The organism is Longibaculum muris (genome assembly GCF_004343035.1).
GTDB lineage: Bacteria > Bacillota_I > Bacilli_A > Erysipelotrichales > Coprobacillaceae > Longibaculum > Longibaculum muris.
The window spans coordinates 1-57,671 of sequence record NZ_SMCQ01000015.1; the positions used below are offsets into that span (position 1 = coordinate 1).

The window sequence follows — 57,671 nt, forward strand, 5'->3', positions numbered from 1 at the left end:
ATAAAGAGAAAGAAAAAGTAACAGAAAAAAACAGATACAAATCAATACACTTTATCAAAGATGATGAAGGAAATTATATATGTCCAGCTGGACATGCATTTGAACTAGAAAAGGAGACAATCGATAGACAAGGAGAATATGAAAGAATAAATAAACATTATGTAAACAGACATTGTGAAGGTTGCCCATTGAGAAGCAAATGCACCAAAGCAAAAAATGGGAGAACATTGGTACATTGTGATAAGCTGGAAGAATATCATCAAGAGGCAAGAAGCAACGTGACAAGTGATGAAGGTATCAAGCTGATGAAGAAACGAAGCAATGAGTCAGAGGGGACATTTGGAGATTTAAAATATAATCAGAAATATGACAGATTACGTCGGCGAGGAGAAGCTGGAGTAAAATTAGAGATATATTTAATAGCGATAGGAGAAAACCTAAGGAAATATCACCGAAATAAAATGAAAGAAAAAGAAAAGAAACAAATAAACTAATAAATTTTTAAAATAAAAGAGGTAGTTCTTTTTAAGTGCGCCAAAAAGAGTAAATGAATGAGAAAAAGAAAGAGTAAAAAGGCTAAAATTTTCTCATTCATTTTAATTTACAAAAAAAGAGCTGTAACGCTCTAAAATAGTTAAAAAACTACTTACTCGTTACAGCCTATTATTCCTGAGGTATTGTTTGATCATTATTGTCATCAAGAGGTTTATCTTCTTGATCGGCAGAATTTGATTCTTGATCATCAGTTTGCTGAGTTGAAGAATCTTGTTGCTGATCTTGTTTTGATTCCTGTAATTGTTGTTGTAATTCTTCAATTTGATTTTGTTGCTTTAAATAATAGTGATAAGCCACATATCCACCAAAACAAACACCCGCAATGATTAACAAACTTAATAAAAAGAGAAAGAATGTAGAAAACCAAGAACGTTTTCTTTTTTCTTTTATAACTTTTGTTTTGACTTTATTCTTTGTCTTTTTCTTTATTTTCTTTTTGACTTTGGTTTTTGGTTTCTTATAATGCTGAACTACTTTTTGATCTTCTAATTCATGAGAATCATCATGTTTAGGGACTTTTTTCTTTTGTGGAAGGGGCTGTTTTGTTGTAGGAACAGTTGTTTTTTTATGTGGTTGGTTTATTTGTTTTGTTTTTGGTGTTTGTTGATAATAACTATCATATTTATCTATATGTGATTGATAGATATCATTTGTATCTTCATCTTCATCATTAAAAGTAAATTTCTTTTGACTCATTTTCATCACCCGCTTATAGTATTGACTTTCTTTATGACTTTAGTATTAACTTTTATTCGTAATAATTGACTATTTTTATATTTGGTATTAGAATATATTTAGTAATACTAAATAGAAAAGAGATGATGCTATGAATGCGAAATATGAAAGACAATTAAAAAAGGGTGTTTTAGAAATTATAGTATTACAGCTTTTATCAAAAGAAAAAATGTATGGTTATCAATTGATTATGACTATGAAAGAATTAAGTCAAGGCATGTTTGAAATGCGTGAAGGAACGCTATATCCAATTCTATATCGTTTAGAAGATGATGGATTGGTTAAGAGTGAATGGAGTGAACAAAAGGATAAAGAAATTTCAAGAAAGTATTATAAAATCACTGAGGATGGTCAAAAGACTTTAATTGAATTGCGGAGTTTATGGCATGATTTTTCAAAAAATGTAAATCAAATATTGGGGGATAATGATGATGAATAAAGAACAATATATTAAATTAGTTATGAAAAAATTAGGATGTACAAAGAAAGAAAAAGAAAAAATCAAAGTTGATTTGAATAATGATATTGAAATGGCATTGAAAAATGGTGAAACATTTGAAGATATTATGAAAAGAATGGGGACACCTGAAGAATTAGCACAAGAATTTAATGATAATTTAGGAGTTGTTTACAAAAAGTCACATAAGAAATTGATTATAGGTATTATTATTGGCGTGGTTGCTGTTATTATTGCTATTGTCTTGTATATTCAATCACTGATACCTGATATCAATCCATTAGGAACATCAGGATTATATCAAGAAAGTGAAGTACATCAATGGAATGTAGAAGCAATTGGTTATCTTAATCAAAATGATTATGATTCGCTTCATCAAATGTTAAGTCCAAATTTACGAGATCGATTAGATGATATTTTAAAGGCTAAAAATGATTTAGGGGAACTTGGGAATTTTGAAAAAATAACGAGTGAGCAATCTGTTGAAGCTAAACAAAAAGGTGAGTTATTAGTGGCGAGTGAAGTTGTTGCGTTATATGAAAAAAGAAGTGTGACTTATACAATTAGTTTTAATGAATCTGGTCAAATGGTTGGCATTTATATGAAATAGAAGGAGTATATATGGTAGAAATCATTTTAGGTATTTTATCTATTGCTTTGGGACTTTATTGTTTTATTCAAGGGAAAATTCCTCTGATTAAAAATTATAATGGTGTTAAGGATATCAAAAAACATGTTCGTTTAGAAAGTGGAGCGGTTATTTTTGTCGGAATGATAATATTGTTTCATGCGTATTTTCATTTCTCATCAGTTATGTTAATGGGAATGATGATTACTGTTGCTGTGCTTTGTTTAATATTAGAAGTTGTTTTGAAAGCTATTTAAAAAATTAATGACTATAAAAGGTGAGACTATGGAAAATATCATATTTTTAGCAATAGGGTTATTGCTGTTGTTTTATGCTTATCAGTTGATTGTAAAGCATAATATAAAGATAATGCATGATTATCACTATCAAAAAGTAAATGATTCACAAAAGAAAGCTTATCCACAAGTAGTGGGATTAGGACTTTTTGTTATGGGGGTTGATTATTTTCTTGTTGTTTTGCTTTATATCTTAAGTGGCAAGTTCTCTGCTATTTTGATTCTTTTAGGAACTGTTTTAGGGATAGGCATCTTGATTTATGGTTAATATCGTTATAATGGAAGTATTATGTAAAAATGGAGGATGAAGTAAGATGACATTATTGCCTAATTATGTTGATGATTCATGGAAAGAGTTATTGAGTGATGATTTTATAGAAAAATTAAATGTCATAGAAAAAACATTGGATAGGATGCCATTACACGATTGTGGTTATGCGTATTTTCCTAAAAAAGACAAGATTATGCGTTTTCTTTCGCTTGATCTTCAAAATATCAAATGTATTATTCTTGGCATGGAACCCTATCCTTCATGGTATATAAATGAAGATGGAAAAATTGAAGGTGTTGCTACAGGAAGAAGTTTTGAAGTAAAAAATGTTAAAAGCTGGCAACAAAAATTTAAACAAGCATCATTGATAAATATATTAAAAGCTATTGTCTTTAATGAAACAGGTCAAAAGAAAACAATAGCAGAAATCCGTAATGATATTGATAATGGTGATTTCCAAATGAGTGAACCTCCTGAATGGTTTGATAAACGAGAACAAAGTGGTGTGCTATTCTTAAATGCGACATTAACTGTCAAACCAGATCAGCCAGATTCTCATACACAATTATGGGAAGCAGTTATGAATGATGTTATGAAGTATATTGATAAGAAAAATAAAAACGTGAAATGGCTTTTATTTGGAAAAAATGCTAAACAAAGAGTAATTTTTACAATAGGGGAGAATAATAATCAATATCACTGTTGTCATCCCAGATTGCCGCAATTTGTTGATGAAAATATTTTTAAGAATATTGAAGAAATAAAATGGAATTTATAGATAGAGAGGAAAATAATTATGATAATAGGGTTAAGTCTTATTTTTGGGATTATGGCTATTTTCTTATTAATGGGAAAAGGTGGTTTTTTAATCGCGGGTTATAATACTGCAAGTGAAAGCGAAAAAGCACGCTATGATGAAAAGAAATTATGTCGTGTAATGGGAGTAGGGATGATGCTTATAGCTTTTGGTTTGCTTGCTACGGCATTTTTTAAAATGATCGGAGTCGTTATTATGCTTATAACAATCGCACTAGCATTGGTTGTTATGTTTGTAGGGAGTGGACATTGTTATCGTGAGGAATATCAAAAAGAAGTTGCCAAAACCCCTTGGTATAAAAACAGTCAAGTTTATTTTGCAATAATAGGTATATTGATTTCTATTGGAGTAGGAATCATGATGTTTATAGGGAATATCAATGTGAAGTTTTTAGATCAATCAGTTGTTTTCAAGGCAACTTTATCGAGAACGACTGAAGTTCTTTATCAAGATATTGAAAAAGTCAGTTATGTTGAAAATTTAGATATCGGTAAGAAAAAAATGGGGATTAATAATATGGCTATTAATGCAGGACGTTTTCAAAATGATAAGTTTGGTAGATATTTATTATATTGTTATACAAGCTGCAAAGATTATGTTGTTATGGAAACAAAAGATGGAATTGTTGTTGTTAATGATAAAACAGTAAGTCAAACGAAAGCGCTTTATGAAAAATTAAAAGATAAGTAAAAAAGGTATCATGGGATGTGATACCTTTCCTTTTTTGAGGGGAGTTAAATATTATTATATATATTATTTATTCCAGAAAAAAGATAATAACTTTGAGAAGTGAGCACAATTGAAATAACGTTCACTTTGTACCCAAGATGGGCAATAATTGCGTTCGCTAGCTAATGCATAATAATCAGATGAGATAAACATAGTCATTCCTCCTTTGAAATATTGTTTCCTTTTTAATACAATTACATTATATAACATAATCAAAATAAAAAAAGGGTCTCAAAATATAAAGATAACCCCATTATTTTGTGCGCAGAGCACAAAAAGTGTTATAATAAAAAAGAAGGGGGAAGTGATTGTTATGGGATTTACAATTGAAGATGCTTTGGTCCAAACGCAAACTCAATATCAATTAAAATTATTAGCTGGTAAAAAGGGATGTGCCAATGCGATTAGTTGGGTTCATTTGATAGAAGATACAACGATTATTAGACAATTATGGGGAAAAGAATTGGTCGTCACAACAGGACTTGGTTTTCAAGAAGCGGGTGATCTATTAGAGTTGGTTCAATATCTTGTCAAATATCATAGTGTTGGTTTGATTATTAATACAGGTAAATATATTTTTGATATTCCAAGTGATGTTATTGATTATTGTGATGAACAAGATTTTCCATTATTGACAACACCATGGAAAGTTCATTTGGCAGATTTAATTAAGGATTTTAGTATGCGTTGTCTTTATTCAGAAAAAGAAGATCGACAAGTTGCAACTTATTTTAAAAAGGTTTTTATGAATGCTCAGGATATTGAAGAATCTCGATTAGCATTAACAAGTACATTTGATGTTGATGGTACCTTTCAAGTATTATCTATTCATATTGAGGATTCTGATCAATGGGATACGATTGAAAGACGACGTATGGCTTTTCAAATTGAATTGTATTTTGAAAAGATTGAATGCCCTTATAGTTTCTTTTGGTATGATGGACGTTTTGTATTGGTAGTCAATAATTTAGCTGAAAGTGAATTTGATGAAATTATTAAAAGTATGTGTCAGCGTGCTAAAAAACGTATGAACAAATATCAAATTCATATTGGTGTTGGAACAATGGTTAAAGATTTTAGAAATATTATTTTAAGTTATAAACGTGCTTTAAGTGCGACAACTTTAGCAACTCATTTTCAACAGGCCATTCTACATTTTAGAGATATGGGGGTTTATCAAATTCTTTCTTCTATTGAAGATGAACAAATTTTAAAAGATATGTATCATCGTTTATTAGATCCTTTAATATCTTATGATGAAAAACATCATGGTGAGTTAGAAAAAACACTTTATTATTATTTGGAGTATAATGGAAGTCCTCAAATGATGGCAAAACATTTATATACTCATCGTAATACAATTAATTATCGTTTAACAAAGATTAAAGAACTGTTAAATAATCCACTATCTTCATATAATGATTTATTACCTTATATGTTAGCTTTTTATATCAAAAGAATGTTTTAAATAGGAATATGATTGTTCATTTAGGAGGATGAAATGAAGAAATATATCATTAATCCAATCAGTTTATTTATAATTGGATTCCTTTTAGGAATACTATCAAGATTATTGGATATCTATACTCAAAATTTAGGAAATATTTTTTCACAAATGGCTATATGGATATTATTTGGTGTTCTTATCTCTATTTATAGTCATACAAAGAAACAAGCAATGATTAATATTTTACCATTTTGTTTAGGAATGCTAGGCACATATTATAGTGTTGCTTATTTTAACCAAGGCGTTTATAGCAAGACTTTTATTATGGCATGGACATTATTTGCATTGTGTTCTCCAATATTGGCCTATTTTACTTGGATGACAAAAGAAAAAGGTCTTTTATCTTATATCATCCGTATTGGAATTGTATTGATATCCATTTTATCAAGTCTTATTCTTTTTGATGGATTAAGAATATATGATTTTATAATTGATGGGTTATTAATTTATATTTTGTTTTTTAAAAAGATAATACGCTAAAAACCCTGTTTTAAAAATAAACAGGGTTTTAACATAAAAAACTTCCTAATTTATAGGAAATATTATTTCGAATGGAGCGGATGATGGGAATCGAACCCACGTAGTCAGCTTGGAAGGCTGAAGTTCTACCATTGAACTACATCCGCATAAGAAATATAAAATTTTAATGGAGCGGGTGATGGGAATCGAACCCACGTAGTCAGCTTGGAAGGCTGAAGTTCTACCATTGAACTACACCCGCATAGGGAATATAAAATCTTAAATGGAGCGGATGATGGGAATCGAACCCACGTAGTCAGCTTGGAAGGCTGAAGTTCTACCATTGAACTACATCCGCATATTAAGATGGTGACCCGCAGGCGACTCGAACGCCTGACCCTCTGATTAAAAGTCAGATGCTCTACCGACTGAGCTAGCGGGTCAAATAATTGGCTGGGATACCTGGATTCGAACCAGGGAAATGACAGAGTCAAAGTCTGTTGCCTTACCGCTTGGCTATATCCCAACAAGATGGTGGGGAGGGGCGGATTCGAACCACCGAACCGAAAGGAACTGAGTTACAGTCAGCCGCGTTTAGCCACTTCGCTACCTCCCCATCAATATGGTGCCGGCTAAAGGACTTGAACCCTCAACCTACTGATTACAAGTCAGTTGCTCTACCAGTTGAGCTAAGCCGGCAATGGTGGAGGTTAACGGGCTCGAACCGCTGACCCTCTGCTTGTAAGGCAGATGCTCTCCCAACTGAGCTAAACCTCCGTATTTCTTAGTGCTTACATATAATACCATAGGAGATATTTTCCGTCAAGAAAAAATTTTAAAAAAATAAAAGAAGTAGATTTCTCTACTTCTTAAACACCAGGTTTTCCTAATAATTTAAACATGTTTTTCTTGTAAACTTCTACACCAGGTTGATTAAATGGATTGACATCTAATAAATATACTGACATAGCACATGCTTTTTCAAAGAAATAAACCATATATCCAAATGAATATGGAGTTAATTCATCAAGTGTGATTTGGATATTAGGAACATTACCAGTATTAACATGGGCATCAATTGTTCCTTCACAAGCTTTTTTATTTACATAATCAACAGTTTTTCCAGCTAAGTAATTTAAATTATCTAAATTATCAGCATCACTAGGAATTTCTAAATCAGAAATTGGTTTTTCAATTTTTAAAACTGTTTCATATAAAACTTTTGTTCCTTCTTGGATAAATTGTCCAAGTGAGTGTAAATCTGTAGAGAAAGTTGCACTTGTTGGTAAGATACCTTTTCCTTCTTTACCTTCAGATTCACCAAATAATTGTTTCCACCATTCTGCAGTCATAGCAAGTTGTAATTCATAAGTGACAAACATTTCAGCAGGATATCCTTGTTTTGATAACATTTGTCTAGCTACACCATATTGATAAGCTGCATTTTTAGCTAAATCAGGATTACTATATTCTTCTCTTGCATCAGCTGCACCTTTTAACATAGCTTCAACATCAATTCCTGCCATAGCAATTGGGAATAAACCAACTGCTGTTAATACTGAATAACGTCCACCAACATCATCAGGTACAACGAATGTTGTATATCCTTCATTAGTTGCTAAAGTTTTTAAAGCACCTTTTTCTTTATCAGTAGTTGCGACAATTCTTCTTCTGGCAACTTCTTTTCCTTTAGTAGATTCAAGTAAATCTTTAAAGATTCTAAATGCAATTGATGTTTCAGTAGTTGTTCCTGATTTAGAAATAACATTGATTGCAAATTCTTTATCTTTAACATATTCTTTAACTTGAGATAAGTAATTAGATGAGAAAGTATTTCCAACATAGATGATTTGTACATCATTTGTAGGGAATAAACCATTTAATGCTTCAATAGCAGCTCTTGCTCCTAAATAAGAACCCCCGATACCACATACTAATAAAACATCAATTTCATCTTTTAATTGTGCAGCTTTTTCTTTAATTGCTTTGACTTCTTCTTTATCATAAGCAACAGGTAAGTCTACCCATCCTAAAAAATCATTTCCTTTACCAGTTTTGTTATGGATCATATCATGAATAGAAGCAACTTGCTTTGTATATGCATCCATACTTTCAGCTAATTTAGCTTGTGATAAATCAACTTTAATCATCATTCTTCCTCCTTTTTGATGCCTTGAGCAATCCACTCAGGCAATTTTTCTTTCAATGGATTAAATCCTAAAGGTGTCTCTTGTATCTTTTCCCTTTGGTTTTTATAAGCTCGCTTATACTTTCTTTTTGCTGTATGTACAGCTTTTAAAGAAAGCTTGGCTTGATGACTTTCTTCATCTATATCAATAACTTTGACACGAATAACTTCACCAACATGGACAAAGCTTTCAACACTTCTTACAAACTTATCAGATATTTCTGAAATGTGTATTAAACCAGAAGTATGATCGGGTAAAGAGGCAAATGCACCATAAGGTTGAATTCCAGTAATGGTCACATCAATAATATCACCAGTTTTGACGCGATATTCCATTAACAGCCCTCCAATCAATGAGATTATATCACAAAAGGGTTCTACATGAAAGCGAAAATAGGTTATGTCACTTTTATATTTTAAAAATTATGGTATAATATGGAGGACGTTAGGAGGAAGAAGAATGAATCAAGAAGAAGAAATTAAGAAAGTCATTCATAAACTAAGACCATATTTACAAAGAGATGGTGGAGATATCGAATTCATCAAATTTGAAGATGGTATTGTTTATGTTCAAATGCATGGAGCTTGTGCTGGTTGTACAATGCTTGATGCAACTTTAAAAGATGGTGTTGAACAAATCCTGATTGAAGAAGTTCCTGGTGTTTTGGAAGTACAGGCTATTTAATGAAAAAATTTATTGCTGAGTTTAAAGAATTTGCCATGCGTGGAAATGTGCTAGATATGGCCGTTGGGGTTATCATTGGTGGAGCTTTTGGTAAAATTGTTTCATCACTTGTTAATGATATTATTATGCCAGTGATTACATTATTAACTGGTGCGGCTGATTTCACAAAGCTTTCATTGGTTTTAAAAGAGCCAGTGAATGGAAGTGAAGGGATTGCTTTAATGTATGGTAATTTCTTACAAAATATCATTGATTTTTTAATTATTGCATTGGTAATCTTTGTTATGTTAAAAATCATGATGAAATTATCTTCACTTCGTCAAAAAGAAGATGTTGAAGAAATCAAAGAAAAAGGACCAACAACAGAAGAACTTTTAATAGAAATTAGGGATTTATTAAAAGAAAATAAAAATTGAGAAAAATTTGAGAAAAAAACAATGAAAAATGTGTTATAATCATAGTATGTGAAAATATCTCTTGATTTATAGATATGATTAGCATATAATGAACAAAGTCTTGATTTGTAGAATAATGTCTGACGATTAGGTTAAACTAAGAGTGGTGATATTATGAATACAAGAAAGCAGGAGCAGTTAAAAATAGCTGCCATTCTTTATGACTTAGGAATAGATATGGAACTTATTGAAGCCATGACATCCTTAAGCCGTGAAGATCTAACAAAATTATATCAATAATAGAAGCTCTTATTCAGAACCACGAGATGAGGATCGATGAAGTGGTGGCAACCCTTAGAAAAGAAGGTGCCTTTACCTAGCAAGTTTACTTGAACAATAAGAGGAAAGAAAAGCTTTCCTCTTGAAAGCTTTTTTTATTGAAATGCGGGAGGAAAGAAAAAATGGAAAAGATTTTATTTACATCTGAATCAGTTTCAGAAGGACATCCAGACAAAGTCTGTGATCAAATTAGTGATGCTATCTTGGATGCATGTATTGGACAAGATCCACATTCAAGAGTGGCTTGTGAGTGTTTCACAACAACAAATTTATTGATGATTGGTGGTGAAATCACAACTAATGCTAAAGTTGATTATGAAAGCATTGCAAGAGATGTTTTAAGAAAAATTGGTTATACAAGTGATGATTTAGGAATTGATGCCGATCATTGTGAAGTTAAAGTTGTGATGGATACCCAATCAGCTGATATCGCTCTTGGAACAAATGTTGAAGTTGGTGGAGCAGGAGACCAAGGTATTATGTTTGGTTATGCTTGTAATGAAACAGAAGGATATATGCCTTTACCAGTTTCTATTGCTCATCATTTGGTACGTTATGCCACAGAAAAAAGACATGCTGGTGAATTTAAATGGGCACGTCCTGATATGAAATCACAAGTGACAGTTGATTATAGTGATCCTACTCATCCTAAGATTGATACGATCTTAATGTCAATTCAACATGATTCAGATTTTAATGAAACAGAATTTAAAGATTATATTCAAAATGTCATTATGAAAGAAGTTGTTAAAAAATATGACATGAATACAGATTACAAAGTTTATATTAATCCAACTGGACGTTTTGTAATTGGTGGACCTCATGGTGATACAGGTTTAACTGGACGTAAGATTATTGTTGATACATATGGTGGAACAGCTAGACATGGTGGAGGAGCATTCTCAGGAAAAGATCCTTCTAAGGTGGATAGAAGTGCAGCTTATATGGCAAGATACATGGCTAAGAACATTGTTGCTGCTGGACTTTGTGATAAAATTGAGATTCAATTATCTTATGCAATTGGGGTTAAAGAACCAACAAGTGTCTTTATTGAAACATATGGTAGTGAAAAAGTTGATAAAGATGTTATCTTAAAAGCGATTAAAACTGAATTTAATTTAACACCTCAAGGAATTATTGATACTTTACAATTGCTTCAGCCATTATATTCAAAAACAGCTGTTTATGGACATTTTGGACGTGGTGATTTAAATTTACCTTGGGAAAATTTAGATAAAGTTGAAGATTTGAAAAAATATTTGTAAGCTCCTATCGGGGCTTTTTTACTTTTTTTAAGGATAGGAGTGTAATTTTTATTAATTTATTGTATAATATAATTATCAAAGGAGGAATATTTATGAAAGTCATTATTAGAGGAAAAAACATTGAGCTAACTGAAGGGATTCAAGCAAAAGTCAACAAGAAATTAAGTATGTTAGACAAATACTTTATCATGAGTGATAATGTTGAAGCGAAAGTTTTAATTAGAACGTATCCAGTTGGTCAAAAAATCGAAGTGACTATTCCAACAGAATATGTATTATTAAGAGCTGAAGAAATGGATGAAGATCTTTATAATGCAATCGATTTAGTAATCGACAAATTAGAAGGGCAAATTAGAAAGTACAAGACGAGATTAAACAGAAAATCTAAAGATAATAAACTCGCATTGAACATTGCTTCTATTGAACCATTAGAAACAGAGGAGGAAGATGTTCTCGTCAAAACAAAGACAATTAGTCCAAAACCTATGGATATGGAAGAAGCTATTATGCAAATGGAATTAATTGGACATTCATTCTTTGTTTATAAGGACACTGAAACAAATTTAATTAGTGTTGTTTATAAAAGACATGATGGAAATTATGGCTTAATTGAAACTGAATAACATAAAAAGCCCAAGCTTGGGCTTTTTATTATACCAAAGAACCTTGATAAAGGTCTTTTTCTTTCATTAATTTATCAATATCATTTAAAATCGTTACTTTTTTAATAGACCATAATGGTTCAACAAGATCTTTTAATGGGGCATCACCAGTTAGACGTTCAATCACAACAGAATCAGGAATATAAGTTAATTGTTCAACAACAAGTTTTATATAGTCCTCTCTAGAAAGTAATGGAAAAGGCTTTTGCAAATACATTTTATGTAAAGCAGTATCTTTTAACATAAAGAGATTGTGAATCTTAAGACCTTGAATGTCTAGCTTGCCAACTACTTTTGCAGTTTCAATCATCATATCATAGGTTTCATAAGGGAGACCATTGATAATATGGACACAGACATCAAGATGACGTTTTCTTAAACGCTCTAGTCCTTTTAAAAATGTTTGATAATCGTGTCCACGATTAATCAGTTGAGCTGTTGAATCATGAATGGTTTGTAGACCTAATTCAATATAGAGATCACATTTTTGTGATAGTTCGTAAAGATAATCACAAATCTCCTCACTTAAACAATCAGGACGTGTTGCAATAGCAATTCCAACCACATCAGGATAATCTAAAAACGGCTCAAAGGTTGCTTTTAATCTGTCTAATGTTCCATAGGTATTGGTATTAGCTTGAAAATATGCAATGAATTTACAATCAGGCCATTTTTTTCTCATCATTGTAGATACATCTTGAAATTGTTTTTGTAAAGAATCATAGACATTTCCAGCAAAATCACCAGAACCACTATCTGAACAAAAAATACATCCACCTTTTCCTTTGGTTCCATCACGATTAGGACAAGTAAAGCCAGCGTTTAAAGAGACTTTGGCTATTTTTTGTTGATATTTATTTTTTAAATAATAGTTATATGTATGATAACGCTTGTTATCATTTGAATAAGGGAATTTGTTCATTTTTATCACCGAAATGATTATAGCATAAAGGAGGAAACAATGTTAGAGTTAAAACATATTTCAAAAAGATTTGAGGAACATCTTATCATTGATGATGTTTCTTTAGTGTTACCTGATTGTGGAATGGTAGGAATTCAAGGAACAAGTGGATGTGGGAAAAGTACGTTACTTTATATTATTGGAATGTTGGATGATGATTTTGCAGGTGAAATTTTTTATAATGGCGAAAAAGTCATGGATAGAAGTGAATTTATAAGTCAAAATATTTCTTATATGATGCAAAATAAGGATTTTATTTCTGCTTTGACAATAAAAGAAAATATTACACTTGCATCACAAGTCAGTCAGTTTGATTATTCACCAGCTATTTTACAAAAAATCACAACTCAACTTTCTATTCAAGATTTATTAAAACGTTATCCTCATCAATTATCTGGAGGACAATTAAAACGTGCCTCGATTGCAAAAGCAATGCTCAAACAATCACCAATTATTTTATGTGATGAACCAACAGGAGCCTTACATAGTCAACAAGCTCAAATTGTTATGCAAGAGTTAAAAAAACTATCATTAAAATCATTAGTAATTATTGTTTCACATGATCCTTTGTTATTGAAACAATATTGTGATAGTGTTTTGACTTTAGAAAATGCAAAATTAAAAGGTCGACTTAAAAAAACACCAATTATTCAAACAACTCATCCTCAACCCAAGACATATTCCATGTTTTTTTATTCTTTTAAACAATTACTTTATCAAAGAAACAAACTACTGTTTCTTTTTTTATTTCAATGGATTGTGATTGTGGCATTCTTTTTGATTGTTACAGCAATGAATGGCGTTTTTGATGCAATAAGTGAAAGTGAGAAAAGTTCAGTTCAAGTCAACATGATGACGATTGAGAAAAAAGATAGCAGTGCTTTTGAAGAACTGATAACTCATCTGCAGATAAAGAATGTCACTTATGATTATTCATTGGAACAATTACAATGGTCTTATCAAAATAAAGATATAACATGTTTCATTTCCTTTTTGCCAATACAAACATCTCATATTCAATTATCAAAAGGACGATTACCCCAAAATAGTCATGAAATTATTTTGAGTTTACCTTTATATCAAACATTAAAACAGCCTCAAACATTAACTTGTCTTACTGATACAAAAATAGAAATGCAGGTTGTAGGTGTTTTAGAAGAACATTTCTTTACCCAAGAAGAAATTTATTGTTCACCATTATTACAAAACGAATTATCTGCTTTTAAAGATATGAAAACTTTATGTGTAGAAGCTAAGGAGCAATCTCATCAAATGCTGTATAAAAGTTTATCTCAGGATTATTTTGTTTATAGTGATGTAATTGAAAGGGTTGAAAATTATCAATCCATTCTTTCTCTAGCAAGATTGATTGCCTATGTTTTTATAGGAATCAGTTTTTTTGTTTCTTTGCTTTTAATTGGGATTGTTGAATCAACGATTTATTATGAAAGAACTCATGATGTTGCTTATTTATTATCTTTAGGTATGAAAAGAAAAAGGTTGTTTGTTTTATCAATTATTGAAGCCTTGAGTTTAGGTATCATGATGGCAATAGGTGGTTGTTTATTATCAGCATTTTTATATTTTTATTTCAATAATGTTTATTTATTAAAAGAACATTTTGGGATTCTTTTAAGTTTACATCCCATATTATTGAGTCAATATGATTTATATGGCTTTATTTTTATTTGTTATATGTTGATGACTATGTTAGGGGCACTATTACCAACAAGAAAGATGATGAGTATCAATATGATTGATGTTTTAAGGGAGGAATAAGGATGTTAGAATTAAAGAATATTCAAAAAAGATATGATTATCATAAAGTGTTACAAGATATTAATATGTCTTTTCCAAGTTGTGGAATGGTTTCAATTGTTGGACCTTCAGGATGTGGGAAAAGTACGCTGTTACATATTATTGGAGGTATTGATCAAGATTTTTTAGGTGATCTTCTATGGCAGGGAAAAAGCGTGAAAAAGCATTTAACAAAATATCGTCGTCAACATGTAAGCTTTATCTTTCAACAATTTCATTTAATTATGTGGTTGTCAGTGAAACAAAATATCGCTTTACCACAATTTTTCCATCCTCAAGAAAAACAACAGATTCTTTTAGATATGCAAGCTTTTGAAAATGCTAGTATGTCCTCTTTATCATTAGGACAAAGACAACGCATTGCATATTTAAGAACACGTTATCATAAAAGTGATATTTTATTATGTGATGAACCGACAGGTTCTTTAGATCCTATTCATGCAAAGGAAATTATGGAGTTATTAAAAGAAGAAGCAAAACAACGATTGGTTATTTTGGTATCACATGATCAAAAATTAGTTGAAAAGTATAGTGATGAAATCTATGAAATGAAAGATGGACAAATCATAGCTCATCGTGTCTATCGACAGTCAGTGCATCAAGATCAAATGAAAAAGAAAACTAAGAGAATCTTTTTCCCACATCTTCGTTTATCAATTGAATCATTTTTATCACATAAGAAACGTTCTTTACAACTGGTTTTTGGTTTAACCCTTTCTTTGTTATGTATTGTTTTTACATTGACATTAAGTCAAAATTTAGAAAATCAAATTCATCAATATATTCATTCATTATTTCCTGCTTCCAGCATTAGTTTTCAATCAATGCATCATCAATCTTTGACTGTTGAATTACTCAATCAAATACAAGCTCATCCAGATATTATTAAAGCCGAAATGTATTTAGATGATTATGAATGTTTAGGAATGAGTTTTATAAAAGAACGCTACCAAGAATCAACAACTCTTTTTATCGGTGATGAAACATCTCCTTATGAGGATTTATCATTAAAATTAGGAAGATTTCCGCAAAATCAACATGAAATTTTAGTATCACTATCAACAGCTCAACATCTTTGTCAAAATGAAGATATTTCTTTATTAATTGATAAAGCAGTTTATGTTTATTATCAACATGGTTTAGAAGTCAAACCCATTGCTTTTCATGTGGTAGGAATCACGACACAAACAACTTCATTAGATACTTTCTATCAACAAAATCATGCTTCTTATTATCTTTTAAAAGAAGTTTATCAGTTTCCGGAGAATCCATCAGCAAGTTTAGGAATTATATATGTTGATAAAAATAAAGAAAGAAAAACTGTTTTAGATGATCTTCAAAAAACTTATCCCACTTATCAATTTAAAGAAGTTGGTACTTCTACAACTCAAAATATAAGTCAAACCATGAAACAGGTGAGAATTGTTTTATATATTTTTTCAATCTTAGCTATTTTATCTTCTTTGTTTTTAATTGGAGAGGTGATGTTTTTAAATGTTGTTCAAAAAAAGAAAGATTTAGCAATTATGAAATGTTTTGGTGCTAGTCCAATTGATATTATGAAAATTGTTTTATATGAGTCATTGGAAATTGTTTTATTTGCTCAGTTGATATGTACTTTGTTATATTATGAAGCTATTGAAATGATGAACCAAGTTGTTAAAGAGATTTTATTAAATCATCAGTTTGTCTTTTCTTTTGATATAAGATTATTGTTGATTGTTTTTGGTGTAACATATTTGTTTGTATTAATCAGTCAAATTCCACCATTGATTTATGTTTTGAAGATCAATACAGTTGAATCTTTAAAAGAATAAAAATAATGTATTTAGAATTGTTGAAGTTAATAGCAAGCTCAATAGATGGAGTTAATTAAAAAAGATTAATAGTTGAAATTATTAAATCATGTGATATAATGTTGAATAAGTAAAAATCAATGAAAAGGAATAGTAATTGTCTGTAATCTTTTAGAGAGCTTGTGGCTGGTGGAAACAAGTAGAGGAAGCAATGAACTCGCCTTGGAGATGTAAGGGTGAATCAAGTAGTCTTTACCGTATCACTGCGTTAAAGTGTTGAGGGCATACAATGATTGTATGAACTAAGGTGGTAACGCGATAAAGTCGTCCTTAGATGGAGGACTTTTTTTATTTTAAGGAGGAATGAAAGATGCCGTTTGATCACAAACAAATAGAAAAGAAGTGGCAAAAATATTGGGATGAAAATCAAACATTTTATACTGATGTTTGGGATTTCTCTAAGCCAAAATACTATGCTTTAGATATGTTCCCATATCCATCAGGACAAGGGTTACATGTTGGACATCCAGAAGGTTATACTGCAACTGATATTATGTCAAGAATGAAAAGAATGCAAGGATATAATGTATTGCATCCAATGGGATTTGATGCTTTTGGATTACCTGCTGAACAATATGCTATTAAAACTGGGAATCATCCAGAAGGATTTACTTTAGAAAATATTGAAACATTTACAAAACAATTAAAGATGTTAGGTTTTTCTTTTGATTGGGATAAATGTATTTCAACGTGTGATCCTGATTATTACAAATGGACACAATGGATTTTTAAACAACTTTATGAAGATGGTTTAGCTAGAAATGTTGATATTCCAGTTAACTGGTGTGAGGAATTAGGAACAGTTCTTGCCAATGATGAAATCATTGATGGTAAGAGTGAACGTGGAGGATATCCTGTTGTGAGAAAGAATATGAAACAATGGGTTATTGATATTCCTGCTTATGCAGAAAAATTGTTGGCTGGGTTAGAAGATATTGATTGGCCAGAATCAACCAAAGAAATTCAAAGAAACTGGATTGGAAAATCAATTGGTGCTCATGTTGATTTTAAAGTTGCTGGACATGATGAAAAATTTACTGTTTTTACAACACGTTGTGATACTTTATTTGGAGCAACTTATTGTGTTTTAGCTCCAGAACATGATTTAGTAGCAAAAATTACAACTGAAGCACAAAAACAAGCGATTGATGACTATGTGAAAGTTTGTGCGACAAAATCAGAATTAGAACGTACAGAATTAAATAAAGAAAAAACAGGTGTTTTCACTGGGGCTTATGCAATCAATCCAGTCAATGGTAAAGAAATTCCAATTTGGATTTCTGATTATGTTTTAGCTGGTTATGGAACTGGGGCAATTATGGCTGTTCCAGCACATGATGATCGTGACTGGGCGTTTGCTAAGAAATTTGGAATTGATATTATTCCTGTCTTAGAAGGTGGCGATGTGACAAAAGAAGCATGGACACAAGATGGAGTACATATTAATTCAGACTTCTTAAATGGTATGAATAAAGAAGATGCAATTGCAGCAATGACAAAATGGTTAGAAGAACATCATTGTGGTCAACAAAAAATTAATTATCGTTTAAGAGAATGGATTTTTGCAAGACAAAGATATTGGGGAGAACCAATTCCTGTGATTAATTTTGATGATGGTAGCTCAGTAGCATTATCAGATGATCAATTGCCATTAATTTTACCACCATTAGAAGATTATTCACCATCTAAGACTGGGGCTTCACCACTTGATAAAGCAACTGATTGGGTAAATGTTGAAATTGATGGTAAAAAAGGAAAACGTGAAACAAGTACAATGCCAGGAAGTGCTGGAAGTAGCTGGTACTATATGCGATATATTGATCCACATAATGATAAAACGATTGCTGATCGAAAATTATTGGATCATTGGTTACCAGTGGATTTATATGTTGGTGGACCTGAACATGCGGTTGGACATTTATTGTATTCACGTATGTGGAATCGTTATTTGTTTGACAAAGGATATTTATCTCATCCAGAACCTTTTCAAAAGTTATATCACCAAGGTATGATTTTAGGTGGTAATGGTGAAAAGATGAGTAAATCTAAAGGAAACGTTATTAATCCAGATGATATTGTTAATGCTTATGGAGCAGATACATTACGTGTTTATGAAATGTTTATGGGACCATTAGAAGCAAGCAAACCATGGAGTGAAAGTGGTGTTGATGGTGCTAGAAAATGGTTGGATCGTGTTTATCGTTTGGTTATTGAATCTGATAAATTAAGTGATGAAAATGATCATTCATTAGATTTTATCTATCATCAAACGGTTAAGAAAGTCACTCATGATTATGAAACTTTAGGATTTAATACAGCAATTTCACAAATGATGATTTTTGTGAATGAAGCTTATAAAGCTAAGAGTGTCTATCGTCCATATGCCGAAAACTTAGTTAAAATGTTAAGCTGTATTGCTCCTCATGTTTGTGAGGAAATGTGGCAATTATTAGGACATGATACAACAATTGCTTATGAAACATGGCCTACATATGATGAAGCTATGTTGGAACAAGCAACAGTTGAAATGGCTGTTCAAGTGAACGGAAAAGTTCGTGCTAAGATTACTGTTAACAAGGATGAAGATGATGAAGTTGTTAAACAAACAGCTTTATCTCAAGACAATGTGAAAACACATACTGATGGTAAGAATATTGTTAAAGTGATTGTTGTTAAAAATAAGATTGTCAATATTGTTGTTAAATAATATTTGTTAACTTATGTATTGAAGTATGACTTCTGTTTGAAGATACTCAATAATTGTAATAGGATGAAAGGAAACTTTCGTTATACAATTGTTATAAATATATTTTTGGTAAAGAGTAAGGGAGGAATCATTGTGATTCCTCTTATTTATTATCTAATAGGAAAAATTATTTGTTGTGATGAGGATAAATGCATGGTTGATTAATATGAAAGTTTTTTGTTATAATTAACTAAATATTTGGAGGAGGAATATTATGAATCATTTAGGGACAAAAGAAATCAAAACTCAACGATTAACATTAAGAAAGTTTAATGAAAATGATGCAGTTATGGCATATCGAAATTGGACAAGTGATGAAAAGGTTATAAAATTTTTAACATGGCCAGTTCATCAATCTGTTGATGTTACAAAGAAAGTTTTAAATGATTGGATTGAATCATATCAAGATTTATCATTTTATCAATGGGCTATTGTTCTTGATGAAATTAATGAACCTATTGGAAGTATAAGTGTTGTTGATATCAATGAACAAACCAACATGGTTCATATAGGCTATTGTATTGGAAGTCAGTGGTGGCATCAAGGAATTACAAGTGAAGCATTTGCGGCAGTGATTCAATATTTATTTGAAGAAGTGAAAGTGAATCGCATTGAAACTCAACATGAACCTAATAATCCTAATTCTGGTAAAGTTATGAAAAAATGTGGTTTAACTTATGAAGGTACATTACGCCAAGCTATGCATAGTAATCAAGGGATTGTCGATGCTTGTGTTTATGGGATACTTGCTAGTGAATATTTTCAAAAGAAACAATAAAAAAAGCAATTGGAACTATTTAAAATAGTTTCCGATCGCTTTTTATGATCTAATCTATAGATCTGTGATAAAAGAAGGTTTTTGTAATTTGTTCACCTGATTGATTTTAAATTCTAAAGTTGAATGAACATAAAGCTCTAATGTAATTGATACACTAGAATGTCCGAGCATTTCAGATAATGATTTAACATCAATATCATTCATAATACAGTTTGTTGCATATGTATGTCTTAAAGTATGGAAATTAATTTGGAAACCATATAATTGACATATCTTTTGAAAATGATATTGAATATTACGCGGGTCAGATATTTTATGTGAATTGGTATAAATATAGTGAGTTATATCTTTAACATCAAGTAATTCATAATATTTTCTGATATAATCTAAGATGAATTTTGGAATAGGAACAATTCTTTTTGAAGTTATTGTTTTGGGTTCTAAAATCATTAATTGTGTTTTCGTTTCACTCTCCTGAGTAACTTTTAATCTTTCAATTGTTCTATTTACACTAATTAATCCAGTGTGAAAATCAATGTCCTCCCACTTTAACCCTGCAACTTCTCCTAAACGAAAACCACCATATAATGATAATAAAACAACTAATGATATGCCTTCATAACGTTGAAAGCAATGTGATTCTAAAGATACTTTCTGCTCAATTGTTAGTGGTTTATAACCATTATTAGATTTACCTAATTTAATAAAATTAAAATTAATATTCATCGTATGATATTTCATTTGAGAATATTCTAAAATAGATTTTAATACATATCTAATACTTTTTAATGTACTAATAGAATAAATATTCTTTTCAATCAATTCATGAAAATATGTCATCACAAAATCTTCATGAATTTCACTCATTAATAAATTATCAAAAGATATATTCAAATGTGTATTGATAATATTTTCATATTTTGTATACGTTGAATATTTGATTGATAATTTCTTTAACAACAACCACTCATTTGATACTTCTTTAAAATACTTCTCTTTCTTTAAAAATTTCATTTTTTCTTACCTCCTATCTCATATTGTAACTAATATACAAAATTCGACATAAAATAATGATGTTTTATATAGAAATGAACAAAACTAAATATGTTAAATTATCAAAAAGTCATCGAATTATACAATGACTTTTTCTTTTATGTTAAAATTATTTTGGTGATAATGATGAAAGAAAGATATATTGAAACAAATTTAAAGAAGCAGGAGCTTGCTGATTTATTAAAAGAATATCAAAAAAGAAGTGATCGATTTTCAATTGTAAGGTATTATGAAGAATATATGAGTTTAGAAGAATATGAACAAATGCAATTAGAATTGAAAACATATATTATTCAAGCTCATGAAAAGCGTCTTTTAGATTATCAAAATAATCAAGATGGATATCGTGATGAATTAAATCAATTATTTCATTTTGTCGATGAAAATGAAGCAGCTGATTATTTTGATGACCTATTAAATCAAGAAATGGATATTTATGATAATTGTCAGTATTGTGAATTTGAGCATCAAACTCAAAAAAGTTTATCCTTTCCTAAAGATTATTTCATAGAAAGAAAATTGACAAGAATAACTCCAGTAACGATTGGACCGGTTTTTGAAATGTTGACATTTTCGATTGAAGCATTAGACATTGTGACTTCAAAGATGAAAAAATTATTTTCAACCTATCAAGTTTTTGGTGATGAGTTTGAAGATTTATGTTTTTATAAAGATGGAGAGGTTATATTTAAAATATGTAGTCATGAAGAATTTGCAATTGCTTATGAAGATATGTAGAAATACATGTCTTTTTTTCTTTGCTTCAGTTATAATGAATGCAGGTGATTTTATGAAAAAAATTGTTATAAAAGAAAATAAAATTCCACTTATTGTTGGGATTATTGATACATTATTTTTTGGATTCTGTTTGATTTTTTCAATGATAGATGGAATTACAAGTCATGATCTTGTACAGATTGTTTTGTGTGGGGTTATTTTTGGTAGTTTTACTTTTTTAGGAATTGGGCTTATTTTAGATGCTTTATTAAGATGTGTTGTCATAACGCAAGAAGAATGTTATTCACGTTCGTTTTATGGTGTTAAGAAATCCTTTGATTATACCGATATCAGTTATTGTTTAATGATAATAAAAAACCATCACATTCAATATCGTCTTTATCGTTCAAACCATCAAAAATTGGCTTCATTTGAAGATAATATGATTGGAAGTGAAGGTTTGATTTCGCATTTCATGAAACATAATATTCCAATTCAAAAGAAATATTCACATGCATTTCAAACTAAAAAAACTAATACTTCTATGCAAAGTCGTTGGACTTCCTTGGAACAACAAATGAAAAAAAGACTGGACATATTAAAAATAATATGCGCTGTCCTTATGCTTGTCTCATTGTTTTTCTTTAATCATTCAATAAAGCTTATTATTTATCTTATCATACCACTTATATGGTATGGACTTTATATCTATTTTTATCCAACAATGTTTTTTGATACTTCATCCAAATCATCGCATTTAGGTTTTCCTTATATCATTGTAGGAATAGATATTATTGTCCTTTTAAAGTTATCATATATGGCAAATATTCAAAATATGACTCGCTTTTTTTATATGATTGTGATGATGACAATTGTTTTATTTACTCCATTTCTTATTGTTTATCAGCGTTCAAAGAAATTAACTCGTTTATTAGGTGTGGTTATGGCTTTAATGGTTTATAGTTTTGTATCAAGTTATAGTTGGAATTGGTTATTTTGTAAAGATATTGTACATGAACAAGTTCAAGTTGTTGATTTTAAAGAGATTCATACGACAAAAGGAGGCTCAAGCTATTATTTATATATTGATACCTCACAACAAAAACATGTAAAATTAGAATGTTCAAAAAATATCTATGAAAAAGCTAAGCAAACACATCATGTTATCTTGTGTCAAAGAAAAAGTATCTTTGAGATTTGTTATTGGAATGTTCATTTGTAAAATAATTTGATGAAAAGAAAAATATTGACAGTAACTAGAAAATATGGTATAAATAGCTAGTGCAATAAATGATAGCAGCACATAGAGTGTTAGCCAATGCGTTTGTAACGAACGGATGTAAAGTATCTGGCTGCTAATAGAGAAATACTTAGTACAAACACAACCTGACGGATCTATGAATGTTATTGTTTTATGCCAAATAAAACAATAGGAGGAAAAAATAATGGCACGTTATACTGGACCACAATGGAAAAAATCAAGACGTTTAGGATTTTCTACATTAGAAACTGGTAAAGAATTATCAAAAAGACCTTATGCTCCTGGGCAACATGGTCAAAAAAGAAAGAAACCAACTGAATATGGATTACAATTAGCTGAAAAACAAAAAGTAAGACATATGTATGGAGTTAATGAAAAACAATTCCATAACACATTCAAAAGAGCAAGCAAAATGGAAGGAATCACTGGTTATAACTTCTTCTGTTTACTTGAATCAAGATTAGACAATGTTGTTTACAGATTAGGTTTCGCTACTACAAGAAGACAAGCTAGACAATTAGTTAACCATGGACATATTTTATTAAATGGTGTTAAAACTGATATCGCTTCTTGTCAAGTTAAAGTTGGAGATGTTGTTTCAGTTAAAGAATCTTCTAAATCATTAGAAATTATTAAAACTGCTTTAGCTTCTCAAACTCATGTACCTGGATTTGTAGAAGTAGATGCTGAAAAGATGGAAGGTAAATATATCAGATTACCAGAAAGATCTGAATTAAACCAAGAAATCAACGAAGCATTAATCGTAGAATACTACAACCGTTTAGGATAATCATGAAATGGACACTTTGGTGTCCTTTTTTTTACTAAGATGGTTAGTATACATATATGATTGTAATGTTAATAATTTTAAAGAGACTTATAAATATGAAGCCATGATGTCAAGAACTATAAGAGTCATATCAAAATCACAAAACTACAGCTAATGATGTCATGAATTAATATCAATAAATACAAACGCTTAAATCAATATTCTTGAGCGTTTTCTTTTTTTGTTAAAAAAACATGATTCAATTTTTTCTTGGGATGAGTTGTTGAAAAGATGATGAAATCTTACGATATTTATGATACAATAAAGGAGTGTAAAAGAAAGGATTTTGGATATATGGATGGAATCATGGAGTTTATTGAAAAAATAGGAACACGTAATCTCATCTTTGCGGGGGTAGGATTGGTTGTTTTGATTATTTTATTCCTTTTTTATCGTGGAATGAGACTTAGAAAATATAGAAAATTAATTGTTGATATTGAAAATCGTATGAATGCAATCAAATCATTGCCATTACAATATCGCTTAGGCAGAGTTCAAAGTATTTCTAAAAATATGCCTGATATTGTTGAACAATATGAAGAATATGCCGCTGAATTTGAAAAAATTAGTGATTTTCAAAAGAATGAATTGGCAGTTTTAGTCAATGAAGTTGATGAACAGTTGTTCTATGGGAAATTAAGAAAAGTATCGAAAAAAATGAAAGAATTAAATGAAATGCTTGATGTTTATGAAAATGATTCACAAGCATTACTTACGAAAATAGAAAAAATTACTGAAATTGAAAATATTCAAAGAATTGAAATTATTCGAGTAAAAGAAAAATATCGTCAAACAATTGATCAATTTGAATCCATTCGTTTTAAAGTTGAAGAATTTGTTCCAAGTCTTTTAGATATATTTAATGAAGTTGATGATTCATTTGTTCAATTAGAAGGAATGATGAATAATCAAAGATTTGAAGATGCAAAAAACTTTACTGGTGAAATTGAAGAAAGAGTTGATTGGTTGAATCAACGATTAGAAGATTTGCCAAGCTATATTGCAGTTGTCAGACAATATATTCCTAAAAAGATTAATCATATTGATACATTGATTGAAGAAATGTCAAAAGAGAGTTTTTCTTTAAATCAGTTAGAGGTTGATTCTCGTTATGATTCAATTAAAAAAACATTAGAAGAATGTGTTGTTCATATTAAACATCTTGAATTAGATGATATGGGAACTATTTTACAAGGTGAAGCAGATGCAATTGATCGTTTGATTCATGATTTAGAAGTTGAACAACAAGCTTATCATGAATTTAAGGAAAAATGGGATGCATGTTATAGTTTGATTACAGAAATCTATGATCAATATAAGCAAGCTTTGATTGATTCTAATCGTATTAATAGTTTATATGTTATTAATGAGGAACATATTGAAATTGATGAAAGATTCCAAGAGTTTGATAAAATATTAAGAGAGTCTTATGATTTAGAAGAAGAAATGAATAAGGGTGATTTTGCCTATTCACAAATGATTGCAAAGGTTGAGTTGTTAAAAGATCGCGCAAGTGTTCATCAAGATGATTTAAATACTTTCTTTGCTTTTAGGGATCATTTATATTTACAAGAACAACGTGCTATTGATGAATTAGAAAATATTAATATTGTATTATTAGAAATTAAATCAGAAATAAAAAACAAACATTTACCAATGATTAATGAATCATATAAAGATTATATTCAAGATTCTTATGATAAAGCGGCCCAAATTCAAGCATATCGGATGAATCGACCAGTTGAATTATCAGAATTGTCTAAGCGTGTTGATGGCGCAAGAGATGTCATTTATAAGCTTTATGATAATGTTCATAATTTGATTGTTACTGCGGAAATGGTGGAAGAAGCTATTGTTTTTGGAAATCGTTATCGTTCAACATTTTTAGAAGTGAATACAGAATTAACAAAGGCTGAAGTTTTATTTAGAAATGGTGAATATACAAAGGCTTTATCAACAGCTGTTGATATTATTGAAAAGATTCAACCTGGTTCATATGAAACATTAATCAAAAAATCTACTGAAAAGTCCGAATAAGGACTTTTTTAGTGGTATTTTTTCATAAAAAATGGTATATATACATATAATGAGATATGGAGGGAACCTATGATTTATTTAGATTATGTATCTACAACACCTTTAAATAAAGAAGTTAATCAAATGTATCAATCATTATTAAATGATTATTTTGCTAATGCTGACTCTTTATATTCACTTGGATTACAAACCAGTTCATTAATGGAAAAGTCAAGAAGCTTAATTGCTCAAATGTTAAATGTTAAACCAACTGAAATTATTTTTACAAGTGGTGCAAGTGAATCTAATAATACGGCAATTAAAGGTTGTGCTTTTCAATATCAAAATAGAGGGAAACATATTATTACTACTGCAATCGAACATTCAAGTGTCTATAATACTTGTTTACAATTAAGAGATGTTTTTGGTTTTGATGTGGATTTTATTTCAGTTGATCAAAATGGACATATCGATTTAGATGAATTAAAAAATAAAATTCGTGATGATACGATTTTAATTTCAATCATGTATGTGAATAATGAAATTGGAAGTATTCAACCGATTGATAAAATAAGAGAATTAATATTAAATATGAATCCTAAAATTAAATTACATGTTGATATGGTTCAAGCACTTGGAAAAATTCCGGTTGATTTGTCTTTGGTTGATATGGCTAGCTTTTCAGCTCATAAAATTTATGGACTTAAAGGAAGTGGCGTTTTATATAAAAAAGAATCCACAACGCTGGTACCATTGATTTGTGGTGGTCAACAAGAAAACAACTTACGTGGTGGGACTTCTAATACTGCTACTCATATTATGTTTGCTAAAACATTACGTTTGGCTTTAGAAGATCAAGCACAAAAATTTCAACGTGTTCATGCTTTAAATCAATATGTAAGAAATGAGTTAATGAGAGAAAAAGATATTGTTATAAATAGTCCAATTGAAAATTGCTCACCTTATATTTTAAGCTTTTCAGCGATTGGTTATAAACCCGAAGTTATCTTACATGCTTTAGAAGCTAAGGAATGTTATGTATCAACGAAAAGTACATGTTCATCACATAAAAATGATGTTTCTAGAACTTTAGCTGCAATGGGTGTGGATGATGCTATTGCTAAAAGTGCGATTCGTATAAGCTTCTCACATTTAACAACTCAAGAAGAAATTGATGAATTTTTATATCATCTTCAAACAATATTAAAAACTATTAAGAAACAGAGGTAGAAAAATGGAATGTAATCATATTTTAGTACGCTTTGGTGAATTAACAACCAAAGGAAAAAATCGAAAAATGTTTATTCGTAAATTATGTCAAAATACAAAAGAAATCTTAAAACCAATGAGTCAATTGAAATATGAGTTATCTTTTGATCGTATGTATATTATTTTAAATGGGGAAGATCCAAAGGCTGTGGCTGAGAAATTGAAAACAGTCTTTGGGATTCATTCATTTTCATTTTGTTATAAGGTGGAAAGTGACTTAGAAAAAATAAAAGAAGTATGTCTGCAAGTTGTCGAAAATAATCCGGGACAGACTTTTAAAATTGATACCAAACGTAATGATAAAGACTATCCATTACATTCACATGATATCAATACAGCCATTGCGGGATATATTTTCCATCATACAAGCAAAACTCTAAAGGTTGATGTCCATCATCCAGAAATTTTAGTGAAAGTTGAATTACGTAAAGATTATACATATGTTATGGATAATGTGATTATGGGTGCTGGTGGTTATCCTGTTGGTGTTGGTGGAAAAGCATTATTGATGTTATCGGGAGGAATTGATTCTCCGGTTGCTGGATACTTAACTTTAAAACGTGGAGTCGATATTGAATGTATTCATTATGCTTCACCACCATATACAAGTGATTTGGCAAGAGAAAAAGTTTTAGATTTAGTTGATGTCTTGAGACAATATACACATGGTAAAATTGTGGTACATATTGTTCCGTTTACTGATTTACAATTAGCTGTTTATGAACATTGTGAAGAAAGCTATGCGATGACTGTTATGCGAAGAATGATGTATCGTATTGCTCAAGGGGTTGCTCAAAAAAATAATTGCTTAGCGATTGTTAATGGAGAAAGTATTGGACAAGTTGCTTCACAAACATTAGAAAGTATGGCAACTATTAATGAAGTGATTCACATGCCAGTTTTACGTCCTGTGGCTTGTATGGATAAATTAGAAATTATTGATATTGCAACAAAAATTGGAACATATGATATTTCTATTCGTCCACATGAAGATTGTTGTACAATTTTCACGCCAAAACAACCTGCAACAAAACCAAAAAGCTATAAAGCACAAGCTTTTGAGGCTAACTGGGATTTTGAAACAATGGTTCAAGAATGTGTTGAAAATACGCAAGATATTGTGATTGATGATAGTTATAAAAATATTGAAAATTTATTTTAAAAAAAATGAATAATTTTGTAACCTTGACACAAACTAATTGTGTCAGGAGGTGAAAGTTATGAACTCAAACAATTCAAATAGAAACAAATTAGTCGTTCCTGGTGCTCAAAATGCAATCGATCAAATGAAATACGAAATCGCTAATGAATTTGGTGTTAACCTTGGACCTGATGCAACTTCACGTGCTAACGGATCTGTTGGTGGTGAAATCACTAAGAGATTAGTTGAAATGGGACAAAACCAAATCGCAGGTAGACAATCTCAAAGTCATTAAGCTCAATAAAAACCCTAGTCATAAAACCTTATGAGTAGGGTTTTTTCATGTAAAAAATGTTATCGCTTTCAAATTTTTGTTGTATTTACTCTTTATTTTAGGTAAAATAAATATATGTATGTAGGAGGAATGAATTATGACAAAAGTTATGGCGGTTAACGCAGGAAGCTCATCATTAAAATTTCAATTATTCAATATGCCAAGTGAAGAAGTCATTACTTCTGGGATTGTTGAAAGAATTGGAATGGATGATGGTATTTTTACGATTAAATATAATGGAGAGAAAAAGACAAAAACTTGTCCAATTCCAGATCATCAAGTTGCTGTAGATATGCTTTTAGAAGCATTGATTGATGAAGGTGTTTTAAAAGAATTAACAGAAATTGATGCCGTTGGACATCGTATTGTTCATGGTGGTGAATACTTTAGTGATAGTGCTGTTGTTGATGAAGATGTTGTTAGTAAAGTAGAGGAACTTTGCGAACTTGCTCCATTACATAATCCAGCACATTTAATTGGATATCGTGCTTTTAAAAAAGCTTTACCAGGAGTCGGACATGTTTTCACATTTGATACAGCTTTCCATCAAACACTTGATAAAGAAAGATATTTATATCCATTACCATTAGAATATTATACTGATTTAAAAGTCAGAAGATATGGAGCTCATGGTACAAGTCATAAATATGTTTCAGAACAAGTGATTGAAATGTTAGGAAAACCAAGAGGTTCTCGTGTGATTGTTTGTCACCTTGGAAATGGAGCTAGTGTTTCTGCTGTCTTAGATGGAAAATGTATTGATACATCTATGGGATTTACACCACTTGCAGGAGTGATGATGGGAACACGTTGTGGTGATGTTGATCCATCAATTATGCCTTATTTATGTAATAAATTAAATAAAACACCTGATGAAGTCTTAGAAATCTATAACAAAAAATCAGGGATGTTAGGAATTTCTGGCATTTCTTCAGATTCTCGTGATATTGAAAATGCTTTATTTAAAGAAGGAGATGAACGTGCTTTATTAACAAGTTTATTATATGCACGTATTGTATCTAAATATATTGGTTCATATTATGCTGAACTTGGTGGTTGTGATGCGATTGCCTTTACTGCTGGAGTTGGTGAAAATGCAGCTTATTTAAGACGTTTAATCATTGACAATGTTTCTAAAGCATTTGGTGTTTTCTTGGATGAAGAATTAAATTCAGTAAGAAGTTCAGAAAACAGAGTGATTTCACATCAATATTCACAAATCAAAGTCATGGTTATTCCAACAAATGAAGAAGTCATGATTGCTAGAGATACAGTCAGATTATTAGGATTATAAGAACCTACGGGTTCTTTTTCTTATGTTCAATAAAATATGTGATATAATAATCATAAGGAGGTGATGAGCTTGAATAAACAATGGGATAATCAAGATTTTCGAAAAGTCTTTCAATTTGCTAATGATGAGAAAAAACATAAAAAGATGCTTATTGAATCACTGAATCATCACGAACAAAATGAATTGATCTTAGAAAGAATAAAAGCCTCATTAAACGATGATTATCCAACATTTTTGGATATGATGAGTCGAGTTTATAAGGAATTAGATGAGGATGTGAAAAGACCTTTATTTGAATGGGTGATTGAACATTCTGATTTTGAAAATGAAGCAGCTCTTTTACAAGAATTACAATACTATCGTTTTTTTATTGAAACAATTCAAAATCAAAAAGAATACTTACATATCATAACACTACAACAAGTCATTGAAAATCTCTCACAAGCTGGTTTACAAGACTTAGAAACAATAACTCATTATTTGCTGGCTAGATATTATTTTGAAAAGAAAGCAAACAAAAATGACTATCTTGAAAGAAGTCATGAAAAAGGTGAAGTTCTTTATCAAATCATTGATGCATATTTTCAACATAATAAAGACTATCTTATCGTTGTTGCACAAGCATTTTTCAAAGAAGAACAACTCCTACAACAAGATCTTATCAATAAAAAAATTGAGAAAATCATGCATAAGGCAACAAAAAAATTAGATGATATTTATTATTGTCAGTTGCCTCAAGAAACAAAAATAACGCAATTAGAAGAACTTAAGGTGAAAGTTCTCCATAAACTTCCGATTGAATCAAATGAATTTGAACAATATCCCCTCATTCATCGCTTTTTACAAACTCTACAACAATATTTAGAATATCTTACTCAGCTACAACCTATAGAATATAACGAAACAATAGATTCACTACCAACTCAACCAATGCCTGATGAACAGCAATTACAATTGATTGAAGCTTTTTATCATCAACATCATCTCTATTATAAAAAATCACAAATTATTGAAGAACTATTAGAAAATCCGTTTGTTATTCAATTTTATCAATTCTATAATCAAATAGATGAATTAACAGATTGTGAAGAAATGATTAAGAAACTAGAGGAATTAATTTTAGATATTCGTGAAAGTGGTCTTAAAAATAAAGAAATCTTACGTCGTTTGTTGAGTGTTGCCCAAAAAGAAGTAGAAGACTTTATTCAAAGTGAAGAAAAAGAAGAAATAGTTGAAGAACCTTTACCAATTCCTATTCAAAATACGGATGAGGTTATGAAAATTGGGAAGTTCTATGTTTTAAAAGAAAGTGTGGAAGATAATCCGGTTAATATTCAAAAGATTGTTCAATTATTAGCTAAAGAAGATCAAAAAGAAATCGCCTGGCTTAAATCACTTGTCTATCAAATTGGCTATGATAAAGTGCATGCTTATTTATTAAAATCACCAGCGATGTCAATTGATAATTTACAAACAATTATTCAACTAGATCGTTCTTTAAGATTTGAATATCAACGTATATTAGAAGATATTGAAATGTATTTTCGTTCTAGCTTTACTTATTTTTTATCTAATAAATATGATCAAAAATATTTAATGGCTTCAACCTATCAACCTTTTTATAAGCGTGGCTATTTAATGGGAAATCTTTTTGAAGATAAACAAGAACATTATGATCAAGTAAAATTACTACGTAATCGAATTGATGATGAAATCAAAAATAATAATTTACAGATAGTTGAAGAATATCGACGTTATAAATATGCTTTGCCTTTTTCTACAGCAGCAGGAATTATGACATTTGGTTGGATGATTAATGTTTTTGAAAACTTAAATTATTATGATAAAGCAGAATATTTAAGATGTTATTTTGAACGTTTAACGCCTCAAACATTTTGGCATTGGATGATGAGCTTAAATAATTTAAGAAATCATTGTGCGCATTATCAAAGTCTCTATCGTTTATCTTCATTAAAAGAATTAAGACCAATTATGACTAAAGATGTAGATAGTAATGGTTATGATGATGATTTTAAGCATTCTTCATTATTTTATTATACTTTGATTATGATTCGTCTTTCTCCCAATGTTTTTAATGCTGAAGATTTTATTGATAGTGTAGGCATTTTATTGAGAAAAGCAGGCCGTGAAAGTGGTTTAGTTGATTTATTAAAAGATTATTCTTTTCCTAAGAATTGGCGATATGTTTTAGAAAATGAAAAGTCATCTAAAATTCATTTGGTTGATTAAATAATCTCTTTTGTTGAGGAGATTATTTTTTGTTTGTTATTTATGGTTCATATTAAGGTCATTCTATGGTAGTATATTATATAAGGTGATGAAAAATGGATAGGATATTTAAAGTAAGAAAAGAATATGATCAAATAATTATTTATCGACATGTGAATCCGGATTTAGATGCATTAGGTTCACAGTTAGGTTTGTATTGGACATTGAAAGAAATGTTTCCTCAAAAGAATATTGTTTTAGCCGGAAATATGGAAAGTGATTTATTGAAGATGTACGCTTCTTTTGAAGTTGAAGACATTCAAAAAGGTTCAACTTTAGGCATTGTTTTAGATACGGCTAATCGTGAACGAATTGATGGGGATATTACAATTTGTGATAAGGTTTTAAAGATTGATCATCATATTGTTGTTGATTCGTATGGTGATTTAAATATCGAAGATGAGAGTGCTTCATCTTGTAGTGAAATTGTTACATTACTTTTAAAAGAAGGACGAGTTAAAATTCCACTTATTGCAGCGAATGCTTTGTATTTAGGAATCATTGGTGATAGTAATCGTTTTATGTATAGTTCAACTTCAGCTAAGACTTTTGAAGCCGCTGCATATTTATTAGAAAGTGGTATTCAAATTGAAGAATTATATCAATCTTTATATATGCGTGATTTGAATGATCTAGAAGTCACTAAGTTTATTTTAAATCATTATCATAGAGATGGTAAGATTGCTTGGTATTATTTAGGTCAAGAAGATTTAGATGTACTTCATCTTACACGTGAACAAGGCTCTAATTATGTGAATACGCTTGCAAATTATGAAGAATTTGAAGTGTGGATGGCCATTACTGAAAATACAAAGGAACATAATTATCGTGTCAGTATGCGTAGCCGTCACACAGCAATCAATGAGGTGGCCAATGCTTTTCGAGGTGGTGGGCATGCCTATGCGAGTGGGGCAACGCTTGAATCATTAGATGAATTAAAAGATTTGATTGAGAAATTAAAGGAGAAAATGAATGGATAAAGTATTTGAAAGATTTTTTGGAAAGATGGGGGAAAATCATCAGAGTGACTTTTTTAATAATCGTCAGCCCCAAAAGAAAGGAACATTGAAGGCAGCTATCATTGTCATTTTATTTTTCTTGATTGCTGAATATTTTACAATGTTGCCACTTAATTTAAGATCACCAGATTTTGTGTTCTTTTTGAGTTTTTGTTTAATTATTTTTGTGGGATTAAGAAGTTTATTTCAAGCTTCTTTTGATAAGGTTGGAAAAGTCCTTGTTGGATTGGCTGCTGTATTTATTGCCTATGTTTTTATTGGACAATTAATCAGTTCACCAATTTTCCATGCTTCAAGTTATCAAAAACAATTAAATGTTGATAAGAAAGCTGATTTTTATGCTGATAACCCAAAAGTTAATTATCAATCAATACCAGTTGTTGATAAAGATAGTGCAGAACGTTTAGGTGATCGTAAAATGGGAGAAATTGTTGATTATGTTTCTCAATTTGAAGTTGATGATGAATATGGTCAAATCAACTATAAAGATAAACCATATCGTGTTACAACGATTTCTTATAGTGATTTTATTAAATGGTTTACTAATCATGGTGAAGGGTTACCTGCTTATATTCGTGTTGATATGGTTACTCAGGAAAGTGAAGTTGTTCGTTTAAAAGAAGGAATGAAATATTCTCATTCTGATTTATTTTTTAGAAATATTAATCGTCATATTCGTGTTCATTATCCAACGAAGATGTTTGAAAATCCATCTTTTGAAATAGATGATGCCGGGAATCCATATTGGATTGCTCCAACATATACTTATAAAATTGGATTATTTGGTGGTAAAGATATTACGGGGGCTATTTTGGTTAATGCGATTGATGGTAGTTGCCAATATTATAACATTGATAAAGTTCCAACTTGGGTTGATCGTGTTTATCCATCAGATTTATTGTTAACGCAATTAGAAAATTGGGGTCAATATACAAATGGATATTTCAATACAATCTTTTCTCAAAAGGGGGTTTTAAAACCTACAGATGGATATAACTATATTGCTTTAAATGATGATGTTTATTTGTATACTGGTTTAACATCAGTATCAAGTGATGCTTCTAATGTTGGGTTTGCTTTAATTAACATGCGTACAAAAGAAGCTAAATATTATGCAATCAGTGGAGCTGAAGAATTTTCTGCAATGTCATCAGCAGAAGGAAAAGTTCAAAACTTAAAATATACAGCAACTTTCCCAATCTTGATTAATGCTGGTGGGCAACCAACTTATTTCTTGTCACTAAAAGATAGTGCAGGATTAGTTAAAAGCTATGCGTTTGTTAGCGTTGAAAATTATCAAATTGTAGCCGTTGGAAATAGTGTTGCAGAAGCTGAAAAAGAGTATTATCAATTGTTAAATGATAATGGTAAAGTGAAGGTTGATTTTGAAACTAAGAGTTTAAAAGCTAAGATTACAGCGATTCAAGAAGCTGTCGTGAATGGCAATTCACATTACTATTTTAAAATTGAAGGTGAAGATAAAGTCTTTATTGCACCAATTTCTTTAAATAGTGAGTTACCATTACTAAAAGTTGGAGATCAAGTGAGTATTGAATTTGTTGATGATGATTCAGCAAGTCAGACAGTTTCAACTTTAAAAATCGGATAGAAAATAAGGAGGGGAAATAATGAATGAATTATTAGAACGTTTAAAAATGTATGAACCATTGTTTGGTCAATGGAAAGTGGATTTTATTGCGATTAATTATGGTGATATGGCTTGGGTTTATTTAAAAAATGATCGTGATGAAGAAGCTTTAATGAAAGTGAAAACATTATATTGTCCTGAAGAAGAAGTTGAAGGACGCGTCTTTGATTTAATGATGAAGTATGATGTTGTTGCTTATCCTGAACTGACAAATTCGCCTTATTTACAAGAAGAACATTATTATTTGGAAAATGATCATCATATTGAAGGTGTTGATATTTGTTTGTTATCGGTTTTACCAAAATTAGATGATGATGAAACACCGGTTTTAGAAGAAGATTTATTCCAATTGGCACTTCGTTATATGAATGGTAAAGAACGTGTGCAAGATGAATATCGTGCTTATGAGCTTTTTGAAAAAGCAGCGAAAAATAATCATGCCAAATCGATTTGTTCTTTAGGGTATATGAATGAAGTTGGTTTAGGAACACCAATGGATAAAGAAAAAGCCGTTTATTACTATCGACAAGCAGCGGATTTAGATGATGAAATTGCTTCATGTAATTTTGCGTTTTGTTGTTATGAAGGAATTGGCTGTGAACAAAATGATGAATTAGCGTTTGAATATTTTGAAAAGGCAGCAGCTAAAAATTTACCACGTGCATTATTCTATTTAGGAGAATGTTATTGTTTTGGTAGAGGTGTGGAAAAAGATGGTATCAAAGCCATGACACATTATAAACAAGCGGCTGATGCTGGTTTTATTCAAGCTAAATATAGTGTTGGTTATTGTTATGAATATGGAATTGGGGTTCCTCAAGATTTATCTCAAGCAGCTTCATGGTATCAAGAAGCTGCTAATGATGGATTAGAAGTAGCTCAGTTACAATTAGGTTATTTCTATGAAGCTGGAGAAGGTGTTGAACAAAACGAAGAAATGGCAGTGTATTGGTATCAACAGGCTTCAAATCAAAACTATGCGCCTGCTCATTGTTATTTAGCTTATTGTTATGAAATGGGAATTGGTGTTGAACAAGATGTTGAAAAAGCCAAAGAACTTTATTTAAGAAGTGCTAACATGGGATATCCTCGTGCTATGTTAGCTTATGGAAAACTCATTGAAAATGAAAATATGCCACTTGCTATGGAATATTTAAAACGTAGTGCTGATATTGGTTATGTTTATGCAATGTGTAAGTATTCTTATTATTTAGAAAATGGAATTGGGGTTGAAAAGAATGAAAATCTGGCTTTTGAATATTGTCAAAAGGCAGCTCAATATCAAGACCCTAGTGCTTTATGTACCCTTGGATATTATTATGAAAATGGAATTGGTTGTACAAAAGATTTACAAAAGGCTTTTGAATATTATCAACTTTCTAGTGATGCAGGAAGTTTAAGAGGAATGACTAATTTAGGATATTGTTATGAAGTGGGGATTGGAGTTGAAGAAAATCCTCAAAAAGCTGTTGAAATTTATCGTCGTGCAGCGGATTTAGATTATGATGTTGCGCAATGTAATTTAGGATATTGTTATGAAGCAGGAATTGGCGTAGAAAAAGATCTTCATAAGGCTAAGGAATATTATGAAAAAGCATCGGCTCAAAACAATTTACGTGCGATTTGTAATTTAGGTTTCTTATATGAACAAGGAATTGATGGGGAACCGGATTATCAAAAAGCAATTGAACAATATGAAAAAGCTGCTCAATTTGATTATCCAAGAGGTTTATGTAATTTAGGATATCTTTATGATGAAGGTATTGGAGTCGAAAAAGACATGAGCAAAGCTTTCTACTATTACAATCGTGCTAGTGATGTTGGTGATCCTTCAGCAATGTGTACAATTGGATATTATTATGAAAATGGTTTAGGGTGTCCTAAAGATGTTAAAAAAGCTTTTGAATATTATCAACGTTCAAGTGCTGGTGGAAATTTACGTGGAATGACAAATTTAGGATATTGTTATGAAGCGGGAATTGGAACTGAAGTGGATGAAGAAAAAGCTGTTGAAGTTTATCGCCATGCGGCAGAATTAGGCTTTGACGTTGCTCAATGTAATTTGGGATATTGTTATGAAGCTGGAATTGGTGTTGAAAGAGATTTACAAAAAGCTAAGGAATATTATGAACAAGCAAGTGAACGTAATAATCTACGCGCTTTATGTAACTTAGCAAATTTATATGAAATTGGTTTTGATAATCAAGAAGCCAATTATGATAAAGCTAGAGAATTATATGAACGTGCAGCTCAGTTTAACTATCCACGCGCCTTATGTAACTTAGGTTTATATTATGAAGAAGGTACAGGGGTTGAAAAAGATGAAGAAAAAGCAGTTGAATATTATCGTCAAGCAGCTGAACTTGGTGATGATGTTGCGCAATGTAATTTAGGATATTGTTATGAAATGGGAATTGGCGTAGAGGTTGATTTGAATCAAGCGAGACATTGGTATAGTGTATCTGCTGAAAGTCGTTATCCACGTGCATTATCTAATTTAGGATTGTTCTATGAACTTGGAAAAGCTTGTGAAGTAGATGAGAAGAAAGCTTTTGAGTATTATCAAGAAGCTGCTAGCTATAAATATCCTCCAGCAATCTGTAATTTAGCATGTTGTTATGAGGATGGAATTGGAACAGCTGTGGATGAAAGAAAAGCGTTTGAGTTCTATCTTGAGGCATCAAAATATAATTCATCACGTGGTTATTACAATGTTGGACGTTGTTATCACTATGGAATTGGAACAGAAGTTGATTATCAGGCCGCGATGAATTATTATCAAGAAGCTTATCATCGTCATTATATTGATGCTTATATTTCACTTGGACAATTGTATGAAAGTGGCTTAGGTGTTAAACAAGACTATATGAAAGCTTTTGAATATTATAATGAAGCTAAGGAACAAGGTTTTTCTAGAGGTTACTATGCTTTAGCAAATCTGTATAAAGCTGGTGTAGGTGTTGATAAAGATACACCTAAGGCCATTGAATATTTTACGATTGGGGCTAGTAAAGGACATGTTTCATCAATGTACAATTTAGCGGTATTGTATGATTTTGAAGCTGAAGAAAAATATCGTGATATGCCAAAAGCCATTGAATATTATAAAATGGCAGTGGAACATGGACATTATGGAGCGATGAATAATCTTGGTGTTTGTTATAAAGAAGGCGATGGAGTAGAGCTTGATTTTGATGAAGCATTTCGTTTGTTTGAAAGAGCTGCTAGAGGTGGCGATGAACATGCTTATTTAAATTTAGCGAGAGCTTATACTTATGGACAAGGAACTGATATTGATTTAGACAAAGCTTTACCTTGGTGTGAAAAAGCTGTGGAAGCTGGTTTAAATGATGCTAAGGATTTATTAAAAGAAATTAAAGGCAAATCTCAAAAGAAAAAAGGTTTCTCAATATTTAAAAAGAAGAATTAAAAGCAAAGACGATATCAATGAGATATCGTTTTTGCTTAGATAAAATATATTCTTAAAAAAATAGGATTCAAAGTGGGAAATCTCTTGATAAATATAGGAATTTATTTGTAATTATGATATAATTACACAATGAATTGAGGTGGATAATCATGAAATCTAAAATTTTAGTTGTAGATGATGAAGAACATATTAGAGAGTTGATACGTTTTTATTTAGATAAAGAAGGCTTTTCTGTGGCTGAAGCTGAAACAGGACAAAAAGCTTTAGAGATATTAGAAAATGAATATATTGATTTAGCAATTGTTGATATTATGATGCCAGTTATGGATGGTTTTCAACTTGTTGAAGAAATGAAGGAATTTAAAGATATTCCAGTTATTATGTTAACTGCGAAATCACAATCGGCTGATAAATTAAGAGGTTTTTCTTTAGGAATTGATGATTATGTTACAAAACCTTTTGATCCTGATGAATTATTAGCGAGAGTGAAAACAATTTTAAAACGTTATAGTATTAATAGTCAGAATATTGTTCAAATTAAAGATGTTATTTTTGATGGTGATAAATATGAAATACGTTATCATGATGAGACTATTCATTTGCCATTAAAACAATTTGAATTAGCTTTTGAGTTAGCTAAAAACCCTAATCAAATTTTTACTCGTGAACAATTGATTGAAAAAATTTGGGGAATGGATTATGATGGATTCGATCGTACTGTTGATGTTCATATCAAACGTATTCGTGAAAACTTAGGACATTTACCTGGATTTAAGGTTGTAACAGTGAGAGGATTAGGATATAAGATTGAGGTTGAACAATGAAATCCATCTATGGGAAATTAATCTTAGGATTTTTAGCAAGTATTTTGTTTAGTTTTTCAATTGCTGGATATTTTTCATTGCGTAAGAATTCTGATGAATTGAGTCGTTTGACAGTTGAGGAATTAGAAAATTCAACTGAATTAATTGCTGATTTTTTACAATTAATTGATAATGAAAATTTACCAAAAGTTTTAAATGGTTATGCTTCAACTTCTGAAGTTTCTTTTTCCATTGAAAGTCAAAATCATAAAGAAGTTTATGGAACATTGACGGGTCGTCAATTGACGAATAAAGAACATCAATTATTAGAAAATCAATTAGGTAAAACCATTACTTTACATGATTCTTCAATGCGTAAGTTAGCAAAATCATTTGAAGTGAATGGTCAACAATATATTGTCTTTGTCCAAAAAGATATTGGTAAAAAACAAATGATTTTTATTGATTCTGCAATGATTGCTGTTTTTTGTATGTTAATTGCGGGAAGTATTACTTTCTTGGTTATTGCTGATATTATTGTTAAACCAATTTCACGTTTAAATAAAGCAACTAATGAATTGTCTAAGGGAAATTATCGTGTTCGTGTTAATTATAGTGGAAATGATGAAATTGCTCGTTTGAATCGCAGTTTTAATCAAATGGCTCAACAATTAGCAAAACAAGAAGAAACGAGGCAACAATTTATTTCTGATGTTTCTCATGAGTTTCAAACGCCTTTAACAGCAATCCAAGGTTTTGCTACAATTTTAAAAAATGAAAAGTTAACAGATGAACAACGACAAAAATATGCAGATATTATCTTGTTTCATAGTAAACGTTTATCGACTTTATCTAGGAATATGTTACAATTAACAATCCTAGATGGTGAAGATGTGAAATTAGAAGTCAGTGAATTTTCATTGATTGAACAATTAAATCGTGTGATTGAAACACAGGATAATTTAGCAATAAGTAAGAATATTGAGATAGAATTTGATATTCCTAAAAATGATATTCTTATTGAAGCAGATGAATCACGATTAGAACAGGTTTGGATTAATCTGGTGAATAATGCGATTAAGTATACGAATGAAAATGGGGTTGTCACTATTAGTGTGAAAAAGACAACAAAAGAAGTAGAAGTAAGTATCGAAGATACCGGTGTAGGAATGAGTAAAGAAGCGATTTCGCATATTTTTGAAAGGTTTTATCGACAAGATAAATCGAGAAGTGTGGAAGGAAATGGCTTAGGGTTATCGATTGTTAAAAGGATTGTTGATTTACATCAAGGAACGATTGATGTTAAGTCAAGAGAAGATGGTGGTAGTCAATTTATAGTTAAATTACCACAAGTCAGATCTTTCCATTTGAGTGAAAGATTGATGAAAAAAGACAGAGATAATCATTCATAGGAAAGGAAAGAAATCTATGTATTTAAAGAAAATAGAATTACATGGTTTTAAATCATTTGCAGATAAATCAGTTATTGAATTTCAGCCAGGAATTACGGGAATTGTTGGTCCAAATGGTTGTGGTAAATCCAATATCAGTGATGCTGTAAGATGGGTTTTAGGTGAACAATCAGTTAAATCGTTACGTGGTTCTAATATGTCTGATGTTATTTTTAATGGAAGTGAAGATCGTAAAGCACAAAGTGTTGCTGAGGTAACATTGGTTTTTGATAATGAAGATCGTTTTATGAATTTTGATTATAATGAAGTTGAAATTACAAGACGTCTTTATCGTCAAAATAATGAAGCTGAATATTTGATTAATCGTGAACCATGTCGTTTAAAAGATATTATTGATTTAATTATGGATACAGGGTTAGGGCGTGATTCTTTATCAATTATTTCACAAGGAAATATTTCTAGTTTTGCTGATAGTAAGCCAGAAGAAAGACGTGGGATGTTTGAAGAAGCAGCCGGTGTTGCAAAATATAAAAAGCGTAAGTTGGAGTCTATTCGTAAATTAGAGAGAACAAAGGATAATTTAGATAGAGTTGAGGATATTTGTTTAGAGTTAGAAAAACAAATTGCGCCATTAAGAAGGCAAAAAGAAAAGGCTGAAGTTTATTTGGAATTAAAGGATCAATTGCAGTCTATTGAAGTGAGTGTGTTGGTTAAGGAAATTGAAAATTTATCTGCATCTTTAAAAGAATTAAATGATTCTTTGGATTCTTTAGATAAAGAAAAAGTAACTATTGAAGGTCAGATTCTTTTAAATGAACAACAAAATGAAACCTTAAAAAAGAAGATGTATGATTTGGATCAAGAAGTCAATGGGTTACAAGGACAATTATTAACAGCTATGAATAATGTTAATGAATTAGAAACTCAAAAAGTTGAAATTGATACCAATCGTAAACATATTTTAGAAAATACAGATAAAGAAGATTTACAGGCACGTATTGCTCAGATGAGAGCTATTTTACAAGATGCTGTTAATGAATATAATGATCGTGTTAATCGATATAAAGAAACCAAAGAAGAAAAGTTAGATTTAGAAGCTGCACAAGAAAAGAATCGTAGTGAAATGATGGCATTACGTCAAAATATTGAAAACTTAAATCTTCAATTACATAACAATCGAAATCGTAGAGAACAATTGGTTGATATTGTTGAAAATAAGTCTGGCTATAGTTATGGTGTCCGTTCAATCATGAAGGCTAAAGATTCTTTATCAGGAATCATTGGAGTTTTAGGTGATTTATTAGAAAGTGATGCTCAATACGAAACTGCTTTAACGACAGCTTTGGCTGGGGCAGTACAGTTTATTGTCACAAAGACAGATCAAGATGCTAGAGAAGCGATTCATTTCTTAAAAGAAAATAAATCAGGGCGTGCGACTTTTTTACCTGTTGAAGTGATGAAACCTCGAAGTTTAAGAGATGATCATTTGATGGTATGTCAAAATTTTGATGGTTATTTAGGGGTGATGAGTGATTTTGTTCGTTATCCTCAAGAGATTGAAAGTGTTGTTTTGAATCAGCTAGGGAATATTATCTTGGTTGATACTTTAAAACATGCATCAGCTTTATCACGTGCTACTTTTGCTAGATATAAAGTTGTGACAATGGATGGTGAGGTTGTTAATATTGGTGGTTCTTTAACTGGTGGAACAAATAAATCACAATCATCGAACTTTGCGAGTAAACGTGAGTTAGAGATGATTAAAGAGACAATTGTGAGTCAAGAAAAAGAAATTAATCATAAAAAAGCAAAATTGAATGAATTGGACAATTTAGCAAGAGAAATTTCTCATCATTTATTGCAAAAACAAATGTCATTTGCTAAGCTTGAAGTTGTAGTTACAAATAAGAAAAGTGAACTTCAAGTGGCTAAGAGTGAATATGAAAGTTTAACTCATCGTAGTGTTGAATTATCAGAGATTGAAAGTGGTGCTCAAGATAATCAATTGATTAATGAATTAAATGAAGCAAAGAAATTACGTGATCGTTTAACTGAATCTATTCAAGCAAAACGTGAATTACGTATGAGTTTTGTCAATGAAAATGATAAATTAGAAGAAACTCTAAGAGCATCACGTGCTCATTTAAGAGAAATTCAATCGGAAATGACTCAAAAACAAGTCAATAAAGCTAAACAAGAAACTGAGTTATCTAATTATTTATTGCGTTTAAATGATGAATATAAGATGACTTATGAATTTGCTAAGGAAGAATATACACAAGAAATCAATATGGGTGAAGCAAAAGAAAATGTTCGTTTATTGCGTCATAAAATTGATTCTTTAGGGAATGTTAATTTACAGGCGATTGAAGATTATCAAGAAGTTTCAACCCGTTATGAAACATTGAATAGTCAAAGATTAGATTTAATCAATGCACAAGATAGTATCTTAAAGGCAATTGATGAGATGGATGAAATTATGATTAGTCGTTTTGGTGAAACCTTTGAAAAGATTAATAAAGAGTTTAATATTGTCTTTAGAAATCTTTTTGGTGGAGGAAAAGCTGAATTAAGATACAGTGATCCTGATAACATTTTAGAAACTGGAATTGATATTGATGTGCAGCCGCCAGGAAAAGCCGTCCAAAATATTACTTTATTTTCTGGGGGCGAAAAGGCTTTGATTGCCATTTCATGTTTATTTGCAATCTTGCGTGTTCGACCAGTTCCAATGTGTATCTTAGATGAAGTTGAAGCTGCATTGGATGTTGCGAATGTTGAAAGATTTGCAAAATATTTAAGAGAGTTTTCAACCCAAACCCAATTTATTGTTGTAACGCATAGAGAAGGAACAATGGAAGAATGTGATTTATTATATGGTGCAACAATGCAACAAAAAGGGGTTACAAAGCTAGTCAGTGTTAAATTGAAAGATGCAATTGACTTGGCTGGTGCATAAGGAGGAATAACAATGGGATTTTTTAGTAAGATTAAAGAAGCAATTGTTGGTAATTCGGCTAAGCAAAATGAGAAATATGTTGCTGGATTGGATAAATCTGGATCATCACTTTCATCAAAGATTAATGAATTAGCAGCACGTTATCGTGAGATTGATGATGATTATTTTGAAGAATTAGAAAATATCTTGATTATGAGTGATGTTGGTGTTTCAATGGTTATGACCATTGTTGATGAAATTAAAAAAGAAGTGCGTTTACAAAATATTAAAGACCCACAAATGATTAATGATATTATTGTCGATAAAATGTTTGTTATTTATGCTAATGATTCTTATATGACAACAAAGATTAATTATGATGATAATGATTTAACAGTTATCTTGATGGTTGGAGTCAATGGAGCAGGAAAAACAACGACAATTGCGAAACTTGCACATATGATGAAACAAGAAGGAAAATCTGTTATGGTAGCTGCTGGTGATACATTTAGAGCTGGAGCGATTGATCAATTAGCAGTTTGGGCTGATCGTTTAGGAATTGAATGTATTAAAGGAAAAGAAGGTGGAGATCCTTCATCGGTTGTCTTTGATGCTTTAAATCAAGCCAAAGAAAAGAATGTTGATGTTTTAATTTGTGATACTGCAGGACGTCTACAAAATAAAGTCAATTTAATGAACGAATTAGAAAAAATGAATCGTATTATTAAACGTGTTGTTCCTGCTGGACCACAGGAGACACTATTGGTGGTTGATGCAACAACTGGTCAAAATGGTATTTCTCAAGCACAAGAGTTTTCTAAAATCACAGATATTACAGGAATTGTTTTAACGAAGATGGATGGAACTGCCAAAGGTGGAATTGTTTTATCAATCAAAGATAAATTAAATATTCCAGTTAAATTCATTGGTCTTGGAGAAAGCATGGATGATTTACAAGAATTTGATCTTGAACAATATATCTATGGTTTATGCAAGAATTTAATGGAGTAATGATATGGAATCAAATTTAGAAAAGAAACAAAGAGTAAATTTGTTGATGGATTGTTATGAGGAATTATTAACGGATAAACAAAAAGAATATTTGATGCTGTATTATGAAGAAGATTTTTCATTAGCAGAGATTGCTGAGGATTTAGATGTCTCACGTAATGCTGTTTATGATAATTTAAAAAGAGCAGTAGCATCTTTAGAAGATTATGAAAAGAAATTACATTTACTTGAAAAGCATATTCAAAGAATGGATTTAATTCAAAGGATTGAAGCTGAACAAGAAACATCAAGAGAAGAATTAAATGATTATCTAGAAATGTTAAAGAAGATATAGGAGGGTGAATTATGGCTTTTGAGTCTCTTTCAGAAAGATTACAAGAGAGTTTAAAGAAAATTAGAGGGCAAGCAACATTAACTGAAGAAAACATGGATGAGATGCTTCGTGAGATTAGATTAGCATTACTTGAAGCAGATGTTAACTTCCAAGTTGTTAAGGAATTTATTGCCAATACAAAGGAAAAAGCATTAGGACAAGATGTTTTAGGTTCTTTAAAACCTGGACAAGTTGTTGTTAAAATTGTTCATGATGAATTGGTAGAATTATTAGGAACAAGTGTTAGTGAGTTGAATTTATCAAAAACTCCAACAGTGATTATGATGGTTGGGTTACAGGGGTCAGGGAAAACAACGACTTCTGGAAAGATTGCTAAGTTATTAGTTAATAAATATAGTAAAAAACCATTACTCGTTGCAGCCGATATTTATCGTCCTGCTGCGGTTGACCAATTAAAAACATTAGGACAACAATTAGACATTCCTGTCTTTGAAAAAGGAACAGATATCTCAGCTGAACAAATTGTCAGTGAAGCTATGAACTATGCATATGCCAATCATCATGATGTTGTTTTAATCGATACCGCTGGTCGTTTACATATTGATGAACCATTAATGCAAGAATTACAAAATATTAAAGGAATCGTCAATCCAAGTGAAATCTTATTGGTTGTTGATGCGTTAACAGGGCAAGATATTGTTAATGTTGCTCAATCATTTAATGATCATTTAGGAATTACTGGGGCCGTTTTAACGAAGTTAGATGGTGACTCTCGTGGTGGGGGTGCATTATCTGTACGTCATATTACACATGTACCAATTAAATTTATTGGGACTGGTGAAAAATTAGATGCAATTGATTTGTTCTACCCAGATCGTATGGCAGATAGAATCTTGGGAATGGGGGATGTTGTTTCATTAGTTGAAAAAGTTCAAGATGTCTATGATGAAAAAGACACAATGAAAACATTCCAAAAGATGCAACAAGGAACATTTGGTTTAGATGATATGCTTGATCAGATGCATCAGGTTCGTAAATTAGGACCATTATCAGGAATCTTAAAAATGATTCCAGGAATGCCAAAAATGCCTGAAATTAATGATGAAGATACTGATAAAAAATTAAAAATGACGGAATCTATTATCTATTCAATGACTAAGGAAGAACGTCGTAATCCTGATATCTTAAATGCTAAGCGTAAAGAAAGAATTGCTAAAGGATGTGGACGTAGTGTGGCTGATGTCAATCGTTTGATTAAACAGTTTGAAGCCTCTAGACAAATGATGAAACAAATGGGTAATTTAGATCCAGTGACTGGTATGCCTACTCAAAAACCTAAACAAAACATGACTTTTAATCCTTATCGTAAAAAAGAAAGACATAAGAAGAAAAAGAAAAAATAATGTATGAAATAGAAAGCGATGGATAGAGAAAAATATAAGTTTATATCTGTTGCTTTTATTTTGTAACTCTTAAATGCGAAAGAATCAAAAACAAGAGATTATCTTCATTACCATACTTCTTCTGATAAGATACTATGTAAATATCCAACTTTCTCAGGTAGTTCAAGTTATAGCTTGTTAGATGATAAGGATAATAGAACGAGTAATATAAATATTGATAATGATTATATAAATAGTTTTGAATAGTGAGCTAAAAAGGAGGGGCTGTGATGAATGATATAATATTATGCGTTATTTCAATTTGCATATTATGTATATGTTTGCATTTTAAATGTTCATTAAAAATGACTAAGATTCTATTTGGATTCAATTTTGTTGCAATTATTGCGAATTTTATTTATTATTCTATTCAACCAAAAGTAGGTGTTGCAAGTGCATATCCAGAAGTTTATGGTTTATTATACACCTATAAAGCTATTTTTGTATTCATTATATGTGTAATTATTATCGCTTTAAAAAAACATATTGAAATCAGAAAATAAAGAGAATTATATCAAGTATCAAATAAAGGTATAAATATAGTGAATTATTCTATCACTATATTTATACCTTTTTATGGGTCTCTAAATTTCCGCGGGGTTTGTAAAAACGAGACTCAAAAATAACGTGGGGTTTTATTGACCCCACACGTGTTTAAAGTGAAGAAAGTATCATTCAAAACCATGGGGTTAAGAATGATACTTTTATTCTACAGAAACAGCCATTTCTAATGATTATTTTTTATTTTTCTTATAATTTCCTCTTTCTTTTCCAGGCTCTCTATTTGTCTTCTTTTTATTTGTCAATAGAGGTAAGGAATCTTTATTTATGCAGTACATTATACGGCTTCTTAATCTTTCAAAGTTCTTATATTTTAATGATGTTTTCAAAAGAACTTTTATTCTTCCGTTAATTGATTCTATTGGACCATTTGATATTCTTCTTTGACCAATAAGAATGAAAGAATTCAAAATTTCAGTTCTCCAGTTTTTTAAAAATCCAACAACATCCTTAAACTCATTCATATTCAATTTGACTAATTCATTATATAATTCATCATATCTCTTAGCTGCATTTTTATATGTATAGTCTTCGTTGAAGTCAAGATAGTCTTCTTTCCATTCATATGCATTTTTTAATAATGGATCAATCTTGAGCATCAATTCAAGTATTTGAGGCTTGTTTATGGCATAGCCGATTTTCTTATTGTATTGAGGAATATTATCTTCAATGTCTCCTTTTCGTTTCATGAGAAGGTGATTCCAATGTTTCAGCAAATAATAATTAACGCTGTCCTTATCTTGCTTGGACATAACATGAATTCGTACATTCTTTAATGCATCGTTAATATTTTTTACGACATGAAATGAATCGACCATGACAATACAGTTCTTAAAATGATGATAGGCAAAATCTCCGTAGGTTGTGTTCATATCAATGCTTACATATTTAACATTACTGAATTCACTTTTATTGATGTACTGCATATAAGAATAGAGCTTGAATTTTTTCCTGCTTGGAAATATATCGATAATCTGACTTGTTTCCCAATCAATGAAGATACAAGCAAATTTATTATCCCAGGTTCTGCCTAGATAAAATTCATCAATTGAAAGAACTCTAGGAAGTGGGTTAGGACGCATGGTGACATACTGATCAAAAATATTGACAACAGAAGAAGTAGAGATATGATTTTTTTCAGCAATAGAAGTAAAGGTATAATTCAATCTCTTACAGTCCTTGAGAACCTGTATAATTGTAGCGTTGGAAATTCTTTGTCTAGCAGCAATGAAAGGATTATCTTCAAGAAAAGACTTATGACAATCATTGCATATAAATCTTCTGCATCTGTAATTGATATAGGTGTTATTTGTGTTGAAAATAGAATGAGTGATTTTTTTAATCTTGTAATCTTTGATATTTGCATTTAAACTGCCACAGCAGGGACAAGGCTTAATTTTTCTGGATAAAGTGACATTAATAAAAACGGTATTATCAGTTCTTGCAATGTTTAAATCTTGAATATCATCAGGTTGTAAACCAAGTAAATTTATAGTATCATAATCCATGAGTTAAAACTTTCCTTTCATATATGGTTGTTTCTGCAAAAATATCATATCATGAAAGGATTTTTTTAATATGAAGGAGACCCCTTTAAAATTTAGAGATAAAAAAAGGGACACCCCACGGAATTGTAGACCAAAGGGTTGACCCCACACTAATTTAAATTTCTCTTTTTATTTTGTTTATTTACTTTTATAATTAGTATGTTTTTTATCTGATTATTTTATTGTTTGGAATTTATCTGCTGAATTGAGTATTGAGTTTTTATTCAATAAAAATATAATTTTATGTCTTGTTCTTGAAACTATTAGTAAATAGTAATGCAGAAAATACAAGTGTTAAGTAAAAATACTTGACAGATAAAATATTTATGGTATTATATGTAGGCAAACTAAAATAACGGAGGAAATATTATGGCTGTAAAAATTAGATTAAAAAGAATGGGTGCTAAAAAATCACCATTTTATAGAATTGTGGCTGCAGATTCAAGAATGCCAAGAGATGGACGTTTCATTGAACAATTAGGAACTTATGATCCTAGACAAAATCCTGCAGTAGTAACAATCAAAGAAGAAGAAGTTTTAGCATGGTTAAACAAAGGTGCTCAACCTTCTGATACTGTAAGAAATTTATTAAGTCAAAAAGGTATCATGAAAAAATTCGCTGAAGCTAAAGATGCTGCAAAAGCTAAGAAATAAGCTGGTGATTTTAAGTGGACTACGTAAAAACTTTACAAGATATTGCTAGTGAATTAGTAAGTGATAAAAATAAATTAGAAGTGAGACAAATGCCTTCTTTAGAAGAAGATACAATTGTTTTATATGTTTACGCTTCTCATGAAGATATCGCTAAACTCATTGGTAGAAAAGGTATGATGGCTAATTCAATTCGTCAATTAATGTCTGTTTGTGGACGCTTAAATGACAAGAAATTAGATATCAAATTTGAATCTTATGGAGAATAGATGTGATATCACATCTATTTTTTTTCAAGGAGGAAATTATGGAACAGGTCATTGTTGGAAAAATTGTAAATACACATGGGATTAAAGGTGAATTAAAGGTTAAAACTTCAACTGATTTTATTGAAGAAAGATTTGCGAAGGGAGCACATCTTTATATTGATGAAAATGGTGTAAAAAAAGAAATGATTGTAAAAAGTCATCGTTTTCATAAAGGCCATGTCTTGGTTTGTTTTGAAGGATATCAGGATATTAATTTGGTAGAAAAATATAAGGGATGTTTGCTGTATGCTGATAAAGATGTTGATTTATTGGATGAAGGCGAATATTATGTTGGAGATTTGATTGGTTGTGAAGTTTATAATCAGGGTGAATTGATTGGTAAGGTAAAAGATATTCAGCTCTATGAACATCATGATCTTTTGGTAGTTGAAGGAAAACAAAAGATTATGATTCCTTATGTTGATGCATTTGTTGAAGCTGAAGATATTGAAAACAAACGTATTGATGTTCATTTGATTGAGGGTTTTTATGATGAAGATTGATATTCTTTCTTTGTTTCCCGAAATGTTTGAAGGCTTTTTGAACACGTCTATTATTAAAAGAGCAATTGATGCTAAAGTTGTTGAAGTGAATGTGCATGATTTTAGAGAATTTGCTGATAATAAGCATAAGAAAGTTGATGATTATCCTTATGGTGGAGGACAAGGAATGGTCTTGATGTGTCAGCCTATCTTGGATTGTCTAAAAACTTTGGTAACTAAGGAGTCATTAGTTATTTTAATGTCTCCACAGGGACAAACGCTTAATCAGGCTTATAGTCAAAAATTAGCCCATGAGCAGAAACATTTGATAATTATTTGTGGACATTATGAAGGATTTGATGAACGAATTAGAGATTATGTGGATGTTGAATTATCAATTGGTGACTATGTTTTAACAGGTGGCGAATTAGCCAGTATGGTTGTTTGTGATTCTGTGATTCGTTTATTAGAAGGCGCTATTCGAGAAACTTCTCATGAAGATGATTCTTTTAGTGATGGACTTTTAGAATATCCGCAGTATACTCGTCCTTATGAATATGATGGAAGTGTTGTTCCAGAAGTTTTAATGAGTGGTCATCATGAAAATATTCGTAAATGGCGTTTACATCAGTCACTTTTAAAAACATATCGTAAAAGACCTGATTTGTTACAAAATAGAGAGTTTAGTGAAGAAGAATTAAAAATTTTACAAGAAATTCAAAAAAATGATTGATTTTATAAAGAAAAAATGATAATATATTTCAGTCTTTGGACGCAGAAGCTCCGCTGGTTATAAAACGTATGAACTTCGTAGACTAAATTTTGTGAAGGAGGAAGTCATATTATGAATATGCAATTAGTACAAGAAATTACTAAGAAACAATTAAGAAAAGACATCCCTGATTTTAAAGCTGGGGATACAGTAAAAGTTTATGTAAAAATTCAAGAAGGTGACAAAACACGTACTCAGTTATTTGAAGGTGTTTGTATCGCTAAAAAAGGTGGAGGAATTTCTGAAACTTTCACAGTAAGAAAAATCTCTTACCAAGTTGGTGTAGAAAGAACTTTCCCAATTCATTCACCAATCATTGATAGAATTGAAGTTGTTAAAATCGGTAAAGTACGTAGAGCTAAATTACATTACTTACGTGGATTATCTGGTAAAGCTGCTAGAATTAAAGAAATCCGTAAATAAGAAGTATGGGGAGATCCCATACTTTTTTTCTAGTTTTTTAGCTTATTTACATGTATAATAGGAAAAGGTGATGATGATGGATAAACAAAAGAAAAAATGGATAGCTTCTTTATTAGAAATGCTTGGAGTCATAGTTTTAACAGTTGCAATATTTAAGTTTGTTGTGATTCCTGTACGTATAGATGGAATTTCAATGGAAAATACTTTACATGATCAAAGCGTGGCTATGATTAATGCTATTGGTGTAAGCGAGGAGAATATTCATCGTTTTGATATTGTTGTTTTATATAGTGATAAGCTAGATGAAAAGATTATTAAAAGAGTGATTGGAATGCCTGGGGATACAGTTGAATTTAAACAGGATGAATTGTATATTAATGGTGAGAAAATGAATCAGGATTTTTTGGATTCTGATTTTGTTGAACAATCTAAAATTACATATAATGTTTCTCAATTTACGGATGATTTTAAAGTGAAGGTTGATGAAGGAAAATATTTTGTAATGGGAGATAATCGTTTGCGTTCAACTGATTCTAGGGAATTAGGAGCGTTTACTTTGGATGATATTATCGGAGTAAAAGGATTGGTGATTTATCCTTTTAGCGATATTCAATGGATAGATTAGGAGGATTCATATGGCACAGATTCAATGGTTCCCTGGTCATATGGCAAAAGCCAAAAGGGAAATAAGTGAAAAGATAAAGGTTATTGATATTGTGATTGAATTGGTGGATGCAAGAGCACCTTATTCATCAAAGAATCCAATGATTAATGACATTATTAAAAATAAACCACGTTTAATTGTTTTAACTAAAAAAGATATGGCAGATGAAAATCTTACAAAACAATGGGTTCAATATTATGAATCATTAGGTTATCAGGCAATGAGTGTTAATCTTAAGAATTTTAATGAATATCAAAAGATTATTGATAAATGTCGACATGTTTTAAAAGAAAAAATGGAAAAAGAACTTGCCCGTGGATTAAAACCACGTGCGATTCGTGCAATGGTTTTAGGAATTCCAAATGTTGGGAAGTCAACTTTTATTAATCGTTTAGCTAATCGTAAAGCGACAATCACAGGGAATAAACCAGGTGTTACAAAAGCTCAGCAAATCATTAGAGTAGCTAAAGATTTTGAATTGTTTGATACTCCAGGGGTTTTATGGCCTAAATTTGAAGATGAACATATTGCTAAAAATATTGCAATGATAGGTTCTATTAAACAAAATATTTTACCATTAGATGATTTATTTATTGAAGCGATGACTTATTTAAGTCAAAATTATTCTTCAATTTTAAAAGAACGTTATCAACTGGAAATTGATTTAGAAGATCCTGACTGGGTTTTAAAGACATTTGATCACATTGCTCAGTTACGTAAGATTAAACCATTAAAGGGTGAAACAGATTATGACCGTGTGATTGAACTATTCTTTAGTGAAATTAATGATGGTAGTATTGGAAGAATCACATGGGAGGATACATCATGTGTGAAAGATTAAAATTTGAAAAAATGGCTTATGATTTAGGGAAACAATATGTGATTGGACTTGATGAGGCAGGACGTGGTCCAATGGCTGGGCCTTTAGTTGTAGGTGGAGTTATTTTTGAAAAAGGTTATTATAATGAATTGATTAATGATTCTAAACAATTATCAGAGAAAAAGCGTGAAGAATTGTATGATATTATTATTCGTGATGCTTTAGCGTACCAAATTGAAGTGATTGATGTTGAGGATGTAGATCGTTTAAATGTCTATCAAGCGAGTAAAAAAGGGATGTTAGATGCGATTGAGCATATTGCTATAGAGCCTGATTATGCATTAAGTGATGCGATGCCTTTAGGTGATCAGATTGAACACTTAGCCATTGTTAAAGGAGATACTTTATCAATGAGTATTGGTGCAGCGAGTATTTTAGCAAAAGTGACACGTGATCGCATTATGAAAGAATATGATAAAATTTATCCTGAATATGGCTTTGCCAAGCATAAAGGTTATCCAACCAAACAACACAAAGAAGCTTTAAAACAATATGGAGTTACACCTATTCATCGTCGTTCTTTTCAACCTGTCATTGATGTTTTAAATGAACAATTAACCCTTCCGATTTAGAAAATTATACAAAAAGTATAATTTTTTTATTTTTTTTCAATAAAAAAAAGAAAAATGAAAATTTTTTGGGTATATAGTAGTAGGAGGGAAAATATATATGGAAGAATTATTATTGTATTTCGCATTAAAGTATGAAGGTGATTATAGGAAAATCTATGAGGCTTTAACCAAAAAGGAATTAGTTGATGATGCTTTAAAGTTTGAACTTAAGAAGAAGTTAAAATGTCAATATACGACAATCTTTAGTGATGATTATCCAAAAAGACTGAAACAAATCAACTGTCCACCATTTATCTTATTTTATTATGGGGACATTTCCTTAGTTAATCAAAAAAACATCGGTGTTGTTGGAATGCGTGAAATGAGTGATTATGGTAAAAAAGCAACTGAAAACTTTACAACTCAGTTGGTCAAAGAAGGCTATACGATTGTAAGTGGGATGGCTCGTGGGGTTGATCGGATTGCACATAAAAGTGCAATTGCTGCTAATGGAAAGACGATTGCTGTTTTAGGAACTGGGATAGATTATTGTTATCCTAAAGAAAATCGAGATATTTATGAAGAAATGAAAAAGAATCATTTGGTATTGAGTGAATATCCATGGCTGGTTGCTCCACAAAAACGCTTGTTTCCATTTCGTAATCGGATTATTTCAGGATTATCAGAATCTTTGCTGATTAGTGAAGCGAGAGTGAAAAGTGGAACGATGATTACAGCTGGTTATGCCTTAGAACAAGGCAAAAATATTTATTGTGTACCAGGTCGTTTTGATGATTTTCAGGGTTGTAATGAATTGATTAAACAAGGTGCAAAATTAATAACAAATATTCAAGATATTCTGGAAGATGAATATTTTGGTTGACAAATTGAAAAAAAGACCTAATAATAGAGTGAACTAGGAGGTAGATTAATGGGTAAGAATTTAGTAATTGTCGAATCACCTTCAAAATCAAAGACAATTGAAAAATATTTAGGCTCTGATTTTGAAGTGACTTCCTCAAAAGGACATATAAGAGATTTGGCCACAACGGGAAAAGGTGGTCTTGGTGTAGATGTAGAAAATAGTTTTAAACCAAACTATGTGATAAATAAAGATAAGAAAGATGTTGTCAAGGAATTAAAGAAATGTGTAAAAGATGCTGATTATGTTTATCTGGCAACCGACCCTGATCGTGAAGGAGAAGCCATTTCTTGGCACTTGGCAGAGGTTTTAGGGATTGATCAAACACTAAGCAATCGAGTGGTTTTTAATGAGGTCACACGTGATGCGGTTATTGATGCTTTAAATCATCCTCGAACAATTGATCAAAATCTTGTGAAATCTCAAGAAACAAGACGTGTTTTAGATCGTATTATTGGATTTAAGCTTTCTAAATTATTACAAAAGAAGATTAAATCAAAATCAGCGGGTCGTGTTCAATCAGTAGCTTTAAGACTTATTTGTGAAAAAGAAAAGGAAATTGAAGCATTTATTCCTGAAGAATATTGGAAGGTTAAAGCATTATTTGAAAAAGATGATATTTCTTTTGAAGCGGAACTGGCTAAATATCAAGGGAAAAAGATTGAATTAAAAAATGAAGAACAAACGCTAGCTGTTTATGAATCATTGAATAAAGAATTTATTGTTTCTGATGTGAAGAAAACACAAAAGAAACGTGCCTCTAAACCACCATTTATTACTTCAACGTTACAACAGGAAGCTTCTTCTAAGTTGAATTTTAAAGCAAAGCGTACAATGATGATTGCTCAAAAGCTTTATGAAGGTATTGATATTGGTGAAGAAACTGTTGGTTTAATTACTTATATGAGAACCGATTCAATTCGTTTATCAGATACATTTATTGAAGAAGCTAAAGACTATATTGAAAAGAAGTATGGAAAAGATTATGTTGGAAGTGTTAAGGTTTCTAAAAAGAAAGAAAATGTTCAAGATGCCCATGAAGGGATTCGTCCAACAAGTGTAATGCGTACACCAGAAAGCATGAAAGAATACTTAAGTGCTGATGAATTTAAATTATATTCTTTAATCTATGCACGTGCTGTTGCTTCTTTAATGGCACCAGCAAAATTAAATTCAACAAGTTTAGCATTAGATAATAATGGTTATGAATTTAAGGCAAGTGGATCAATCATTACTTTTGATGGGTATTTAAGAGTTTATGGAAGTTATGAAAAACAAAGTGATGAAATTTTACCAGTGGTTGTTGTAGACGAAAAATTGATGAGTCAAGATATTCAAAAGAGTCAACATTTTACTAAACCACCAGCAAGATATACAGAAGCTAAGTTGATTAAGGAATTAGAGGAATTAGGAATTGGTCGTCCAAGTACTTATGCAAGTATTATTGATACAATTGTGACAAGACAATATGTTGAAATGGTTGATAAAGCATTTAAACCAACTGAATCTGGAGTTTTAACAAATGATAAATTGGTTGAATTTTTTGATAGTATTATCAATGTAGAATATACAGCATCAATGGAACAAGAATTGGATGAAATTGCTGAAGGTGAAGATAATTATGTGAATGCTTTGACAAAGTTTGAGGATAAGTTTGAACCTTTACTTGAAAATGCTTATGATAAGATGGAACAAATTCAACCAGAAAAAACTGGTGAACAATGTCCTGAATGTGGTGGGGATTTGGTTATTCGTAAAGGACGTTATGGAACATTTGTAGCTTGTTCAAATTATCCAACTTGTAAGTATATTAAAAAAGAACCTGAAAAGATTGAATATACTGGAGAGACTTGTCCAAAATGTGGAAGTCCAATGATTTATAAGACAGGTCGTTTTGGAAAGTTTGAAGCATGTTCAAATTATCCTGAGTGTAAGTATATTAAAAATGAGAAAAAAAAGGCTGAACCAGTGATGACTGATGAAGTTTGTCCAAATTGTGGAAGCCCAATTGTGATTAAGAAAGGTCGATATGGTGAATTTAAGGCATGTTCAGCATATCCAAAGTGTAAAACAATTATTAAATAAAAAGCCCTTGATGGGGCTTTTTGAAATGAAAGAGAGTTGATAGTGATGGAAAAAGTAAATGTTATTGGAGCGGGACTAGCTGGAGTTGAAGCTGTTCATCAGCTTGTCCGTCGTGGGATTCCAGTTCGTTTATATGAAATGCGCCCAGTCAAAATGACTGATGCACATAAAAGTGAATATTTTGCTGAATTGGTTTGTTCAAATTCATTGCGTGCTGATGGGCTCAATAATGCGGTTGGAGTTTTAAAAGAAGAAATGCGTATGAATGATAGTTTGATTATTAAGTTTGCTAGAGAACATCAAGTTCCGGCTGGAGGATCTTTGGCAGTTGACCGTGAAGGGTTTGCTAAAGCAATTACTGAATATATTAGTTCACATCCTTTGGTTGAAGTCATCCATGAAGAAGTGACTCAAATTCCTGAAGGTCCAACGATTATTGCTTCTGGTCCTTTGACAAGTGAACCATTATCAAATGCAATTAAAGAATTATTACATGAAGATTATTTCTATTTTTATGATGCAGCTGCTCCAATTGTAACAAAAGACAGTATTGATTTTGATAAGGCTTATTATAAATCACGTTATGATAAAGGTGATGCTGAATATATCAATTGTCCTATGACTGAAGAAGAATTCGATGCTTTTTATGATGCATTGATGCAAGCTGAAGTTGTCAAACCAAAAGATTTTGAAGAAATCTTCTTTGAAGGTTGTATGCCTTTTGAAGAAATGGCAAGACGTGGGAAACAAACCCTTCTATTTGGTCCGATGAAACCAGTTGGATTGGAAAAAGATGGTGGTAAAAGATCACATGCAGTTGTTCAATTAAGACAAGATAATGCGGTTGGGTCACTTTATAATATTGTTGGTTTTCAAACTCATTTAAAATGGGGTGAACAAGATCGTATTATTCATATGATTCCTGGTCTTGAAAATGCTAAGATAGTTCGTTATGGAGTGATGCATCGTAATTGTTTTATTTGCTCACCACGTTACTTAAAACAAACATATCAATATATTGATCGTGATGATTTATTCTTTGCAGGGCAAATGACTGGGGTAGAAGGATATGTTGAATCGGCACAAAGTGGGATGGTAGCAGGAATGAATATGGCGCGTTATTTAAATCAACAATCATTGCTTGTTTTTCCAAGAGAAACGGTGATGGGGTCTTTAGCTTATTATATTACCCATGGCGATGAGTCACATTTTCAGCCGATGAAAGCAAATTTTGGAATTTTACCAGATTTAGCAACACGTGTGAAAAAGAAAGAAAAGAAACAAGCTTATGCAACACGAGCAATTGATACAATGAAGGAGTTTTTAGCAAATGTCTGATTTTAGAGGACGTATGCAAGAATATCTTGATGTTTTAAAATACCAAAAGAATTATTCGGATTTGACAATCCAAGCTTATCAAAGAGATATTGAACAATTC

General features: G+C 30.8%; 56 protein-coding genes, 8 tRNA genes, 1 riboswitch and 1 other annotated feature (1 of these 66 running past the window's edge). Of the genes, 49 read left to right on the forward strand and 15 right to left on the reverse strand.

The features are described from left to right. The coding region (locus EDD60_RS10250; protein ID WP_207905316.1) for a transposase at positions 1-494 on the forward strand (494 nt) is incomplete at its 5' end. Positions 495-663: 169 nt separating this feature from the next. On the opposite strand, the gene EDD60_RS10255 is transcribed toward EDD60_RS10250, so the two are convergent. Continuing rightward, a complete protein-coding gene (locus EDD60_RS10255) occupies positions 664-1,251 on the reverse strand; it encodes a DUF2371 domain-containing protein (protein ID WP_066445185.1) in 588 nt (195 codons plus the stop codon). 130 nt (positions 1,252-1,381) lie between these two features. On the opposite strand from EDD60_RS10255, the gene EDD60_RS10260 reads away from it, so the two are divergent. From EDD60_RS10260 to EDD60_RS16110, 6 genes are read left to right on the forward strand one after another with little or no spacing between them, the layout of a single operon-like run. After that, positions 1,382-1,729, forward strand: coding sequence for a PadR family transcriptional regulator (locus EDD60_RS10260; protein WP_066445187.1), 348 nt, complete (start codon positions 1,382-1,384; stop codon positions 1,727-1,729). After that, entirely contained in the window at positions 1,722-2,357 is a 636-nt protein-coding gene (locus tag EDD60_RS10265; protein WP_165973145.1) for a DUF3887 domain-containing protein, read from the forward strand. Before EDD60_RS10260 ends, EDD60_RS10265 begins: the two co-directional genes overlap by 8 nt. Before the next feature lie 11 nt (positions 2,358-2,368). Beyond that, entirely contained in the window at positions 2,369-2,632 is a 264-nt protein-coding gene (locus EDD60_RS10270) for a hypothetical protein (RefSeq protein WP_066445193.1), read from the forward strand. 28 nt (positions 2,633-2,660) lie between these two features. After that, positions 2,661-2,939, forward strand: coding sequence for a hypothetical protein (locus tag EDD60_RS10275; RefSeq protein WP_066445196.1), 279 nt, complete (start codon positions 2,661-2,663; stop codon positions 2,937-2,939). 46 nt (positions 2,940-2,985) lie between these two features. Then, positions 2,986-3,720: a uracil-DNA glycosylase family protein gene (locus EDD60_RS10280; RefSeq protein ID WP_066445199.1), complete on the forward strand. Its 735-nt coding sequence runs from the start codon at positions 2,986-2,988 to the stop codon at positions 3,718-3,720. An 18-nt stretch (positions 3,721-3,738) separates the two neighbouring features. Beyond that, on the forward strand, positions 3,739-4,449 hold the full coding sequence (locus EDD60_RS16110) for a DUF3784 domain-containing protein (RefSeq protein WP_066445201.1): 711 nt from the start codon (positions 3,739-3,741) through the stop codon (positions 4,447-4,449). Between the two features lie 63 nt (positions 4,450-4,512). Here the strand turns inward: EDD60_RS16110 and EDD60_RS16595 are convergent, their stop codons facing one another. Then, positions 4,513-4,641 carry a hypothetical protein gene (locus tag EDD60_RS16595; RefSeq protein ID WP_257529342.1) on the reverse strand — a complete coding sequence of 43 codons (129 nt, stop codon included), beginning with the start codon at positions 4,639-4,641 and terminating at the stop codon, positions 4,513-4,515. 160 nt (positions 4,642-4,801) lie between these two features. Here EDD60_RS16595 and EDD60_RS10290 point away from each other — a divergent pair, with 160 nt between their 5' ends. Together EDD60_RS10290 and EDD60_RS10295 are read left to right on the forward strand one after the other, a co-directional pair. Further along, on the forward strand, positions 4,802-5,956 hold the full coding sequence (locus EDD60_RS10290; RefSeq protein ID WP_066445203.1) for a PucR family transcriptional regulator: 1,155 nt from the start codon (positions 4,802-4,804) through the stop codon (positions 5,954-5,956). Positions 5,957-5,989: 33 nt separating this feature from the next. Next, the gene (locus EDD60_RS10295; RefSeq protein ID WP_066445205.1) at positions 5,990-6,475 is read left to right on the forward strand and encodes a DUF6518 family protein; all 486 of its coding nucleotides are present in this window, start codon (positions 5,990-5,992) and stop codon (positions 6,473-6,475) included. Between the two features lie 72 nt (positions 6,476-6,547). Here EDD60_RS10295 and EDD60_RS10300 read toward each other — a convergent pair. From EDD60_RS10300 to EDD60_RS10345, 10 genes are all read right to left on the reverse strand, one after another. After that, positions 6,548-6,621 (reverse strand) — tRNA-Gly (locus tag EDD60_RS10300). Positions 6,622-6,642: 21 nt separating this feature from the next. Then, a tRNA-Gly gene (locus tag EDD60_RS10305) sits at positions 6,643-6,716 on the reverse strand. Positions 6,717-6,738: 22 nt separating this feature from the next. Further along, positions 6,739-6,812: transfer RNA gene (locus EDD60_RS10310), tRNA-Gly, on the reverse strand. A gap of 9 nt (positions 6,813-6,821) precedes the next feature. Continuing rightward, a tRNA-Lys gene (locus EDD60_RS10315) sits at positions 6,822-6,897 on the reverse strand. A gap of 7 nt (positions 6,898-6,904) precedes the next feature. Then, a tRNA-Gln gene (locus EDD60_RS10320) sits at positions 6,905-6,980 on the reverse strand. A 6-nt stretch (positions 6,981-6,986) separates the two neighbouring features. Then, a tRNA-Tyr gene (locus EDD60_RS10325) sits at positions 6,987-7,070 on the reverse strand. Between the two features lie 7 nt (positions 7,071-7,077). Further along, positions 7,078-7,153 (reverse strand) — tRNA-Thr (locus EDD60_RS10330). A 2-nt stretch (positions 7,154-7,155) separates the two neighbouring features. Further along, positions 7,156-7,231: transfer RNA gene (locus EDD60_RS10335), tRNA-Val, on the reverse strand. Positions 7,232-7,323: 92 nt separating this feature from the next. Next, complete coding sequence (locus EDD60_RS10340) at positions 7,324-8,604, reverse strand: glucose-6-phosphate isomerase (protein ID WP_066447877.1); 1,281 nt, start codon at positions 8,602-8,604, stop codon at positions 7,324-7,326. After that, on the reverse strand, positions 8,604-8,978 hold the full coding sequence (locus tag EDD60_RS10345; protein ID WP_066447873.1) for a CvfD/Ygs/GSP13 family RNA-binding post-transcriptional regulator: 375 nt from the start codon (positions 8,976-8,978) through the stop codon (positions 8,604-8,606). The genes EDD60_RS10340 and EDD60_RS10345 overlap by 1 nt, the downstream gene beginning before the upstream one ends. Positions 8,979-9,102: 124 nt before the next feature. Here EDD60_RS10345 and EDD60_RS10350 point away from each other — a divergent pair, with 124 nt between their 5' ends. The 5 genes from EDD60_RS10350 to hpf all read left to right on the forward strand — a co-directional run bounded on the left by EDD60_RS10350 (position 9,103) and on the right by hpf (position 11,949). Continuing rightward, a complete protein-coding gene (locus tag EDD60_RS10350; protein WP_054325398.1) occupies positions 9,103-9,327 on the forward strand; it encodes a NifU family protein in 225 nt (74 codons plus the stop codon). After that, positions 9,327-9,743 (forward strand): large-conductance mechanosensitive channel protein MscL, encoded by a 417-nt coding sequence (mscL, locus tag EDD60_RS10355; RefSeq protein ID WP_066447870.1) that lies wholly within the window; start codon positions 9,327-9,329, stop codon positions 9,741-9,743. The genes EDD60_RS10350 and mscL overlap by 1 nt, the downstream gene beginning before the upstream one ends. 153 nt (positions 9,744-9,896) lie before the next feature. Then, complete coding sequence (locus tag EDD60_RS10360) at positions 9,897-10,022, forward strand: FlhC family transcriptional regulator (protein ID WP_132226395.1); 126 nt, start codon at positions 9,897-9,899, stop codon at positions 10,020-10,022. Positions 10,023-10,028: 6 nt separating this feature from the next. Continuing rightward, positions 10,029-10,125: riboswitch (SAM riboswitch) on the forward strand. A 58-nt stretch (positions 10,126-10,183) separates the two neighbouring features. Next, positions 10,184-11,326 (forward strand): methionine adenosyltransferase, encoded by a 1,143-nt coding sequence (gene metK / locus EDD60_RS10365; RefSeq protein ID WP_066447867.1) that lies wholly within the window; start codon positions 10,184-10,186, stop codon positions 11,324-11,326. 92 nt (positions 11,327-11,418) lie between these two features. Then, positions 11,419-11,949: a ribosome hibernation-promoting factor, HPF/YfiA family gene (hpf, locus tag EDD60_RS10370; RefSeq protein ID WP_066447864.1), complete on the forward strand. Its 531-nt coding sequence runs from the start codon at positions 11,419-11,421 to the stop codon at positions 11,947-11,949. A gap of 28 nt (positions 11,950-11,977) precedes the next feature. On the opposite strand, the gene EDD60_RS10375 is transcribed toward hpf, so the two are convergent. Continuing rightward, a complete protein-coding gene (locus tag EDD60_RS10375) occupies positions 11,978-12,910 on the reverse strand; it encodes a TIGR01212 family radical SAM protein (RefSeq protein WP_066447860.1) in 933 nt (310 codons plus the stop codon). 39 nt (positions 12,911-12,949) lie between these two features. Between EDD60_RS10375 and EDD60_RS10380 the strand changes: the two genes are divergently transcribed. From EDD60_RS10380 to EDD60_RS10395, 4 genes are all read left to right on the forward strand, one after another. Further along, the gene (locus EDD60_RS10380; protein ID WP_066447857.1) at positions 12,950-14,728 is read left to right on the forward strand and encodes an ABC transporter ATP-binding protein/permease; all 1,779 of its coding nucleotides are present in this window, start codon (positions 12,950-12,952) and stop codon (positions 14,726-14,728) included. Positions 14,729-14,730: 2 nt separating this feature from the next. Further along, positions 14,731-16,584: an ATP-binding cassette domain-containing protein gene (locus EDD60_RS10385; protein ID WP_066447854.1), complete on the forward strand. Its 1,854-nt coding sequence runs from the start codon at positions 14,731-14,733 to the stop codon at positions 16,582-16,584. Positions 16,585-16,694: 110 nt separating this feature from the next. After that, positions 16,695-16,898 (forward strand) — a binding site (T-box leader). A gap of 35 nt (positions 16,899-16,933) precedes the next feature. Beyond that, positions 16,934-19,330 carry a leucine--tRNA ligase gene (gene leuS / locus EDD60_RS10390; RefSeq protein ID WP_066447851.1) on the forward strand — a complete coding sequence of 799 codons (2,397 nt, stop codon included), beginning with the start codon at positions 16,934-16,936 and terminating at the stop codon, positions 19,328-19,330. Positions 19,331-19,583: 253 nt separating this feature from the next. Further along, the gene (locus EDD60_RS10395) at positions 19,584-20,147 is read left to right on the forward strand and encodes a GNAT family N-acetyltransferase (protein ID WP_066447848.1); all 564 of its coding nucleotides are present in this window, start codon (positions 19,584-19,586) and stop codon (positions 20,145-20,147) included. Positions 20,148-20,201: 54 nt separating this feature from the next. Here the strand turns inward: EDD60_RS10395 and EDD60_RS10400 are convergent, their stop codons facing one another. Further along, complete coding sequence (locus EDD60_RS10400) at positions 20,202-21,161, reverse strand: tyrosine-type recombinase/integrase (protein ID WP_066447845.1); 960 nt, start codon at positions 21,159-21,161, stop codon at positions 20,202-20,204. Positions 21,162-21,326: 165 nt separating this feature from the next. On the opposite strand from EDD60_RS10400, the gene EDD60_RS10405 reads away from it, so the two are divergent. The 19 genes from EDD60_RS10405 (at position 21,327) to EDD60_RS10495 (ending at position 46,890) form a co-directional block, all read left to right on the forward strand. Then, positions 21,327-21,938 (forward strand): hypothetical protein, encoded by a 612-nt coding sequence (locus EDD60_RS10405; protein WP_066447843.1) that lies wholly within the window; start codon positions 21,327-21,329, stop codon positions 21,936-21,938. Positions 21,939-21,990: 52 nt separating this feature from the next. Further along, positions 21,991-23,139, forward strand: coding sequence for a DUF6560 family protein (locus tag EDD60_RS10410; RefSeq protein ID WP_132226396.1), 1,149 nt, complete (start codon positions 21,991-21,993; stop codon positions 23,137-23,139). Between the two features lie 223 nt (positions 23,140-23,362). After that, positions 23,363-23,968 (forward strand): 30S ribosomal protein S4, encoded by a 606-nt coding sequence (rpsD, locus tag EDD60_RS10415; protein ID WP_066447838.1) that lies wholly within the window; start codon positions 23,363-23,365, stop codon positions 23,966-23,968. 333 nt (positions 23,969-24,301) lie between these two features. After that, positions 24,302-26,044, forward strand: a complete 1,743-nt coding sequence (locus EDD60_RS10420) for a septation ring formation regulator EzrA (RefSeq protein WP_066447880.1) — start codon at positions 24,302-24,304, stop codon at positions 26,042-26,044. 69 nt (positions 26,045-26,113) lie between these two features. Further along, positions 26,114-27,253, forward strand: a complete 1,140-nt coding sequence (locus EDD60_RS10425; protein WP_066447835.1) for a cysteine desulfurase family protein — start codon at positions 26,114-26,116, stop codon at positions 27,251-27,253. 4 nt (positions 27,254-27,257) lie between these two features. Then, entirely contained in the window at positions 27,258-28,454 is a 1,197-nt protein-coding gene (gene thiI / locus EDD60_RS10430; RefSeq protein ID WP_066447832.1) for a tRNA uracil 4-sulfurtransferase ThiI, read from the forward strand. Between the two features lie 58 nt (positions 28,455-28,512). Next, on the forward strand, positions 28,513-28,728 hold the full coding sequence (locus EDD60_RS10435) for an alpha/beta-type small acid-soluble spore protein (protein ID WP_066447829.1): 216 nt from the start codon (positions 28,513-28,515) through the stop codon (positions 28,726-28,728). 136 nt (positions 28,729-28,864) lie between these two features. Next, entirely contained in the window at positions 28,865-30,061 is a 1,197-nt protein-coding gene (locus EDD60_RS10440; protein ID WP_066447823.1) for an acetate/propionate family kinase, read from the forward strand. Positions 30,062-30,130: 69 nt separating this feature from the next. Further along, positions 30,131-32,311 (forward strand): Abi family protein, encoded by a 2,181-nt coding sequence (locus EDD60_RS10445; protein ID WP_066447821.1) that lies wholly within the window; start codon positions 30,131-30,133, stop codon positions 32,309-32,311. A 95-nt stretch (positions 32,312-32,406) separates the two neighbouring features. Next, positions 32,407-33,330, forward strand: coding sequence for a DHH family phosphoesterase (locus EDD60_RS10450; protein WP_066447819.1), 924 nt, complete (start codon positions 32,407-32,409; stop codon positions 33,328-33,330). Continuing rightward, positions 33,323-34,978 (forward strand): hypothetical protein, encoded by a 1,656-nt coding sequence (locus EDD60_RS10455; protein WP_066447816.1) that lies wholly within the window; start codon positions 33,323-33,325, stop codon positions 34,976-34,978. The genes EDD60_RS10450 and EDD60_RS10455 overlap by 8 nt, the downstream gene beginning before the upstream one ends. 19 nt (positions 34,979-34,997) lie before the next feature. Then, a complete protein-coding gene (locus EDD60_RS10460) occupies positions 34,998-38,447 on the forward strand; it encodes an SEL1-like repeat protein (protein WP_132226397.1) in 3,450 nt (1,149 codons plus the stop codon). 149 nt (positions 38,448-38,596) lie between these two features. Next, on the forward strand, positions 38,597-39,271 hold the full coding sequence (locus EDD60_RS10465) for a response regulator transcription factor (protein ID WP_066447814.1): 675 nt from the start codon (positions 38,597-38,599) through the stop codon (positions 39,269-39,271). Next, positions 39,268-40,662: a sensor histidine kinase gene (locus tag EDD60_RS10470; protein ID WP_066447812.1), complete on the forward strand. Its 1,395-nt coding sequence runs from the start codon at positions 39,268-39,270 to the stop codon at positions 40,660-40,662. Before EDD60_RS10465 ends, EDD60_RS10470 begins: the two co-directional genes overlap by 4 nt. 16 nt (positions 40,663-40,678) lie before the next feature. Beyond that, positions 40,679-43,621 carry a chromosome segregation protein SMC gene (locus EDD60_RS10475; protein ID WP_066447809.1) on the forward strand — a complete coding sequence of 981 codons (2,943 nt, stop codon included), beginning with the start codon at positions 40,679-40,681 and terminating at the stop codon, positions 43,619-43,621. Between the two features lie 12 nt (positions 43,622-43,633). Further along, entirely contained in the window at positions 43,634-44,611 is a 978-nt protein-coding gene (gene ftsY, locus EDD60_RS10480) for a signal recognition particle-docking protein FtsY (protein ID WP_066447806.1), read from the forward strand. A 4-nt stretch (positions 44,612-44,615) separates the two neighbouring features. After that, a complete protein-coding gene (gene ylxM / locus EDD60_RS10485; protein WP_066447803.1) occupies positions 44,616-44,945 on the forward strand; it encodes a YlxM family DNA-binding protein in 330 nt (109 codons plus the stop codon). A gap of 11 nt (positions 44,946-44,956) precedes the next feature. Then, entirely contained in the window at positions 44,957-46,348 is a 1,392-nt protein-coding gene (gene ffh / locus EDD60_RS10490) for a signal recognition particle protein (protein WP_066447799.1), read from the forward strand. Between the two features lie 269 nt (positions 46,349-46,617). Further along, on the forward strand, positions 46,618-46,890 hold the full coding sequence (locus tag EDD60_RS10495; protein WP_066447797.1) for a hypothetical protein: 273 nt from the start codon (positions 46,618-46,620) through the stop codon (positions 46,888-46,890). A gap of 231 nt (positions 46,891-47,121) precedes the next feature. Here EDD60_RS10495 and EDD60_RS10500 read toward each other — a convergent pair whose 3' ends face one another. Further along, positions 47,122-48,456, reverse strand: a complete 1,335-nt coding sequence (locus EDD60_RS10500) for an ISL3 family transposase (RefSeq protein WP_132226398.1) — start codon at positions 48,454-48,456, stop codon at positions 47,122-47,124. A gap of 408 nt (positions 48,457-48,864) precedes the next feature. On the opposite strand from EDD60_RS10500, the gene rpsP reads away from it, so the two are divergent. The 12 genes from rpsP to xerC form a co-directional block, all read left to right on the forward strand. Further along, a complete protein-coding gene (rpsP, locus tag EDD60_RS10505) occupies positions 48,865-49,149 on the forward strand; it encodes a 30S ribosomal protein S16 (protein ID WP_050635372.1) in 285 nt (94 codons plus the stop codon). Between the two features lie 14 nt (positions 49,150-49,163). After that, entirely contained in the window at positions 49,164-49,415 is a 252-nt protein-coding gene (locus tag EDD60_RS10510) for a KH domain-containing protein (RefSeq protein ID WP_066451011.1), read from the forward strand. Positions 49,416-49,453: 38 nt separating this feature from the next. Further along, positions 49,454-49,957, forward strand: a complete 504-nt coding sequence (gene rimM, locus EDD60_RS10515) for a ribosome maturation factor RimM (RefSeq protein ID WP_066451008.1) — start codon at positions 49,454-49,456, stop codon at positions 49,955-49,957. Then, positions 49,947-50,669: a tRNA (guanosine(37)-N1)-methyltransferase TrmD gene (trmD, locus tag EDD60_RS10520; RefSeq protein ID WP_066451014.1), complete on the forward strand. Its 723-nt coding sequence runs from the start codon at positions 49,947-49,949 to the stop codon at positions 50,667-50,669. Before rimM ends, trmD begins: the two co-directional genes overlap by 11 nt. Positions 50,670-50,780: 111 nt before the next feature. After that, entirely contained in the window at positions 50,781-51,131 is a 351-nt protein-coding gene (gene rplS, locus EDD60_RS10525; RefSeq protein ID WP_066451001.1) for a 50S ribosomal protein L19, read from the forward strand. Between the two features lie 76 nt (positions 51,132-51,207). After that, positions 51,208-51,756: a signal peptidase I gene (gene lepB, locus EDD60_RS10530; protein ID WP_066450998.1), complete on the forward strand. Its 549-nt coding sequence runs from the start codon at positions 51,208-51,210 to the stop codon at positions 51,754-51,756. A 10-nt stretch (positions 51,757-51,766) separates the two neighbouring features. Beyond that, entirely contained in the window at positions 51,767-52,636 is an 870-nt protein-coding gene (gene ylqF, locus EDD60_RS10535; RefSeq protein ID WP_066450996.1) for a ribosome biogenesis GTPase YlqF, read from the forward strand. Next, entirely contained in the window at positions 52,621-53,247 is a 627-nt protein-coding gene (locus EDD60_RS10540; RefSeq protein ID WP_066450994.1) for a ribonuclease HII, read from the forward strand. The genes ylqF and EDD60_RS10540 overlap by 16 nt, the downstream gene beginning before the upstream one ends. 97 nt (positions 53,248-53,344) lie before the next feature. After that, complete coding sequence (gene dprA / locus EDD60_RS10545) at positions 53,345-54,109, forward strand: DNA-processing protein DprA (RefSeq protein ID WP_066450992.1); 765 nt, start codon at positions 53,345-53,347, stop codon at positions 54,107-54,109. Positions 54,110-54,157: 48 nt separating this feature from the next. Beyond that, complete coding sequence (gene topA / locus EDD60_RS10550) at positions 54,158-56,233, forward strand: type I DNA topoisomerase (RefSeq protein ID WP_132226399.1); 2,076 nt, start codon at positions 54,158-54,160, stop codon at positions 56,231-56,233. Between the two features lie 45 nt (positions 56,234-56,278). After that, positions 56,279-57,571 (forward strand): methylenetetrahydrofolate--tRNA-(uracil(54)-C(5))-methyltransferase (FADH(2)-oxidizing) TrmFO, encoded by a 1,293-nt coding sequence (gene trmFO / locus EDD60_RS10555; RefSeq protein ID WP_066450990.1) that lies wholly within the window; start codon positions 56,279-56,281, stop codon positions 57,569-57,571. Continuing rightward, a protein-coding gene (xerC, locus tag EDD60_RS10560; protein ID WP_066450988.1) for a tyrosine recombinase XerC crosses the window boundary here: on the forward strand, positions 57,564-57,671 show its start. The gene runs 798 nt beyond the window's last position; only the first 108 of its 906 coding nucleotides appear in the window; the start codon lies at positions 57,564-57,566; its stop codon lies beyond the right edge, outside the window. The genes trmFO and xerC overlap by 8 nt, the downstream gene beginning before the upstream one ends.

Coding starts and splice junctions, on each gene's coding strand:
- EDD60_RS10255 (WP_066445185.1), bottom strand. CDS start 1,251: ATGAGTCAAAAGAAATTTACTTTTAATGATGAAGATGAAGATACAAAT.
- EDD60_RS10260 (WP_066445187.1), top strand. CDS start 1,382: ATGAATGCGAAATATGAAAGACAATTAAAAAAGGGTGTTTTAGAAATT.
- EDD60_RS10265 (WP_165973145.1), top strand. CDS start 1,722: ATGAATAAAGAACAATATATTAAATTAGTTATGAAAAAATTAGGATGT.
- EDD60_RS10270 (WP_066445193.1), top strand. CDS start 2,369: ATGGTAGAAATCATTTTAGGTATTTTATCTATTGCTTTGGGACTTTAT.
- EDD60_RS10275 (WP_066445196.1), top strand. CDS start 2,661: ATGGAAAATATCATATTTTTAGCAATAGGGTTATTGCTGTTGTTTTAT.
- EDD60_RS10280 (WP_066445199.1), top strand. CDS start 2,986: ATGACATTATTGCCTAATTATGTTGATGATTCATGGAAAGAGTTATTG.
- EDD60_RS16110 (WP_066445201.1), top strand. CDS start 3,739: ATGATAATAGGGTTAAGTCTTATTTTTGGGATTATGGCTATTTTCTTA.
- EDD60_RS16595 (WP_257529342.1), bottom strand. CDS start 4,641: ATGTTTATCTCATCTGATTATTATGCATTAGCTAGCGAACGCAATTAT.
- EDD60_RS10290 (WP_066445203.1), top strand. CDS start 4,802: ATGGGATTTACAATTGAAGATGCTTTGGTCCAAACGCAAACTCAATAT.
- EDD60_RS10295 (WP_066445205.1), top strand. CDS start 5,990: ATGAAGAAATATATCATTAATCCAATCAGTTTATTTATAATTGGATTC.
- EDD60_RS10340 (WP_066447877.1), bottom strand. CDS start 8,604: ATGATTAAAGTTGATTTATCACAAGCTAAATTAGCTGAAAGTATGGAT.
- EDD60_RS10345 (WP_066447873.1), bottom strand. CDS start 8,978: ATGGAATATCGCGTCAAAACTGGTGATATTATTGATGTGACCATTACT.
- EDD60_RS10350 (WP_054325398.1), top strand. CDS start 9,103: ATGAATCAAGAAGAAGAAATTAAGAAAGTCATTCATAAACTAAGACCA.
- mscL (WP_066447870.1), top strand. CDS start 9,327: ATGAAAAAATTTATTGCTGAGTTTAAAGAATTTGCCATGCGTGGAAAT.
- EDD60_RS10360 (WP_132226395.1), top strand. CDS start 9,897: ATGAATACAAGAAAGCAGGAGCAGTTAAAAATAGCTGCCATTCTTTAT.
- metK (WP_066447867.1), top strand. CDS start 10,184: ATGGAAAAGATTTTATTTACATCTGAATCAGTTTCAGAAGGACATCCA.
- hpf (WP_066447864.1), top strand. CDS start 11,419: ATGAAAGTCATTATTAGAGGAAAAAACATTGAGCTAACTGAAGGGATT.
- EDD60_RS10375 (WP_066447860.1), bottom strand. CDS start 12,910: ATGAACAAATTCCCTTATTCAAATGATAACAAGCGTTATCATACATAT.
- EDD60_RS10380 (WP_066447857.1), top strand. CDS start 12,950: ATGTTAGAGTTAAAACATATTTCAAAAAGATTTGAGGAACATCTTATC.
- EDD60_RS10385 (WP_066447854.1), top strand. CDS start 14,731: ATGTTAGAATTAAAGAATATTCAAAAAAGATATGATTATCATAAAGTG.
- leuS (WP_066447851.1), top strand. CDS start 16,934: ATGCCGTTTGATCACAAACAAATAGAAAAGAAGTGGCAAAAATATTGG.
- EDD60_RS10395 (WP_066447848.1), top strand. CDS start 19,584: ATGAATCATTTAGGGACAAAAGAAATCAAAACTCAACGATTAACATTA.
- EDD60_RS10400 (WP_066447845.1), bottom strand. CDS start 21,161: ATGAAATTTTTAAAGAAAGAGAAGTATTTTAAAGAAGTATCAAATGAG.
- EDD60_RS10405 (WP_066447843.1), top strand. CDS start 21,327: ATGAAAGAAAGATATATTGAAACAAATTTAAAGAAGCAGGAGCTTGCT.
- EDD60_RS10410 (WP_132226396.1), top strand. CDS start 21,991: ATGAAAAAAATTGTTATAAAAGAAAATAAAATTCCACTTATTGTTGGG.
- rpsD (WP_066447838.1), top strand. CDS start 23,363: ATGGCACGTTATACTGGACCACAATGGAAAAAATCAAGACGTTTAGGA.
- EDD60_RS10420 (WP_066447880.1), top strand. CDS start 24,302: ATGGATGGAATCATGGAGTTTATTGAAAAAATAGGAACACGTAATCTC.
- EDD60_RS10425 (WP_066447835.1), top strand. CDS start 26,114: ATGATTTATTTAGATTATGTATCTACAACACCTTTAAATAAAGAAGTT.
- thiI (WP_066447832.1), top strand. CDS start 27,258: ATGGAATGTAATCATATTTTAGTACGCTTTGGTGAATTAACAACCAAA.
- EDD60_RS10435 (WP_066447829.1), top strand. CDS start 28,513: ATGAACTCAAACAATTCAAATAGAAACAAATTAGTCGTTCCTGGTGCT.
- EDD60_RS10440 (WP_066447823.1), top strand. CDS start 28,865: ATGACAAAAGTTATGGCGGTTAACGCAGGAAGCTCATCATTAAAATTT.
- EDD60_RS10450 (WP_066447819.1), top strand. CDS start 32,407: ATGGATAGGATATTTAAAGTAAGAAAAGAATATGATCAAATAATTATT.
- EDD60_RS10455 (WP_066447816.1), top strand. CDS start 33,323: ATGGATAAAGTATTTGAAAGATTTTTTGGAAAGATGGGGGAAAATCAT.
- EDD60_RS10460 (WP_132226397.1), top strand. CDS start 34,998: ATGAATGAATTATTAGAACGTTTAAAAATGTATGAACCATTGTTTGGT.
- EDD60_RS10465 (WP_066447814.1), top strand. CDS start 38,597: ATGAAATCTAAAATTTTAGTTGTAGATGATGAAGAACATATTAGAGAG.
- EDD60_RS10470 (WP_066447812.1), top strand. CDS start 39,268: ATGAAATCCATCTATGGGAAATTAATCTTAGGATTTTTAGCAAGTATT.
- EDD60_RS10475 (WP_066447809.1), top strand. CDS start 40,679: ATGTATTTAAAGAAAATAGAATTACATGGTTTTAAATCATTTGCAGAT.
- ftsY (WP_066447806.1), top strand. CDS start 43,634: ATGGGATTTTTTAGTAAGATTAAAGAAGCAATTGTTGGTAATTCGGCT.
- ylxM (WP_066447803.1), top strand. CDS start 44,616: ATGGAATCAAATTTAGAAAAGAAACAAAGAGTAAATTTGTTGATGGAT.
- ffh (WP_066447799.1), top strand. CDS start 44,957: ATGGCTTTTGAGTCTCTTTCAGAAAGATTACAAGAGAGTTTAAAGAAA.
- EDD60_RS10495 (WP_066447797.1), top strand. CDS start 46,618: ATGAATGATATAATATTATGCGTTATTTCAATTTGCATATTATGTATA.
- EDD60_RS10500 (WP_132226398.1), bottom strand. CDS start 48,456: ATGGATTATGATACTATAAATTTACTTGGTTTACAACCTGATGATATT.
- rpsP (WP_050635372.1), top strand. CDS start 48,865: ATGGCTGTAAAAATTAGATTAAAAAGAATGGGTGCTAAAAAATCACCA.
- rimM (WP_066451008.1), top strand. CDS start 49,454: ATGGAACAGGTCATTGTTGGAAAAATTGTAAATACACATGGGATTAAA.
- trmD (WP_066451014.1), top strand. CDS start 49,947: ATGAAGATTGATATTCTTTCTTTGTTTCCCGAAATGTTTGAAGGCTTT.
- rplS (WP_066451001.1), top strand. CDS start 50,781: ATGAATATGCAATTAGTACAAGAAATTACTAAGAAACAATTAAGAAAA.
- lepB (WP_066450998.1), top strand. CDS start 51,208: ATGGATAAACAAAAGAAAAAATGGATAGCTTCTTTATTAGAAATGCTT.
- ylqF (WP_066450996.1), top strand. CDS start 51,767: ATGGCACAGATTCAATGGTTCCCTGGTCATATGGCAAAAGCCAAAAGG.
- EDD60_RS10540 (WP_066450994.1), top strand. CDS start 52,621: ATGTGTGAAAGATTAAAATTTGAAAAAATGGCTTATGATTTAGGGAAA.
- dprA (WP_066450992.1), top strand. CDS start 53,345: ATGGAAGAATTATTATTGTATTTCGCATTAAAGTATGAAGGTGATTAT.
- topA (WP_132226399.1), top strand. CDS start 54,158: ATGGGTAAGAATTTAGTAATTGTCGAATCACCTTCAAAATCAAAGACA.
- trmFO (WP_066450990.1), top strand. CDS start 56,279: ATGGAAAAAGTAAATGTTATTGGAGCGGGACTAGCTGGAGTTGAAGCT.